At 67.6% G+C, this 53,709-nt stretch carries 66 protein-coding genes (2 of these 66 cut by a window edge); 58 read left to right on the forward strand and 8 right to left on the reverse strand.

The features are described 5' to 3' along the window. The 33 genes from fusA to rplQ form a co-directional block, all read left to right on the forward strand. Window positions 1-1,443: the 3' portion of an elongation factor G gene (gene fusA, locus ACIOTO_RS11635; protein WP_029260918.1), read on the forward strand. Its footprint begins 672 nt before the window's first position; the window shows 1,443 of its 2,115 coding nt (coding positions 673-2,115); its start codon lies off the left edge, out of view; it ends in the stop codon at window positions 1,441-1,443. Between the two features lie 169 nt (window positions 1,444-1,612). Next, complete coding sequence (gene tuf / locus ACIOTO_RS11640) at window positions 1,613-2,803, forward strand: elongation factor Tu (protein WP_028502475.1); 1,191 nt, start codon at window positions 1,613-1,615, stop codon at window positions 2,801-2,803. A gap of 146 nt (window positions 2,804-2,949) precedes the next feature. Next, complete coding sequence (locus ACIOTO_RS11645; RefSeq protein ID WP_029260920.1) at window positions 2,950-3,162, forward strand: hypothetical protein; 213 nt, start codon at window positions 2,950-2,952, stop codon at window positions 3,160-3,162. Window positions 3,163-4,011: 849 nt separating this feature from the next. After that, complete coding sequence (gene rpsJ / locus ACIOTO_RS11650) at window positions 4,012-4,320, forward strand: 30S ribosomal protein S10 (protein WP_017201594.1); 309 nt, start codon at window positions 4,012-4,014, stop codon at window positions 4,318-4,320. Between the two features lie 8 nt (window positions 4,321-4,328). After that, window positions 4,329-4,988, forward strand: a complete 660-nt coding sequence (gene rplC / locus ACIOTO_RS11655; RefSeq protein ID WP_029260921.1) for a 50S ribosomal protein L3 — start codon at window positions 4,329-4,331, stop codon at window positions 4,986-4,988. 2 nt (window positions 4,989-4,990) lie between these two features. Next, the gene (gene rplD, locus ACIOTO_RS11660; protein ID WP_400857930.1) at window positions 4,991-5,653 is read left to right on the forward strand and encodes a 50S ribosomal protein L4; all 663 of its coding nucleotides are present in this window, start codon (window positions 4,991-4,993) and stop codon (window positions 5,651-5,653) included. Continuing rightward, window positions 5,650-5,973, forward strand: a complete 324-nt coding sequence (gene rplW, locus ACIOTO_RS11665; protein ID WP_017829206.1) for a 50S ribosomal protein L23 — start codon at window positions 5,650-5,652, stop codon at window positions 5,971-5,973. Before rplD ends, rplW begins: the two co-directional genes overlap by 4 nt. 20 nt (window positions 5,974-5,993) lie before the next feature. Beyond that, window positions 5,994-6,833 carry a 50S ribosomal protein L2 gene (gene rplB, locus ACIOTO_RS11670; protein ID WP_017201590.1) on the forward strand — a complete coding sequence of 280 codons (840 nt, stop codon included), beginning with the start codon at window positions 5,994-5,996 and terminating at the stop codon, window positions 6,831-6,833. 12 nt (window positions 6,834-6,845) lie between these two features. Beyond that, on the forward strand, window positions 6,846-7,127 hold the full coding sequence (rpsS, locus tag ACIOTO_RS11675; protein ID WP_017829205.1) for a 30S ribosomal protein S19: 282 nt from the start codon (window positions 6,846-6,848) through the stop codon (window positions 7,125-7,127). Further along, window positions 7,127-7,525 carry a 50S ribosomal protein L22 gene (gene rplV, locus ACIOTO_RS11680; RefSeq protein ID WP_017829204.1) on the forward strand — a complete coding sequence of 133 codons (399 nt, stop codon included), beginning with the start codon at window positions 7,127-7,129 and terminating at the stop codon, window positions 7,523-7,525. The genes rpsS and rplV overlap by 1 nt, the downstream gene beginning before the upstream one ends. Further along, window positions 7,525-8,280, forward strand: coding sequence for a 30S ribosomal protein S3 (rpsC, locus tag ACIOTO_RS11685; RefSeq protein WP_017201587.1), 756 nt, complete (start codon window positions 7,525-7,527; stop codon window positions 8,278-8,280). The genes rplV and rpsC overlap by 1 nt, the downstream gene beginning before the upstream one ends. After that, entirely contained in the window at window positions 8,280-8,699 is a 420-nt protein-coding gene (gene rplP / locus ACIOTO_RS11690) for a 50S ribosomal protein L16 (protein ID WP_017829203.1), read from the forward strand. Before rpsC ends, rplP begins: the two co-directional genes overlap by 1 nt. Further along, on the forward strand, window positions 8,699-9,016 hold the full coding sequence (gene rpmC / locus ACIOTO_RS11695) for a 50S ribosomal protein L29 (protein ID WP_017829202.1): 318 nt from the start codon (window positions 8,699-8,701) through the stop codon (window positions 9,014-9,016). Before rplP ends, rpmC begins: the two co-directional genes overlap by 1 nt. Beyond that, the gene (rpsQ, locus tag ACIOTO_RS11700) at window positions 9,016-9,348 is read left to right on the forward strand and encodes a 30S ribosomal protein S17 (RefSeq protein ID WP_021201120.1); all 333 of its coding nucleotides are present in this window, start codon (window positions 9,016-9,018) and stop codon (window positions 9,346-9,348) included. Before rpmC ends, rpsQ begins: the two co-directional genes overlap by 1 nt. Continuing rightward, entirely contained in the window at window positions 9,345-9,713 is a 369-nt protein-coding gene (rplN, locus tag ACIOTO_RS11705; RefSeq protein ID WP_017201583.1) for a 50S ribosomal protein L14, read from the forward strand. The genes rpsQ and rplN overlap by 4 nt, the downstream gene beginning before the upstream one ends. Window positions 9,714-9,715: 2 nt before the next feature. Further along, window positions 9,716-10,075 carry a 50S ribosomal protein L24 gene (gene rplX / locus ACIOTO_RS11710; RefSeq protein WP_029260922.1) on the forward strand — a complete coding sequence of 120 codons (360 nt, stop codon included), beginning with the start codon at window positions 9,716-9,718 and terminating at the stop codon, window positions 10,073-10,075. Then, window positions 10,075-10,665: a 50S ribosomal protein L5 gene (gene rplE, locus ACIOTO_RS11715; RefSeq protein WP_029260923.1), complete on the forward strand. Its 591-nt coding sequence runs from the start codon at window positions 10,075-10,077 to the stop codon at window positions 10,663-10,665. The genes rplX and rplE overlap by 1 nt, the downstream gene beginning before the upstream one ends. Window positions 10,666-10,809: 144 nt before the next feature. Then, on the forward strand, window positions 10,810-11,208 hold the full coding sequence (gene rpsH / locus ACIOTO_RS11720; protein WP_029260924.1) for a 30S ribosomal protein S8: 399 nt from the start codon (window positions 10,810-10,812) through the stop codon (window positions 11,206-11,208). Window positions 11,209-11,214: 6 nt separating this feature from the next. Further along, window positions 11,215-11,751, forward strand: coding sequence for a 50S ribosomal protein L6 (rplF, locus tag ACIOTO_RS11725; protein ID WP_029260925.1), 537 nt, complete (start codon window positions 11,215-11,217; stop codon window positions 11,749-11,751). A 2-nt stretch (window positions 11,752-11,753) separates the two neighbouring features. After that, entirely contained in the window at window positions 11,754-12,113 is a 360-nt protein-coding gene (gene rplR / locus ACIOTO_RS11730; protein WP_029260926.1) for a 50S ribosomal protein L18, read from the forward strand. Next, window positions 12,110-12,811, forward strand: coding sequence for a 30S ribosomal protein S5 (gene rpsE, locus ACIOTO_RS11735; protein WP_029260927.1), 702 nt, complete (start codon window positions 12,110-12,112; stop codon window positions 12,809-12,811). The genes rplR and rpsE overlap by 4 nt, the downstream gene beginning before the upstream one ends. Then, a complete protein-coding gene (rpmD, locus tag ACIOTO_RS11740; protein ID WP_017201575.1) occupies window positions 12,811-12,996 on the forward strand; it encodes a 50S ribosomal protein L30 in 186 nt (61 codons plus the stop codon). Before rpsE ends, rpmD begins: the two co-directional genes overlap by 1 nt. Further along, window positions 12,996-13,631 (forward strand): 50S ribosomal protein L15, encoded by a 636-nt coding sequence (gene rplO / locus ACIOTO_RS11745; RefSeq protein WP_036302867.1) that lies wholly within the window; start codon window positions 12,996-12,998, stop codon window positions 13,629-13,631. The genes rpmD and rplO overlap by 1 nt, the downstream gene beginning before the upstream one ends. 182 nt (window positions 13,632-13,813) lie before the next feature. Beyond that, window positions 13,814-15,136: a preprotein translocase subunit SecY gene (secY, locus tag ACIOTO_RS11750; protein WP_029260928.1), complete on the forward strand. Its 1,323-nt coding sequence runs from the start codon at window positions 13,814-13,816 to the stop codon at window positions 15,134-15,136. Then, a complete protein-coding gene (locus ACIOTO_RS11755; RefSeq protein ID WP_029260929.1) occupies window positions 15,133-15,738 on the forward strand; it encodes an adenylate kinase in 606 nt (201 codons plus the stop codon). The genes secY and ACIOTO_RS11755 overlap by 4 nt, the downstream gene beginning before the upstream one ends. Window position 15,739: 1 nt before the next feature. Beyond that, entirely contained in the window at window positions 15,740-16,591 is an 852-nt protein-coding gene (map, locus tag ACIOTO_RS11760; protein WP_372469107.1) for a type I methionyl aminopeptidase, read from the forward strand. Beyond that, entirely contained in the window at window positions 16,591-17,256 is a 666-nt protein-coding gene (locus tag ACIOTO_RS11765) for a thioredoxin domain-containing protein (RefSeq protein WP_029260931.1), read from the forward strand. Before map ends, ACIOTO_RS11765 begins: the two co-directional genes overlap by 1 nt. A gap of 165 nt (window positions 17,257-17,421) precedes the next feature. Beyond that, on the forward strand, window positions 17,422-17,643 hold the full coding sequence (infA, locus tag ACIOTO_RS11770) for a translation initiation factor IF-1 (protein WP_017201569.1): 222 nt from the start codon (window positions 17,422-17,424) through the stop codon (window positions 17,641-17,643). Window positions 17,644-17,707: 64 nt separating this feature from the next. Beyond that, on the forward strand, window positions 17,708-17,824 hold the full coding sequence (gene rpmJ, locus ACIOTO_RS11775) for a 50S ribosomal protein L36 (protein ID WP_005050492.1): 117 nt from the start codon (window positions 17,708-17,710) through the stop codon (window positions 17,822-17,824). A gap of 178 nt (window positions 17,825-18,002) precedes the next feature. Beyond that, the gene (gene rpsM / locus ACIOTO_RS11780) at window positions 18,003-18,377 is read left to right on the forward strand and encodes a 30S ribosomal protein S13 (protein WP_017829190.1); all 375 of its coding nucleotides are present in this window, start codon (window positions 18,003-18,005) and stop codon (window positions 18,375-18,377) included. A 31-nt stretch (window positions 18,378-18,408) separates the two neighbouring features. After that, window positions 18,409-18,807, forward strand: a complete 399-nt coding sequence (gene rpsK, locus ACIOTO_RS11785; protein WP_017829189.1) for a 30S ribosomal protein S11 — start codon at window positions 18,409-18,411, stop codon at window positions 18,805-18,807. Window positions 18,808-18,941: 134 nt separating this feature from the next. Beyond that, window positions 18,942-19,931 carry a DNA-directed RNA polymerase subunit alpha gene (locus ACIOTO_RS11790; protein ID WP_029260932.1) on the forward strand — a complete coding sequence of 330 codons (990 nt, stop codon included), beginning with the start codon at window positions 18,942-18,944 and terminating at the stop codon, window positions 19,929-19,931. Window positions 19,932-19,964: 33 nt separating this feature from the next. After that, window positions 19,965-20,525, forward strand: a complete 561-nt coding sequence (gene rplQ / locus ACIOTO_RS11795; RefSeq protein WP_105710441.1) for a 50S ribosomal protein L17 — start codon at window positions 19,965-19,967, stop codon at window positions 20,523-20,525. 86 nt (window positions 20,526-20,611) lie between these two features. On the opposite strand, the gene ACIOTO_RS11800 is transcribed toward rplQ, so the two are convergent. Next, window positions 20,612-21,157, reverse strand: a complete 546-nt coding sequence (locus ACIOTO_RS11800) for a helix-turn-helix domain-containing protein (RefSeq protein WP_036302868.1) — start codon at window positions 21,155-21,157, stop codon at window positions 20,612-20,614. Window positions 21,158-21,333: 176 nt separating this feature from the next. Here ACIOTO_RS11800 and ACIOTO_RS11805 point away from each other — a divergent pair, with 176 nt between their 5' ends. The 12 genes from ACIOTO_RS11805 to ACIOTO_RS11860 all read left to right on the forward strand — a co-directional run bounded on the left by ACIOTO_RS11805 (window position 21,334) and on the right by ACIOTO_RS11860 (window position 33,733). Beyond that, complete coding sequence (locus tag ACIOTO_RS11805) at window positions 21,334-22,932, forward strand: ABC transporter substrate-binding protein (protein WP_400857933.1); 1,599 nt, start codon at window positions 21,334-21,336, stop codon at window positions 22,930-22,932. An 80-nt stretch (window positions 22,933-23,012) separates the two neighbouring features. Next, the gene (locus ACIOTO_RS11810) at window positions 23,013-24,035 is read left to right on the forward strand and encodes an ABC transporter permease (protein WP_400857934.1); all 1,023 of its coding nucleotides are present in this window, start codon (window positions 23,013-23,015) and stop codon (window positions 24,033-24,035) included. Then, entirely contained in the window at window positions 24,032-24,937 is a 906-nt protein-coding gene (locus ACIOTO_RS11815) for an ABC transporter permease (RefSeq protein WP_091029577.1), read from the forward strand. Before ACIOTO_RS11810 ends, ACIOTO_RS11815 begins: the two co-directional genes overlap by 4 nt. Then, on the forward strand, window positions 24,934-25,758 hold the full coding sequence (locus tag ACIOTO_RS11820) for an ABC transporter ATP-binding protein (protein WP_400857935.1): 825 nt from the start codon (window positions 24,934-24,936) through the stop codon (window positions 25,756-25,758). The genes ACIOTO_RS11815 and ACIOTO_RS11820 overlap by 4 nt, the downstream gene beginning before the upstream one ends. Then, a complete protein-coding gene (locus tag ACIOTO_RS11825; RefSeq protein ID WP_400857936.1) occupies window positions 25,755-26,591 on the forward strand; it encodes an ABC transporter ATP-binding protein in 837 nt (278 codons plus the stop codon). Before ACIOTO_RS11820 ends, ACIOTO_RS11825 begins: the two co-directional genes overlap by 4 nt. After that, window positions 26,588-27,814, forward strand: coding sequence for an amidohydrolase family protein (locus tag ACIOTO_RS11830; protein ID WP_400857938.1), 1,227 nt, complete (start codon window positions 26,588-26,590; stop codon window positions 27,812-27,814). The genes ACIOTO_RS11825 and ACIOTO_RS11830 overlap by 4 nt, the downstream gene beginning before the upstream one ends. Then, on the forward strand, window positions 27,811-29,505 hold the full coding sequence (locus ACIOTO_RS11835) for a DUF885 domain-containing protein (protein WP_400857939.1): 1,695 nt from the start codon (window positions 27,811-27,813) through the stop codon (window positions 29,503-29,505). Before ACIOTO_RS11830 ends, ACIOTO_RS11835 begins: the two co-directional genes overlap by 4 nt. Continuing rightward, complete coding sequence (locus ACIOTO_RS11840; protein WP_372469116.1) at window positions 29,502-29,891, forward strand: nuclear transport factor 2 family protein; 390 nt, start codon at window positions 29,502-29,504, stop codon at window positions 29,889-29,891. Before ACIOTO_RS11835 ends, ACIOTO_RS11840 begins: the two co-directional genes overlap by 4 nt. Window positions 29,892-29,920: 29 nt before the next feature. Beyond that, window positions 29,921-30,850: a dihydrodipicolinate synthase family protein gene (locus ACIOTO_RS11845; protein ID WP_105710433.1), complete on the forward strand. Its 930-nt coding sequence runs from the start codon at window positions 29,921-29,923 to the stop codon at window positions 30,848-30,850. A gap of 2 nt (window positions 30,851-30,852) precedes the next feature. Continuing rightward, window positions 30,853-32,025: an FAD-binding oxidoreductase gene (locus tag ACIOTO_RS11850; RefSeq protein ID WP_262001574.1), complete on the forward strand. Its 1,173-nt coding sequence runs from the start codon at window positions 30,853-30,855 to the stop codon at window positions 32,023-32,025. Then, the gene (locus ACIOTO_RS11855; protein WP_400857940.1) at window positions 32,022-32,303 is read left to right on the forward strand and encodes a 2Fe-2S iron-sulfur cluster-binding protein; all 282 of its coding nucleotides are present in this window, start codon (window positions 32,022-32,024) and stop codon (window positions 32,301-32,303) included. Before ACIOTO_RS11850 ends, ACIOTO_RS11855 begins: the two co-directional genes overlap by 4 nt. Next, window positions 32,300-33,733 carry an FAD-dependent oxidoreductase gene (locus tag ACIOTO_RS11860; RefSeq protein WP_400857941.1) on the forward strand — a complete coding sequence of 478 codons (1,434 nt, stop codon included), beginning with the start codon at window positions 32,300-32,302 and terminating at the stop codon, window positions 33,731-33,733. Before ACIOTO_RS11855 ends, ACIOTO_RS11860 begins: the two co-directional genes overlap by 4 nt. 35 nt (window positions 33,734-33,768) lie before the next feature. Here ACIOTO_RS11860 and ACIOTO_RS11865 read toward each other — a convergent pair whose 3' ends face one another. Both ACIOTO_RS11865 and ACIOTO_RS11870 read right to left on the reverse strand, forming a co-directional pair. Then, window positions 33,769-35,343 (reverse strand): AMP-binding protein, encoded by a 1,575-nt coding sequence (locus tag ACIOTO_RS11865; protein ID WP_400857942.1) that lies wholly within the window; start codon window positions 35,341-35,343, stop codon window positions 33,769-33,771. A gap of 91 nt (window positions 35,344-35,434) precedes the next feature. Further along, window positions 35,435-36,658 carry a PAS domain-containing protein gene (locus tag ACIOTO_RS11870; RefSeq protein ID WP_400857943.1) on the reverse strand — a complete coding sequence of 408 codons (1,224 nt, stop codon included), beginning with the start codon at window positions 36,656-36,658 and terminating at the stop codon, window positions 35,435-35,437. A gap of 164 nt (window positions 36,659-36,822) precedes the next feature. On the opposite strand from ACIOTO_RS11870, the gene ACIOTO_RS11875 reads away from it, so the two are divergent. The 8 genes from ACIOTO_RS11875 to ACIOTO_RS11910 are packed head-to-tail and all read left to right on the forward strand — an operon-like array spanning window position 36,823 to window position 43,300. Further along, entirely contained in the window at window positions 36,823-37,842 is a 1,020-nt protein-coding gene (locus ACIOTO_RS11875; protein WP_400857944.1) for a Bug family tripartite tricarboxylate transporter substrate binding protein, read from the forward strand. Between the two features lie 40 nt (window positions 37,843-37,882). Continuing rightward, window positions 37,883-38,413: a tripartite tricarboxylate transporter TctB family protein gene (locus tag ACIOTO_RS11880; RefSeq protein WP_400857945.1), complete on the forward strand. Its 531-nt coding sequence runs from the start codon at window positions 37,883-37,885 to the stop codon at window positions 38,411-38,413. After that, window positions 38,413-39,960 (forward strand): tripartite tricarboxylate transporter permease, encoded by a 1,548-nt coding sequence (locus ACIOTO_RS11885; protein ID WP_400857947.1) that lies wholly within the window; start codon window positions 38,413-38,415, stop codon window positions 39,958-39,960. The genes ACIOTO_RS11880 and ACIOTO_RS11885 overlap by 1 nt, the downstream gene beginning before the upstream one ends. A 51-nt stretch (window positions 39,961-40,011) precedes the next feature. After that, complete coding sequence (locus ACIOTO_RS11890) at window positions 40,012-40,809, forward strand: sulfite exporter TauE/SafE family protein (protein WP_029260952.1); 798 nt, start codon at window positions 40,012-40,014, stop codon at window positions 40,807-40,809. A 30-nt stretch (window positions 40,810-40,839) separates the two neighbouring features. After that, window positions 40,840-41,307 (forward strand): MaoC family dehydratase N-terminal domain-containing protein, encoded by a 468-nt coding sequence (locus ACIOTO_RS11895; RefSeq protein WP_400857948.1) that lies wholly within the window; start codon window positions 40,840-40,842, stop codon window positions 41,305-41,307. Continuing rightward, the gene (locus ACIOTO_RS11900) at window positions 41,307-41,705 is read left to right on the forward strand and encodes a MaoC/PaaZ C-terminal domain-containing protein (protein WP_400857949.1); all 399 of its coding nucleotides are present in this window, start codon (window positions 41,307-41,309) and stop codon (window positions 41,703-41,705) included. Before ACIOTO_RS11895 ends, ACIOTO_RS11900 begins: the two co-directional genes overlap by 1 nt. A 13-nt stretch (window positions 41,706-41,718) precedes the next feature. Beyond that, window positions 41,719-42,852, forward strand: coding sequence for a UDP-N-acetylmuramate dehydrogenase (locus ACIOTO_RS11905; protein ID WP_400857950.1), 1,134 nt, complete (start codon window positions 41,719-41,721; stop codon window positions 42,850-42,852). Between the two features lie 46 nt (window positions 42,853-42,898). Then, window positions 42,899-43,300, forward strand: coding sequence for a VOC family protein (locus tag ACIOTO_RS11910; RefSeq protein WP_029260961.1), 402 nt, complete (start codon window positions 42,899-42,901; stop codon window positions 43,298-43,300). A gap of 67 nt (window positions 43,301-43,367) precedes the next feature. On the opposite strand, the gene ACIOTO_RS11915 is transcribed toward ACIOTO_RS11910, so the two are convergent. Both ACIOTO_RS11915 and ald read right to left on the reverse strand, forming a co-directional pair. Then, window positions 43,368-44,567: a pyridoxal phosphate-dependent aminotransferase gene (locus ACIOTO_RS11915; RefSeq protein ID WP_400857951.1), complete on the reverse strand. Its 1,200-nt coding sequence runs from the start codon at window positions 44,565-44,567 to the stop codon at window positions 43,368-43,370. Between the two features lie 81 nt (window positions 44,568-44,648). Continuing rightward, complete coding sequence (ald, locus tag ACIOTO_RS11920) at window positions 44,649-45,740, reverse strand: alanine dehydrogenase (RefSeq protein WP_400857952.1); 1,092 nt, start codon at window positions 45,738-45,740, stop codon at window positions 44,649-44,651. A gap of 101 nt (window positions 45,741-45,841) precedes the next feature. Between ald and ACIOTO_RS11925 the strand changes: the two genes are divergently transcribed. Further along, window positions 45,842-46,360 (forward strand): Lrp/AsnC family transcriptional regulator, encoded by a 519-nt coding sequence (locus ACIOTO_RS11925; RefSeq protein WP_136041027.1) that lies wholly within the window; start codon window positions 45,842-45,844, stop codon window positions 46,358-46,360. A gap of 13 nt (window positions 46,361-46,373) precedes the next feature. Here the strand turns inward: ACIOTO_RS11925 and ACIOTO_RS11930 are convergent, their stop codons facing one another. The 3 genes from ACIOTO_RS11930 to aceA all read right to left on the reverse strand — a co-directional run bounded on the left by ACIOTO_RS11930 (window position 46,374) and on the right by aceA (window position 49,956). Continuing rightward, on the reverse strand, window positions 46,374-46,805 hold the full coding sequence (locus ACIOTO_RS11930; RefSeq protein ID WP_400857953.1) for a hypothetical protein: 432 nt from the start codon (window positions 46,803-46,805) through the stop codon (window positions 46,374-46,376). A gap of 94 nt (window positions 46,806-46,899) precedes the next feature. Continuing rightward, window positions 46,900-48,555: a malate synthase A gene (aceB, locus tag ACIOTO_RS11935; protein WP_400857954.1), complete on the reverse strand. Its 1,656-nt coding sequence runs from the start codon at window positions 48,553-48,555 to the stop codon at window positions 46,900-46,902. Window positions 48,556-48,630: 75 nt separating this feature from the next. Next, a complete protein-coding gene (gene aceA / locus ACIOTO_RS11940) occupies window positions 48,631-49,956 on the reverse strand; it encodes an isocitrate lyase (protein WP_400857955.1) in 1,326 nt (441 codons plus the stop codon). A 133-nt stretch (window positions 49,957-50,089) separates the two neighbouring features. On the opposite strand from aceA, the gene ACIOTO_RS11945 reads away from it, so the two are divergent. The 4 genes from ACIOTO_RS11945 to ACIOTO_RS11960 all read left to right on the forward strand — a co-directional run. Continuing rightward, window positions 50,090-51,541: a helix-turn-helix domain-containing protein gene (locus ACIOTO_RS11945; protein WP_105710413.1), complete on the forward strand. Its 1,452-nt coding sequence runs from the start codon at window positions 50,090-50,092 to the stop codon at window positions 51,539-51,541. Window positions 51,542-51,653: 112 nt separating this feature from the next. Next, window positions 51,654-52,757 (forward strand): ABC transporter substrate-binding protein, encoded by a 1,104-nt coding sequence (locus tag ACIOTO_RS11950; RefSeq protein ID WP_400857956.1) that lies wholly within the window; start codon window positions 51,654-51,656, stop codon window positions 52,755-52,757. Further along, window positions 52,757-53,554, forward strand: coding sequence for an ABC transporter ATP-binding protein (locus ACIOTO_RS11955; protein ID WP_400857957.1), 798 nt, complete (start codon window positions 52,757-52,759; stop codon window positions 53,552-53,554). The genes ACIOTO_RS11950 and ACIOTO_RS11955 overlap by 1 nt, the downstream gene beginning before the upstream one ends. After that, window positions 53,547-53,709 carry the 5' end (the start) of an ABC transporter permease gene (locus tag ACIOTO_RS11960; RefSeq protein WP_400857958.1) on the forward strand. It continues 686 nt past the right edge of the window, so 163 of the gene's 849 nt are visible here — the first part of the coding sequence; it begins with the start codon at window positions 53,547-53,549; its stop codon lies off the right edge, out of view. The genes ACIOTO_RS11955 and ACIOTO_RS11960 overlap by 8 nt, the downstream gene beginning before the upstream one ends.

Consider the following 53,709-nt stretch of genomic DNA (forward strand, 5'->3'; position numbering starts at 1 on the left):
ACCGTCGCCGAGACCGACGACGCGCTGCTCGAGAAGTTCTTCGGTGGCGAGGAGCTCACGGTCGCCGAGATCAAGGGCGCGATCCGCAAGCTGACCGTCGCTTCCGAGATCTACCCGGTGCTCTGCGGCTCCGCGTTCAAGAACCGCGGCGTCCAGCCGATGCTCGACGCGGTCGTCGACTACCTCCCGAACCCGCTCGACGTGGGCTCGATCGAGGCGCACGACCCGAAGGACTACGACACGATCATCGAGCGTCACCCCGACGCCAATGACCCGTTCGCAGCCCTCGCGTTCAAGGTCGCTGTGCACCCGTTCTTCGGTCGCCTCACCTACGTGCGCGTCTACTCGGGTCACCTCGAGTCCGGTTCTGCGGTCATCAACTCGACCAAGAACAAGAAGGAGCGCATCGGGAAGATCTTCCAGATGCACGCCAACAAGGAGATCCCGGTCCCCTCGGTCACCGCGGGTAACATCTACGCGGTCATCGGTCTGAAGGACACCACCACCGGTGACACCCTGACCGACCCGGCAGCTCCGGTCGTCCTCGAGTCGATGACGTTCCCCGAGCCCGTCATCGAGGTCGCGATCGAGCCGAAGACCAAGGCCGACCAGGAGAAGCTGGGTGTCGCCATCCAGAAGCTCGCTGAGGAGGACCCGACCTTCCGCACGGAGCTCAACCCCGAGACCGGTCAGACGACCATCAAGGGCATGGGCGAGCTTCACCTCGACATCCTCGTGGACCGCATGAAGCGCGAGTTCAACGTCGAGGCCAACGTCGGCAAGCCGCAGGTCGCGTACCGCGAGACCCTGAAGAAGGCCGTCGAGAAGCACGACTACACGCACAAGAAGCAGACCGGTGGCTCCGGCCAGTTCGCGAAGATCCAGTTCACCATCGAGCCGATGGACCTGGACTCCGAGAAGACCTACGAGTTCGTGAACGCCGTCACCGGTGGTCGCATCCCTCGTGAGTACATCGGTTCGATCGACGCCGGTTTCCAGGACGCGATGAACGTCGGTGTGCTCGCGGGCTACCCGATGGTCGGCGTCAAGGCGACCATCGTCGATGGTGCGGCGCACGACGTCGACTCTTCGGAGATGGCGTTCAAGATCGCGGGCTCCATGGGCTTCAAGGAGGCCGCTCGCCGTGCCAACCCCGTGCTGCTCGAGCCGCTGATGGCCGTCGAGGTCCGTACTCCTGAGGAGTACATGGGCGACGTCATCGGCGACCTGAACTCGCGTCGTGGCCAGATCCAGTCGATGGAAGACGCCGCAGGCGTCAAGGTCGTCCGCGCTCAGGTCCCGCTGTCCGAGATGTTCGGCTACATCGGCGACCTGCGCTCGAAGACCTCGGGCCGTGCCGTCTACTCGATGGAGTTCCACAGCTACGCTGAGGTTCCCCGCGCAGTGGCCGACGAGATCGTCCAGAAGACCAAGGGCGAGTAATCGCTCTTCTGGGCTCCCCGCGGCGCCGAGCACCGCGAAGCGCCGCGGGGTTCCCAGGTCACCTACAACTTCACATTCCCTCTCTACTAAACTGAGAACCTAACCCGTAGAGAACCGGTCGCAAACCAGTGCCCGGTCACCTTTACAACGACGTCCTGAGGAGGACCCAGTGGCTAAGGCCAAGTTCGAGCGGACCAAGCCGCACGTCAACATCGGAACGATCGGTCACGTCGACCACGGCAAGACCACGCTCTCCGCAGCGATCTCGAAGGTGCTTGCTGACAAGTTCCCGTCCGACACCAACGTGCAGCGTGACTTCGCTTCCATCGACTCGGCGCCGGAAGAGCGCCAGCGTGGAATCACCATCAACATCTCGCACATCGAGTACGAGACCCCCAAGCGCCACTACGCTCACGTCGACGCTCCCGGCCACGCCGACTACGTCAAGAACATGATCACCGGTGCTGCTCAGATGGACGGCGCGATCCTCGTGGTCGCCGCCACCGACGGCCCGATGGCTCAGACGCGTGAGCACGTGCTGCTCGCCAAGCAGGTCGGCGTGCCGTACCTGCTGGTCGCGCTGAACAAGTCGGACATGGTCGACGACGAGGAGATCCTGGAGCTCGTCGAGCTCGAGGTCCGCGAGCTGCTCGCAGCCCAGGGCTTCGACGAGGACGCTCCTGTCGTCCGCGTCTCGGCTCTCAAGGCTCTCGAGGGCGACGAGAAGTGGACCCAGGCGATCCTGGACCTCATGCAGGCTGTCGACGACAGCGTTCCGGACCCGGAGCGTGACCGTGACAAGCCGTTCCTGATGCCCGTCGAGGACGTCTTCACGATCACCGGTCGTGGAACCGTCGTCACGGGTCGCGCCGAGCGTGGCACGCTGGCCATCAACTCCGAGGTCGAGATCGTCGGACTCCGTCCGACCGTCAAGACCACGGTCACGGGTATCGAGATGTTCCACAAGCAGCTCGACGAGGCCTGGGCCGGCGAGAACTGTGGTCTCCTGCTCCGTGGCACGAAGCGTGAGGACGTCGAGCGCGGTCAGGTCATCGTCAAGCCGGGTTCGGTCACGCCGCACACCGACTTCGAGGGCACCGCGTACATCCTGTCCAAGGACGAGGGTGGGCGTCACAACCCCTTCTACACGAACTACCGCCCGCAGTTCTACTTCCGCACCACCGACGTCACCGGCGTCATCTCGCTGCCCGAGGGCACCGAGATGGTCATGCCCGGCGACACCACCGACATGACGGTCGAGCTGATCCAGCCGATCGCCATGGAGGAGGGCCTCGGCTTCGCCATCCGTGAGGGTGGACGCACCGTGGGCGCCGGTACGGTCACGAAGATCGTCAAGTAAGCACCTGCTTCCTCGCAGAGGGGTCGGACCTTCGGGTCCGGCCCCTCTGTGCTTTGTATCGTGTCGGGAGTTTCCTCTCCGCGCCAAGACGTGCACAATGATCTCGTCGGCCTCTCCGTCGACGCACACCTGAGAAGGGGATTCACATGGGTATCGATGACGCGGTGAACAAGGGCAAGGACCTCTACGAGCAGAACAAGGACAAGATCGCCGAGGCCGTCAAGAGCGACCAGGCCGAGGACATCAGTGACAAGGTCCTCGATGGCGTCGCGGACTTCGCGAAGAAGATCGCCCCGGGTGCAGCAGACAAGATCGACGAGATCCGGGACAGCGCGGACAAGGCCGTCGGCAACGAGTAGCAGCCCCGCACTCTTCGAGCGGCGATCCACCACCGGGTGGATCGCCGCTTTCGTATGCAGAGGCACGCCCCCGTTCGATCTAGTGGTCGTCAGATGTGGCGGATTCGCAGATGTATCGAGTAGGATCGTCTCGACCGCCTGGGGATCTTGCGGTCGGGGAAGCCGAAGGGGTTCGGTTTCCGGAAGCACGCGGGCTTTCCGCGTTGAAACTGGGGATAAGCGATCTTGGGGATCATCGTGCGACGCGCGCACTCTGTGCGCCTGAGCGTCACCCTGCCTGCGCGGCGGGTCTTCCGCCGCGCCCTCGAACGAGGAGTTCGGCGTCCCTTCACGCCGGGCTACTCGCGTTCGGTGTGCCCCCTCGCACTGAACGCCCTCCCCAAGCGGGGCGAGGCATGGGGATGCCTCGCCCCGCTATCTCCTTCCTTCTGAGCCGGATTTCGACGTCGGTCACCGCCTCGCTGAGAGGCGCGACACGCCCGGGTTTGCAGAAGTGAAATCAGCCGTGGCAGAATAGACAGGTTCGATATTCCGTCGCCGCTGTGCGTGCGCCGGATCACTGCCAGGGCAGTGCATAGACGGCGGTTCCTCATGGGGGCTGCAGGGTTCTAGGCCGCGGGTAGCAGAACACACACCCCGACACCCTTCTCGCCGAAGGGTTCGCCGTGCGCGGCGGAGGTCGGGCATCCGGTCGCCTCGCGGCGTCCGGCTGACAGAAGAACAGTGGTGCAGCAGATCGACTCGTCAGAGCCGTTCTCGTGCCGAGGCGCGAACAGCGCCGACGTGCGTCCAATGCCCCAGGGCCACCCGGTCCCGGACGGTATGACGCCTAAAGAGAGAGAGCAGACAATGGCGGGACAGAAGATCCGCATTCGCCTGAAGTCGTATGACCACGAGGTCATCGACACGTCCGCACGCAAGATCGTCGACACCGTGACCCGTGCGGGTGCGACCGTCGTCGGACCCGTGCCCCTTCCGACCGAGAAGAACGTCGTGTGCGTCATCCGGTCGCCGCACAAGTACAAGGACAGCCGCGAGCACTTCGAGATGCGCACCCACAAGCGTCTGATCGACATCGTCGACCCGACGCCCAAGGCCGTCGACTCGCTGATGCGTCTCGACCTGCCTGCCGATGTCAACATCGAGATCAAGCTCTGAGGTCGGACATGGTTGACATCAACTCCAAGATTTCCAAGGGCATGCTGGGCACGAAGCTCGGCATGACCCAGGTCTGGAACGAGAGCGGCAAGCTCGTTCCCGTCACCGTCATCGAGCTCGCCTCGAACGTGGTCACGCAGATCCGTACGCCCGAGAAGGACGGCTACAACGCCGTGCAGATCGCGTACGGCCAGATCGACCCGCGCAAGGTGAACAAGCCCCTCACGGCCCACTTCGAGGCAGCCGGCGTCACGCCGCGTCGTCACGTCACCGAGATCCGCACCGCGGACGCCGGCGACTACAGCCTGGGCCAGGAGCTCACGGTCGACGGCACCTTCGAAGCCGGCCAGCTCGTCGACGTCGTCGGCACGAGCAAGGGCAAGGGCTTCGCCGGTGTCATGAAGCGTCACAACTTCAAGGGCGTCTCGGCTTCGCACGGTTCGCACCGCAACCACCGCAAGCCCGGCTCGATCGGCGCATCGTCGACCCCGAGCCGCGTCTTCAAGGGCATGCGCATGGCCGGCCGTATGGGTGGCGAGCGTGTGACCGTCCTCAACCTCACGGTGCACGCCATCGACATCGAGAAGGGTCTGCTGCTCGTCAAGGGCGCTGTCCCCGGTGCTCGTGGCCGCATCGTCTATGTCCGCAACGCAGTGAAGGGTGCCTGAACATGGCTGACTCCACTCTCGCGCTCGACGTCCTCAAGGCAGACGGCAAGAAGGCAGGCTCCATCGAGCTTCCCGCCGCGCTGTTCGACGCCAAGACGAACATCCCGCTCATCCACCAGGTCGTCGTCGCGCAGCTCGCGGCGGCTCGCCAGGGCACGCACTCGACCAAGCGTCGTGGCGAGGTCTCCGGTGCCGGCCGCAAGCCCTTCAAGCAGAAGGGCACGGGTAACGCCCGTCAGGGTTCCATCCGTGCGCCGCACATGACCGGTGGTGGCATCGTCCACGGGCCGAAGCCGCGTGACTACTCGCAGCGCACGCCCAAGAAGATGATCGCGGCCGCCCTGCTGGGCGCGCTCAGCGACCGCTTCCGTGGCGACCGCATCCACGCCATCGAGTCCTTCGGGATCGACGGCACGCCCTCGACGAAGACCGCGGTGAACTTCCTCACCAACGTCGTCTCGTCGAAGAACGTGCTCGTCGTGATCGAGCGCAACGACGACGTGACGCTGAAGAGCATCCGCAACCTGTCGAACCTGCACGTGCTGACGTTCGACCAGCTCAACGCATACGACGTGCTCGTCTCCGACGACATCGTCTTCACCCAGGCCGCGCTCGAGGGCTTCATCGCCTCCAAGCCCGGCGCCAACCAGGAGGTCTCCGCATGAGCGAGCAGGCATCTGTTCTCCAGACGGCCCTGAACAAGGACCCGCGCGACATCATCCTGAAGCCGGTCGTGTCCGAGAAGAGCTACGGGCTCATCGATGAAGGAAAGTACACCTTCCTCGTCGACCCGCGCGCTTCGAAGACCGAGATCAAGCTCGCCATCGAGAAGATCTTCGGCGTCAAGGTCGCAGGGGTCAACACCCTCAACCGCGTCGGCAAGGCTCGTCGCACCCGCTTCGGCACCGGCAAGCGCAAGGACACCAAGCGCGCCATCGTCACCCTGAAGTCGGGCACCATCGACATCTTCACGGCAATCGGCTGACCCGGGGGATAAGGACAATAATGGCTATTCGCAAGTACAAGCCCACGACCCCGGGCCGTCGCGGCTCGTCGGTGGCTGACTTCGCCGAGATCACTCGATCGACGCCGGAGAAGTCGCTGCTGCGCCCGCTCTCGAAGACCGGTGGTCGCAACAACCAGGGCCGCATCACGACCCGTCACATCGGTGGTGGCCACAAGCGCCAGTACCGCGTCATCGACTTCCGTCGTAACGACAAGGACGGCGTCAACGCCAAGGTCGCTCACATCGAGTACGACCCCAACCGCACCGCGCGCATCGCGCTGCTGCACTACTTCGACGGTGAGAAGCGCTACATCCTCGCTCCGGCGAAGCTGAAGCAGGGCGACATCGTCGAGTCGGGTGCCGGGGCTGACATCAAGCCGGGCAACAACCTCCCGCTGAAGAACATCCCCACGGGTACCGTCATCCACGCGATCGAGCTCCGCCCCGGTGGCGGCGCGAAGATGGCACGTTCGGCCGGTGCATCCGTCCGTCTCGTCGCCAAGGACGGCCCCTACGCCCAGCTGCGTCTTCCCTCGGGCGAGATCCGCAACGTCGATGCGCGCTGCCGCGCGACCATCGGCGAGGTCGGCAACGCCGAGCAGTCGAACATCAACTGGGGCAAGGCCGGCCGCATGCGCTGGAAGGGCGTCCGCCCGACCGTGCGTGGTGTCGCGATGAACCCGGTGGACCACCCGCACGGTGGTGGTGAGGGTAAGACCTCTGGTGGTCGTCACCCCGTCTCCCCGTGGGGCCAGGCTGAGGGTCGTACCCGTCACGCCAACAAGGAAAGCGACAAGTACATCGTGCGTCGTCGTAACGCCGGCAAGAAGCGTAAGTAGGAGTAAGAGAAGATGCCTCGCAGTCTTAAGAAGGGCCCCTTCGTCGACGATCACCTGCTTCGCAAGGTGGTCGTGCAGAACGAAGCCGGCACCAAGAACGTCATCAAGACCTGGTCCCGTCGGTCCATGATCATCCCGGCCATGCTGGGTCACACGATCGCGGTCCACGACGGACGCAAGCACATCCCTGTGTTCGTGTCCGAGACCATGGTCGGTCACAAGCTGGGCGAGTTCGCGCCCACCCGCACCTTCCGCGGCCACGAGAAGGACGACAAGAAGGGGCGGCGCCGCTAATGGTCGAATCGATCGCACGCGTGCGACACATCCGCGTGACCCCTCAGAAGGCTCGTCGTGTCGTCGCGCTCATCAAGGGCAAGCAGGCCCAGGAGGCTCTGGCGATCCTGAAGTTCGCACAGCAGAGCGCCAGCGAGCCGATCTACAAGCTTGTCGCGTCGGCCATGGCCAACGCGCAGGTCAAGGCAGATCGCGACGGCGAGTTCCTCGACGAGAAGGACCTGTACGTGGCCAACGCGTACGTCGACGAGGGCACCACGCTCAAGCGTTTCCAGCCCCGTGCACAGGGTCGCGCTTTCCAGATCAAGAAGCGCACGAGCCACATCACGGTCGTGCTCTCGACGCCTGAGGCAGCTCCGGCCGCCGCGGGCGACAGCAACAAGAAGGCGAGCAAGTAATGGGACAGAAGGTAAACCCGTACGGCTTCCGTCTCGGCATCACGACGGACCACGTCTCGCGTTGGTTCTCTGACTCGACGAAGCCGGGTCAGCGTTACGCCGACTACGTCGCCGAGGACATCAAGATCCGCAACCTGCTCAAGACGCAGCTCGACCGCGCCGGTGTCTCGAACATCGAGATCGAGCGCACCCGTGACCGCGTCCGCGTCGACATCCACACCGCCCGTCCGGGCATCGTGATCGGTCGTCGTGGCGCCGAGGCCGAGCGCATCCGTGGCGACCTCGAGAAGCTCTCGGGCAAGCAGATCCAGCTGAACATCCTCGAGGTCAAGAACCCCGAGGCTGACGCTCAGCTCGTCGCACAGGGCATCGCCGAGCAGCTCTCTGCTCGCGTGGCGTTCCGTCGTGCGATGCGTAAGGGTCTGCAGGGCGCTCAGCGCGCCGGCGCCAAGGGCATCCGCATCCAGGTCTCCGGCCGCCTCGGCGGCGCCGAGATGAGCCGCTCGGAGTTCTACCGCGAAGGTCGTGTGCCGCTGCACACGCTGCGCGCGAACATCGACTACGGCTTCTACGAGGCGAAGACCACCTTCGGCCGCATCGGCGTGAAGGTCTGGATCTACAAGGGCGACCTGACCGCCAAGGAGCTCGCTCGCGAGCAGGCCAACGCACCCAAGGCTCGTCGTGACGACCGTGGTGGCGACCGCCGCCGTGCCCCGCGCAACGAGGCACCTGTCGCAGAAGGAGCGTCGGCATAATGCTCATCCCCCGTAAGGTCAAGTTCCGCAAGCAGCACCACCCGGGTCGCTCGGGCCAGGCAACCGGCGGCACGAAGGTCTCCTTCGGCGAGTACGGCATCCAGGCTCTGACCCCCGCTTACGTGACGAACCGTCAGATCGAGTCCGCTCGTATCGCGATGACCCGTCACATCAAGCGTGGTGGAAAGGTGTGGATCAACATCTACCCCGACCGTCCGCTCACGAAGAAGCCTGCCGAGACCCGCATGGGTTCCGGTAAGGGTTCTCCCGAGTGGTGGGTCGCCAACGTCAAGCCGGGCCGTGTCCTCTTCGAGGTCGCGGGTGTCGACGAGGAGCTCGCTCGCGAAGCTCTGACCCGTGCAATTCACAAGCTGCCGCTCAAGGCACGCATCATCAAGCGCGAGGAGGGCGACGCGTAATGGCGATCGGCACCAAGGAGCTCGCCCCGGCAGAGCTCGATACATTCGAAGACCAGCGCCTCGTTGAGGAGCTGCGCAAGGCCAAGGAGGAGCTGTTCAACCTCCGTTTCCAGTCGGCCACCGGCCAGCTGGAGAGCCACGGCCGCATCCGCGCCGTCAAGCGCGACATCGCGCGCCTCTACACCGTGATCCGCGAACGTGAGCTGGGCATCCGTGCGACGCCCGCTCCGGTCGAGGCTCCGGCCAAGAAGGCGACCAAGTCGAAGGCGAAGAAGGCGGACTCCGCCGACGACGCCGTGAAGGAAGAGGCTGAGTGATGGCCACCAAGAAGGAAGCGACTGTGGAGACGCAGGCCGCAGGACACGAGTCGTCCGAGCACGACGTCCGCGACTCCGCTGCCCGCGGTTACCGCAAGGCACGTCGCGGCTACGTCGTCAGCGACAAGATGGACAAGACCATCGTGGTCGAGGTCGAGGACCGCGTGAAGCACCCGCTTTACGGCAAGGTCATCCGCCGCACCTCGAAGGTCAAGGCGCACGATGAGGCGAACTCCGCCGGCATCGGCGACCTGGTCCTGATCAACGAGACCCGCCCGCTGAGCGCCACGAAGCGCTGGCGTCTGGTGGAGATTCTGGAGAAGGCCAAGTGATTCAGCAGGAATCCCGACTCAAGGTCGCCGACAACACCGGCGCCAAGGAGCTCCTCACGATTCGTGTCCTCGGTGGCTCGAAGCGTCGTTACGCCGGTCTCGGCGACACCATCGTCGCGACCGTCAAGGACGCGATCCCCGGTGGCAACGTGAAGAAGGGCGATGTCGTCAAGGCGGTCATCGTCCGCACCAAGAAGGAGGTCCGTCGTCCGGACGGCTCCTACATCAAGTTCGACGAGAACGCCGCAGTGATCCTGAAGAACGACGGGGAGCCCCGCGGCACCCGTATCTTCGGGCCGGTCGGTCGTGAGCTTCGTGACAAGAAGTTCATGAAGATCGTCTCGCTGGCGCCGGAGGTCATCTAATCATGGCGAAGATCAAGAAGGGTGACCTGGTTCAGGTCATCACCGGTGCCACGCAGGAGCGTGGCGGCGACCGTGGCAAGCAGGGCAAGGTCCTCGACGTCCTCGGTGACAAGAACCGCGTGATCGTCGAAGGCGTGAACTACGTCACCAAGCACACCCGCGTCGGACAGACGCAGCGTGGCACCAAGACCGGAGGCATCGAGACCGTCGAAGCCTCCATCCACATCTCGAACGTCGCACTCGTCGACCCTTCGACCAAGAAGCCGACCAAGGTCGGCCACCGGGTCGAGGAGCAGACCAAGGACGGCGTCAAGCGCACCGTCCGCGTGCGGTACGCGAAGAAGAGCGGTAAGGACCTCTGATGAGCACCGACACTGCCGCGCCGGCTGGCAAGATCCAGCCGCGCCTGAAGCAGAAGTACAACAGCGAGATCAAGAAGGCTCTGCAGGACGAGTTCGGTTACGCGAACGTCATGCAGATCCCCGGACTGGTCAAGGTCGTCGTGAACACCGGTGTCGGCGAGGCAGCTCGCGACAGCAAGGTGATCGATGGTGCGGTCGACGACCTCACCAAGATCACCGGCCAGAAGCCGATCGTCACGAAGGCCCGCAAGTCCATCGCGCAGTTCAAGCTGCGTGAGGGCCAGGCCATCGGCGCGCACGTCACCCTCCGCGGTGACCGCGCGTGGGAGTTCGTGGACCGTCTCGTCTCGCTGGCCCTGCCCCGTATCCGCGACTTCCGCGGTCTCTCGGGCAAGCAGTTCGACGGCAACGGCAACTACACCTTCGGTCTCCAGGAGCAGAGCGTGTTCCACGAGATCGATCAGGACAAGATCGACCGGGTTCGCGGTTTCGACATCACCGTCGTCACCACCGCGAAGACGGATGACGAGGGACGAGCACTGCTCCGTCACCTCGGCTTCCCGTTCCGCTCGGAAGACGCACAGGCGTGACCCTTCGACAGGCTCAGGGACCCATGGGTTGCTGAGCCTGTCGAAGTACTCGCCGACATGCACCTACAATTGAAGATTGCGTGTCATCGCAGGCCGTCTGTCGTGTAACGGCAGCCGGAACCTCATGAACAAAGGAAAACAACAATGACAATGACAGACCCGGTCGCAGATCTGCTGACCCGTCTGCGTAACGCGAACTCGGCGCACCACGATTCCGTGACCCTGCCGTCGAGCAAGCTCAAGACGAACATCGCTCAGATCCTCCAGCAGGAGGGCTACATCGCCGGCTGGGAGACCTCTGACGCCCGCGTCGGACAGAACCTCACGCTGACGCTGAAGTACGGCCCCAACCGTGAGCGCTCGATCGCTGGTATCAAGCGCGTCTCGAAGCCCGGCCTCCGCGTCTACGCGAAGTCCACCGAGCTCCCCACGGTCCTCGGCGGCCTCGGCGTGGCCATCCTGTCCACCTCCTCCGGTCTTCTCACCGACCGTCAGGCTGAGCAGAAGGGCGTGGGCGGAGAAGTTCTCGCCTACGTGTGGTAATTCGAAATGTCGCGTATTGGACGACTTCCCATCGACGTTCCCGCGGGCGTGACCGTTTCGGTCGCAGGCCGCGTGGTCTCGGTGAAGGGCCCCAAGGGTGAGCTCACCCTCACGGTGGCCAACCCCATCGAGGTCGCGGTCGAGGAGAACCAGGTTCTGGTCTCCCGTCCCGACGACGAGCGCGAGTCTCGGTCGCTTCACGGCCTGACCCGCACGCTCATCAACAACAACATCATCGGCGTGACCCAGGGCTACACCAAGGGTCTCGAGGTCGTCGGCACCGGTTACCGCGTGCAGCAGAAGGGGAGCTCGGTCGAGTTCGCCCTCGGCTTCTCGCACCCGGTCCTGATCGACCCGCCCGCCGGCATCACGCTCACGGTCGAGGGCACCACCAAGCTCACCGTCAGCGGGATCGACAAGCAGGCTGTCGGCGAGGCAGCTGCCAACATCCGCAAGATCCGCAAGCCCGAGCCGTACAAGGGCAAGGGTGTGCGCTACGCCGGCGAGAACGTGCGTCGCAAGGCCGGAAAGAGTGGTAAGTAACCATGGCTCTCAAGTCAAAGTCTGACGCCCGCGCGCGTCGTCACGCCCGCCTTCGCAAGAAGGTCGTCGGCACCGAGGTGCGTCCGCGCCTCGTCGTCAACCGCTCGGCCCGCCACGTCTTCGTGCAGCTGGTCGACGACAGCAAGGGTCACACCGTCGCGTCGGCTTCGACGCTCGAGACCGACCTGCGTTCGCTCGAGGGTGACAAGACCGCCAAGGCCCGCAAGGTCGGCGAGCTCCTCGCCGAGCGTGCGAAGGCTGCCGGCGTTTCCGAGGCAGTGTTCGACCGTGGCGGCAACCGCTACGCAGGTCGTGTCGCCGCCATCGCCGACGGCGCCCGCGAAGGGGGTCTGGCACTGTGAGTGACAACAAGGAGAACGAAGTGACCGAAGCGGCAGCTGCCACTTCCGAGACGGCTGCGGGCACCACGCAGGCAGAGCCGGCTCGCGATCAGCGTGATGGCCGCCGCGGTGGCCGCGGTGACCGCAACCAGGGTGGCCGCGACCGCAACTCGCGCGACCGTGGTGACAACCAGTTCCTGGAGCGCGTCGTCACGATCAACCGTGTCTCGAAGGTCGTGAAGGGTGGTCGTCGCTTCAGCTTCACCGCCCTCGTGGTCGTCGGTGACGGCAACGGTCTGGTCGGCGTCGGCTACGGCAAGGCCCGAGAGGTCCCCCTGGCGATCTCGAAGGGTGTCGAAGAGGCCAAGCGCAACTTCTTCCGCGTTCCGCGCGTCGGCAGCACCATCCCGCACCCCGTGCAGGGTGAGGCCGCCGCAGGTGTGGTCCTGCTCCGTCCGGCCGCTGCCGGTACCGGTGTCATCGCCGGTGGTCCGGTCCGCGCCGTGCTCGAGTGCGCCGGTATCCACGACGTGCTGTCGAAGTCGCTCGGCTCGTCGAACACGATCAACATCGTGCACGCGACGGTCACGGCCCTGAAGCAGCTCGAGGAGCCTCGTGCGGTCGCCGCGCGTCGTGGCCTCGAGTTCGACCAGGTCGCCCCTGCCCGCCTCGTGCGCGCAGAGGCCGAGGCCATCGCCGCGCAGAAGGTAGGTGCCTGATGGCCGCGCGACTGAAGGTCACGCAGATCAAGTCCAAGGTGAGCGAGAAGCAGAACCAGCGTGACACGCTGCGCAGCCTCGGTCTCAAGCGGATCGGTGACACCACCGTCCGCCCCGACGACGCGCAGACGCGCGGTTACGTCAAGACCGTCGCACACCTCGTCAAGGTTGAGGAGATCGACTAATGGCTGAGAAGAACGAGGCCGTCGAGGCTGAGAAGGCCCCGAAGAAGGCTGCAGCTCCCAAGGCTGCCGCTGAGAAGAAGCCCGCCGCGAAGAAGGCTCCGGCCAAGACCGCTGCGTCCGCCGCCAAGGCTGACGCTCCGGCCAAGAAGCCGGCCGCCAAGAAGGCTGCGCCTGCGAAGGATGCTCCGGCATCCCGCCCCGGCGTCCTGAAGGTGCACCACCTGCGTCCGGTCCCCGGATCCAACACCGCCAAGACTCGCGTCGGCCGTGGTGAGGGCTCCAAGGGTAAGACCGCCGGTCGTGGTACCAAGGGCACCAAGGCGCGCAACACCGTTCGCGTCGGCTTCGAGGGTGGGCAGATGCCGCTGCACATGCGCACCCCGAAGCTGCGCGGGTTCAAGAACCCGTTCCGCGTCGAGTACCAGGTCGTGAACCTGGAGAAGCTCGCGGAGCTGTACCCCAAGGGTGGCGATGTCACCATCGGCGACCTGGTCGCCAAGGGTGCCGTTCGCAAGAACGAGAAGGTCAAGGTTCTCGGAAACGGCGACATCGCCGTGAAGCTCACCGTTTCGGTCGACAAGGTCTCGGGTTCTGCCGAGCAGAAGATCGTCGCGGCGGGCGGATCCGTCAAGTAACCGCAAGATGAGAGGGGCCGGAGATTCTCCGGCCCCTCTCGTCGTTTCACACTCCGAGACCTCGCTCTGGGGCCGCATCCGGCGGGCCTGGTATCGGTGACGAATTCCGGGAACCCCGGATTGCGTTACCCTGGTCTTTCAGCCGTCCTTCGGGAATCGGCAACTTTTCAGGAGGAACGTCCTTGTTTAGCGCCATCGCGCGGATCTTCCGCACCCCGGACCTGCGTCGGAAGATCGGTTTCACCCTCGCCATCATCGCGATCTACCGTCTCGGCTCCAACGTCCCTGCGCCGTTCGTGAACTTCCCGAACGTCGAGGAGTGCCTCGCGGCGAACGCGGGCACCGACGGCCTGCTCGGACTGGTCAACCTCTTCTCCGGCGGCGCGCTGCTGCAGCTGTCGATCTTCGCGCTCGGCGTCATGCCGTACATCACGGCGACGATCATCACCCAGCTCCTTCGCGTGGTGATCCCGCACTTCGAGGCGCTGCACAAGGAAGGACAGGCCGGTCAGGCCCGTCTGACCCAGTACACCCGGTACCTCACCATCGCGCTCGCGCTCCTCCAGTCGACGACGCTCGTGACGGTGGCGCGCAGCGGCCAGCTGTTCGGATCCACCGATCTCGCCGCCTGCCAGCAGTTGCTGACCAATGACGTGTGGTGGGCGCAGCTGCTCATCATCATGACCATGACGGCCGGTACCGGTCTCATCATGTGGTTCGCCGAGCTGGTCACCGAGCGCGGCATCGGCAACGGCATGTCGCTGCTCATCTTCACCTCCATCGCCGCGACGTTCCCCGGTGCCATGGGCCTCATCTGGCAGACCAAGGGCTTCGAGGTCTTCCTCCTCGTGCTGCTGGTGGGAATCATCGTCATGGGGCTCGTCGTCTTCGTCGAGCAATCCCAGCGACGGATCCCCGTGCAGTACGCCAAGCGCATGGTCGGTCGCCGCACGTACGGCGGCACCAATACGTACATCCCGATCAAGGTGAACATGGCGGGTGTGATCCCCGTGATCTTCGCGTCGTCGCTGCTGTACATCCCGGCTCTCATCGCGCAGTTCAACACTCCGCAGGACGGATCCACGCCGCCCGAGTGGGTCAGCTGGATCACCGCGAACTTCACCACCGGCAACAGCCCGGTGTACATGGCCGCCTACTTCCTGCTGATCATCGGCTTCACCTACTTCTACGTGGCGATCACGTTCAACCCGGTCGAGGTCGCGGACAACATGAAGAAGTACGGCGGGTTCATCCCCGGCATCCGTGCGGGTCGCCCGACCGCCGAGTACCTCGACTACGTGCTCACCCGCATCACGCTCCCGGGCTCGCTGTACCTCGGTCTGATCGCGCTCATCCCGCTGATCGCACTGGCCACGGTCGGCGCGAACCAGAACTTCCCGTTCGGCGGCGCCTCGATCCTCATCATCGTGGGTGTGGGTCTCGAGACGGTCAAGCAGATCGACGCTCAGCTGCAGCAGCGACACTATGAAGGGCTCCTCCGATGACAGCATCCGCACGTCTTCTCATCGTCGGCCCGCAGGGCTCCGGCAAGGGCACGCAGGGCGTGCGCATCGCCGAGTCCTACGGCATCCCGGTCGTCTCGACCGGTGACATCTTCCGCGCGAACATCAAGGAGGGGACACCGCTGGGCCAGCAGGTCACGGCGATCCTCGACAAGGGTGACCTCGTTCCGGACGAGCTGACGAGCGAGATCGTGCGCGACCGGCTGTCGCAGGACGACGCAGCCCACGGGTTCCTGCTCGACGGGTACCCGCGAAACACTGCGCAGGTCGCCCACCTGGAGTCGTTCCTCGCGGGGCGGGGGGAGTCGCTCGACGCGGTCATCCTCCTCGACGTGCCACGTGAGGAGAGCCTGGAGCGTCTGACGCTCCGCGCCACCGAGCAGGGCCGTTCGGATGACACCCCGGAGGCCATCGGCCACCGTCTCGACATCTACGAGCGGGAGACCGCTCCGATCATCGAGGTGTACGGTGCCAAGGGCATCGTCGACCGCATCGACGGTACCGGCGCTCTCGACGACGTCACCGAGCGGATCACGGCGGCTCTGGCCGCCCGCGGCCTGCGCCTCGCGGCCTCCGCCTCCTGAGATGTTCCGCCGGTCGATCTACAAGACCCCGGCTCAGCTGCGAGCGATGGTCGAGCCGGGGCTCATCACGGCCGCAGCGCTGGATGCCGTCCGCCCGCTGATCAAGGCCGGCGTGACGACCCTCGAGCTGGACGCGATGGCCAACCGCACGATCCTGGCCCGCGGCGCGGAGTCGAACTTCCAGCTGGTGCGCGGCTACCATCACACGACGTGCATCTCGGTGAACGAGCAGGTCGTGCACGGGATCCCGGGTGAGCGCGTGCTGCAGCCCGGCGACATCGTCTCGGTCGACTGCGGCGCGCAGTTCAAGGGCTGGAACGGCGACAGTGCGATCACGGTCGTGGTTCCCGACCCGGAGCGGCCGGAACTGGTCGCGCAGCGCGAAGAGCTCTCCCGCGTGACCGAGGGATCCATGTGGGCGGGGATCGCCGCGATGGCATCCGTCTCGTCGATCGATGAGATCGGCGCGGCCATCCAGGACTACATCGAGGCTCAGGGCCCATCGGCGGTGTCGGGGGACCCGTACGGCATCCTCCGTGAGTATGTCGGGCACGGCATCGGCCGCAAGATGCACGAAGCCCCCAGTGTCTTCAACTACCGCACGCCCGACCGTGGCGAAGACGTCAAACCCGGTCTCGTGCTCGCGATCGAGCCGATGGTCACCGCGGGTGGGGATTCGACGTTCATCGAGGATGATGACTGGACCGTCACGACGGTCGACGGCACGGACGGCTCCCATTGGGAACATAGCGTCGCCCTGCATGATGGGGGTATCTGGGTGCTGACTGCGCCCGATGGCGGAAGAGCCGGACTCGCTCCATTCGGAGTCGAGCCTCGAGAGATCGGAAAGTAATGGCAGCGGCGAAGAGCAACACCAACTGGTTCGCGATCGGCGTCTCCATCGCCGTGGTCGTGGTGCTGGTGGCGATCGGTGGACTCGTGGTGTTCCTCAACAACCAGGCCACCTCGCCCGGCGCGGCACCGAAGGCCAACGACACGTTCAATTCAGAGACCGGTGCGATCTCGTTCGGTGACGGCGAGGACACTGTCGCGGTCTTCGTCGACTTCCAGTGCCCGATCTGCGCCAGCTTCGAGGAGCAGTACGGCGAGCAGCTGGAAGCCGCTGCCGCCGACGGTCGCATCACCCTCGAGTACCACCCCATCGCGATTCTGGACCGCTACTCGCAGGGCACCGAGTACTCGTCTCGCTCCGCCGGCGCGGCCTTCTGCGTTGCGGAGTCGAACCCGGATCTCTACCTCGACTACTCCAAGACGCTGTTCGACAACCAGCCGGCAGAGAATTCCGCGGGTCTCACAACGGATCAGCTCGCCGACTTCGCATCGCAGGTCGGCGCTGACGATGCGGTCTCGTGCATCACTGACGAGACCTATCGCAAGTTCGGAGCGGCGCAGGCGAAGGCTCATGAAATCGGCGGCACGCCGACCATCGAGGTCAACGGCAAGCGCCTCGACCTGCAGGCCGGCGAGATCACCGAGATGGAGAAGCTGATCGGTTGATCCGACAGCTGTCCGCCACTGGCGGTCAAGTTGCCGGATGACTCCGGAGCGTCTAACATAGATCTTTGGTGCTTTGTGCCTTGATTCGGCGTGTCCGTCGGCGCAGCACCATAAACCCAATCACCCACCGCAGATCGACCGATCTGCAGAAGCGTCAGCGAGGCTATGGCTAAGAAAGACGGTGTCATCGAGATCGAGGGCGTGATCTCCGAGGCTCTGCCCAACGCGATGTTCCGCGTTGAGCTCAGCAACGGACACAAGGTCCTTGCAACGATCTCCGGCAAGATGCGGCAGAACTACATCCGTATCATCCCCGAGGACCGTGTGGTCGTGGAGCTCAGCCCCTACGACCTGACCCGCGGCCGTATCGTCTACCGCTACCGCTGATCGGTCGAGAAGTAACGGCCTGCCCCTGCCTGGGGCGGTACGAAGACAGCGAACAGGAAACATCATGAAGGTCAACCCCAGCGTCAAGCCCATCTGCGATCACTGCAAGGTGATCCGCCGTCACGGCCGCGTCATGGTGATCTGCAAGAGCAACCCGCGTCACAAGCAGCGCCAGGGCTGAGTCCCCGGCGGGCCCGCCGATCCGCTCGACGGGCCCGAGCTGCGCGGCATCGCTCACGCACATCTCATAACTGAAAACACAACGGCAGGATCAGAACCCGCGGAAGCGGGGGACACCTCGGGGCGGAGGCCCGGGCACCGATCCTGTTCCACACCTCCACAACACCCAGGAGAACCGCATGGCACGTCTTGCCGGCGTTGACATCCCGCGCGACAAGCGCGTGGTGATCGCCCTTACCTACATCTACGGCGTCGGCCGTACCCGCTCGGTCGAGATCCTCAAGGCGACGGAGATCGACGAGAGCATCCGCGTGAAGGACCTCAGCGACGACCAGCTGATCGCCCTCCGCGACCACATCGAAGGCAACTACAAGGTGGAGGGTGACCTGCGCCGCGAGGTTGCAGCAGACATCCGCCGCAAGGTCGAGATCGGCTCCTACGAGGGCATCCGCCACCGTCGTGGTCTCCCGGTCCGTGGTCAGCGCACCAAGACCAACGCCCGTACCCGCAAGGGCCCGAAGCGCACCGTCGCAGGCAAGAAGAAGGCCCGCTAAGCGCGGCCCCAGGGACTAGGAGAACACTTTCATGGCTGCACCCAAGGCCGCCGCGCGCAAGCCGCGCCGCAAGGAAAAGAAGAACATCGCGCTGGGCCAGGCCCACATCAAGTCGACGTTCAACAACACGATCGTCTCGATCACCGACCCGTCCGGCGCTGTCATCGCCTGGGCATCGTCGGGTGGCGTGGGCTTCAAGGGCTCCCGCAAGTCGACCCCGTACGCCGCCGGTATGGCTGCCGAGTCCGCAGCCCGCCAGGCCGCGGAGCACGGCGTCAAGAAGGTCGACGTCCTCGTGAAGGGTCCGGGCTCCGGCCGCGAGACCGCGATCCGCTCGCTGCAGGCCGCAGGCCTCGAGGTGGGTTCGATCCAGGACGTCACCCCCCAGGCGCACAACGGCTGCCGTCCGCCGAAGCGTCGCCGCGTCTGATACGCGCCTCGAGCCGCTCGGCCCATTCGTGGTCCGAGCGGCTCGACGCCCGCGTACGGGCATCGACTTCCACAACTCAAAACCTCACCCCACCACATGTCATATAGCGGGCATGTGATCGAAAGGAACACAGAGTGCTTATTGCACAGCGTCCCACACTGACCGAGGAAAAGATCGTCGAGAACCGTAGCCGGTTCATCATCGAGCCTCTGGAGCCCGGCTTCGGTTACACGATCGGCAACGCGCTGCGCCGCAGCCTGCTGTCGTCGATCCCCGGTGCTGCTGTCACCAGCGTTCGCATCGACGGCGTGCTGCACGAGTTCAGCACCATCCCCGGCGTGAAGGAGGATGTCACCGAGATCATCCTCAACATCAAGCAGCTGGTCGTCTCCTCGGAGCGCGACGAGCCCATCACGGCGTACCTGCGCAAGACCGGTTCGGGCGAGGTCACCGCCGCCGACATCTCGGCTCCGGCCGGTGTCGAGGTGCAGAACCCCGAGCTCGTCATCGCGACGCTGAACGAGACCGCGAAGTTCGAGCTCGAGCTCACGATCGAGCGTGGCCGTGGCTACGTCTCGGCGACGCAGAACCGCAACGAGTACGCCGAGGCCGGTCAGATCCCGATCGACTCGATCTACTCGCCGGTCCTCAAGGTGAGCTACCGCGTCGAGGCGACTCGTGCCGGTGAGCGTACCGACTTCGACAAGCTCGTCCTCGACGTCGAGACCAAGTCGGCGATCAGCCCCCGCGACGCCGTCGCGTCGGCTGCGAAGACGCTCACCGAGCTGTTCGGTCTCGCCCGCGAGCTGAACGTCGAGGCCGAGGGCATCGAGATCGGCCCGGCGCCGGTGGAGGCTGTGAACTCCAGCGAGCTGTCGATGCCGATCGAAGATCTCGACCTGTCGGTCCGCTCGTACAACTGCCTGAAGCGTGAGGGCATCAACACTGTTTCGGAGCTCGTCGCCCTGTCGGAGACGCAGCTCATGAACATCCGCAATTTCGGCCAGAAGTCGGTCGACGAGGTGCGCGACAAGCTCATCTCGCTCGGTCTGTCGCTCAAGGATTCGGTGCCCGGTTTCGACGGCGCCCACTTCTACGGCGGCAGCGAAGACGAGTCCTTCTGAAACCCGACCTTTCTGACCAGGAGTTAGACGATTATGCCCAAGCCCACTAAGGGTCCCCGCCTCGGAGGCGGCCCCGCACACGAGCGCCTGATGCTTGCCAACCTCGCGGCGGCGCTCTACACCCACAAGTCGATCAAGACGACCGAGACCAAGGCCAAGCGCCTTCGTCCGCTCGCCGAGCGTCTGATCACCTTCGCCAAGCGTGGCGACCTGCACGCGCGTCGTCGCGTGCTGTCGGTCATCGGTGACAAGGAAGTCGTGCACATCCTGTTCTCCGAGATCGCACCGCTCGTCGCCGAGCGCGAGGGCGGCTACACCCGCATCACGAAGGTCGGCAACCGCAAGGGCGACAACGCTCCGATGGCCGTGATCGAGCTCGTTCTCGAGCCCGTCACCCCGAAGGCGAAGTCGACCAAGAAGGCTGCTGCTGCGCCGAAGGCCGAGAAGGCGGAGAAGCCCGCCGAGGTCGTCGAGGAGACCCCCGCTGAGGAGGCTCCCGCCGAGGACGCAGCCGAGGCCGGCGCCGAGTCGCAGGCCGAAGGCGAAGCAGCCGAGGCTGCCGCTGAGGACGCTGTCGAGAAGAAGTCCGAGTAAGCACTTCGCTCACGAAGAAGCCCGCCGCCCCATTTGGGGTGGCGGGCTTCTTCGTGTGCCGGGCGGTGGGCCGCGGCGGGGTCATATCACGGTGACGGGGGAGTGACCGAGACGACGATCGAGGTCATCGCGTCACTGGCGTTGATGTAGCGATGCGGCTGGCGGGAGTCGAAGGTGATCGACTCGCTGCCCACGATGATGTACGTCTGCCCCGCGATCTCGACGGTGAGTTCCCCGCTGATGACGAAGACGCACTCGGTCGACGGGTGGCCCCAGGGGTGTGCGGAGCTCGCGGCCCCCGGGGGGATGTCGGCGGTGAGGACTTCGAGGTCGCCGCGTCCCGGCGTCAGTCGCTCGTAGACGAAGCCCGCGTCGGATCCGCTGAGTCGATGCCGGGCGCCCGGCCGGCTGACGGACACGTTGGGGGCATCCGGATCGCTGAACAGCGTGGCGATCGAGGCTTCGAACACCTGGGCGAGCTTGCGCAGCGAACCGAGACTCGGGTCGGCCGAGCCGCTCTCGATCTGGCTGAGCATGCTGACCGAGAGGCCGGACAGGTCGGAGAGCTGCCGCAGGGTGAGACCCTTTGCGGCCCTGAGGGATTTGAGGCGTTCGCCGAGCACGTGATTCATCGATCCTTTCGATCGAACGGATGACTGTTGCATGTTCGATTTCAATGTGATTGTATCTTTTAATCGGATTGAAAATCTCGATCAGATTGAAATCCGTTCCCCCGAACGCGCGAGCAACCGGATCAACTTCCCAGAACTCTACTGCGTCCTGCCCCCTGATCACAGGAAGATCGACGATGACTTCATCCTTCGCGAAACCCCTCGCACTGGCCTCATCTCTCGCCGTCGCCGCACTCGTGCTCGCCGGTTGTTCAGCTTCATCGAACAATGCAGCCTCGGGCGGCGGTGGGACCCTCACGGTCGACACCTCGTTCGTGCTGAAGACCCTCGACCCGGGACTCGTCTACGAGCAGACCGGCAACATCATCGTGCACGCGCTGTACGACACGCTCGTGACGTACGAGGGCTCCGACGTCACCACTGTCGTGCCGGAACTCGCCAGCGAGTGGGTGCAGTCCGACGACGGCACGACCTGGACCTTCACGTTGAACCCGGACGCCACGTTCGCCGACGGCTCCGCGGTGACCGCGGAGGACGTCGTGTTCAGCCTCACGCGCCTGCAGAACCTCAAGGGGTCCTCCTCCCAGACCGTCGAGGGGCTGACCTTCGCCGCGGACGGTGACGACACCGTCGTCGTGACCAGCCCGACCCCGAACCCGAACGTCCCGGTCGTCCTCGCGATGCCCGCGGCGAGCATCCTGAACGCCGAGGAGGCGGAGAAGCTCGGCGCGACCGACGCGGCCGATGCAGCCTCCGCGGACACGATCGGCACGCAGCTCGACGAGGTCAGCCTCGGTTCCGGTCCGTACAAGATCAAGAGCTACGACTCGAGCTCGAAGGTCGTGCTCGAGGTGAACGAGGACTACTGGGGCGACGCCCCGGCCTACTCGCGCGTGGTCGTGCAGAACGTCGACGTCCAGAACCAGAAGCTCACGATCTCGCGCGCAAAGGCAGACGAGATCGCCCTGGATCTCTCCGGTCCACAGGCGGCCGAGCTCTCTGACGACCTCCAGGTCTCCGGGGTCGCCGACACCTCCTACTTCCTCAGCGTGAACCAGGACCCCGCCGTCTCGGAGATCACCTCCAACCCGGCGTTCCTCGCGGCGCTGCGTGCCAGCGTCGACGGTGCGGGGATCGCCGAGATCTTCGGCGAGGGCGCGACGGCCGCGGCCGGGCTCGTTCCGCCCGCATTCGGCGGCGCGCTCGACGAGTCCGAGGTGCAGCCGCAGGACATCGAGAAGGCGAAGTCGCTGCTCGAGGAGGCGGGCATCCCCGCACCGAAGGTGAACCTGGTGTACCCGGCGATCACCTATCGTGGCGTCGACCTCGGCACCATCGTCACGAAGGTGCAGCAGGACGCGAAGAAGGCCGGAATCGAGATCGAACTCCAGCCCGAGCCGATCAACGTCTTCCTGCAGTCGCAGTCCGAGGGCAAAAACGAGATCAACTTCTCGCCGAACAGCCTGAACTACCCGGCCGCGGACTCGCTCGTGAACAACATGGCACCCGGCGCCTCGACCTCGACCCGTGCGGGATGGACCGTGGAGCGCGCAGATCCGCGCGCGGTCGAGGCCAGCGACGCCGTGAACGCCGAGGTGACGCCGGAAGGCCGTGCCGAGGCGATGATCGCCTGGCAGAAGATCATGAACGAGACTTCGCCCTTCGTGGTCCTCGCGAACAACGCCGGCATCGTCGTCGCCACCTCGAACCTGGTCGGTGCGTCGTACACGCCGGCAGGCTGGACGGTCGACCTCGCGGCCATCTCCGCGAAGTAGTCCGCCGCGGTCGGCCGCCTGTCCCTCCTGTCGGGCGGCCGACCTCCGGTTCTCACCACCTCACCGAAGGCGAACGAGCAATGCCAGCCCTCCTGCAGATGATCGGCCGCCGGCTGATCAGCGCGATCATCCTCCTCTGGGGGGTCACCGTCGTGACCTTCGCGCTCATGACCATCGTCCCCGGGGACCCGGCCGCCGCGAACCTGTCGCAGCAGGCCTACGACGACCCCGAGCTGCGTGCCGCGTTCGAGCAGAAATGGGGGCTGGACCAGCCCATCTGGGTGCAGTACGGCCGCTACATCGCGAACCTCTTCCAGGGTGATCTCGGTATCTCGCAGCAGACCCACCGCCCGATCACCCAGGACCTCGCGCAGTACATCCCCGCGACGCTCGAGGTGGCGCTGCCCGCCATGATCCTCGCGATCGTCATCGCCGTCGCGCTGGGCATGATCGCCGCCACCCGCAAGGGTTCGGCCATCGACGGCGGCATCCGCGGCGTGTCCCTCATCGGGCTCTCCACCCCGCCGTTCTGGCTCGCGCTCGTCGCGCTGTACGTCTTCTTCTACGCGCTCGGACTCGTCCCCAACGGCGGGCGCCTCAGCAACGAATACGACCCGCCGCCCACCGTCACCGGCATGTACACGCTGGACGCCGTGTTCGCCGGGCAGTGGGACGTGTTCGCCGACGCCGTCTGGCACCTCATCCTCCCCGTCGGCATCCTCACCGCGCTCACCGTCTCGGGCCTGCTGCGCTTCGTGCGCTCCGCCATGATCGAGGTGCTGGACGCCGAGTACATCCGCGCCGCCACCGCGAAGGGCCTCCCGGCGCGGACGATCACCTGGCGCCACGTCTTCAAAGCGGGACTGCTTCCGGTGCTCACGGTGACCGGGCTGATGTTCGCCTCGCTGCTCGGTGGCGCCGTGCTCGTCGAGCAGGTGCTCTCGTGGCCGGGGCTCGGTCAGTACGCCTACAAGAGCGCCCTCTCTCTCGATCTGCAGGCGATCCTCGGCGTGACGCTGTTCATCGCCGTCGTCTACACCCTGATCAACCTCCTCGTCGACGTGCTCTACACGATCGTGGACCCCCGGATCGGAGCGAAATGACCATCCTGTCCTCCGACCGGCTCGCCGTCGCGAAGGAGCCGCGGCGTCGCGGATTCCGTCGCAGCCGCCGGTTCACACCGCGCACCTCGTTCTGGACGCCGGTGACGGTGATCTCCTTCGGCGTGATCGCCGCGTGGATCCTCGCGGCGCTCCTCGCCCCGGTCATCGCGCCGTACGACCCGCTCGAGACGAGCGGGCCATTCCTGGACGCACCGTCGGCCGCGCACTGGATGGGGACGGACGACCTCGGTCGCGACGTTCTGAGCCGAGTGATCTACGGTGCCCAGCTCTCGCTGCCCCTCGCCCTCGCGATCGTCGTGTTCTCGCTGCTCGTCGGCGGAACCGTCGGCCTCGCGGCCGGGTACTTCGGCAAGGCGGCGGACAACGTGCTGATGCGCGTGGCCGACCTCGTGCTCGCGTTCCCGCAGATCATCCTCGCCATGGCGGTCGCCGCGGCCTTCGGGCCGAGCGTCGGAAACGCCGTGCTCGCCCTCGTGATCGTCTCCTGGCCGCTGTACGCGCGGATCATCCGCAGCTCGGTGCTCAGCGTGCGCGAGCAGGAATACGTCTTCTCCGGACGCCTGCTCGGGTCGACGACCCTGAAGTCCATCGTCAAGGACGTCATCCCCAACAGTGCCGGCCCCGCGCTCGTGATGGCGACGATCGAGCTCGGCAATGCCATCCTCATGCTCGCCGCGCTCTCTTTCCTCGGCCTCGGCCCCCGGCCCCCGGCTGCGGAATGGGGCGCGATGATCGCCCTCGGCTCGCAGAACCTCGGGAACTGGTGGATCAGCCTGTTCCCCGGTCTCGCGATCCTCACGATCGTGATGGCCTTCAACCTGCTGGGAGACGCCGTCCAGGACTACCTGGATCCCCGCTCACGGAATGCGAGGAAGCGATGAGCGACGCGACGCTGCTCTCGATCGAGGACCTCTCCGTCGTCATGCCGACGCCGGACGGCGAGATCGAGCTCGTGCACGACACGAGCATCCGGATCGGCCAGGGTGAGGTCGTCGGCCTCGCCGGCGAGAGCGGCTCGGGAAAGAGCATGACGGCCTCGGCGGTCATGGGCATCCTCCCCGAGGGCGCGACCGCCTCCGGCCGGGTCCTGTTCGAAGGGAGGGACCTGCTGACCCTCAGCACCCGGGAGCTCAACGAGGTGCGCGGCAACCGCATCTCGATCGTGTTCCAGGACCCGACCGCCGCACTGCACCCGCTGCTGCGGATCGGCACGCAGATCACCGAGCACCTCATCCACCACACCGGCGTGAGCCAGAAGCAGGCACAGGCGCGGGCGATCGAGCTGCTCGATCTCGTGCGCATCCGCGACCCGCACCAGGCGATCACGGCGTACCCGCACCAGTTCTCCGGAGGCATGCGCCAGCGCGCGGCCATCGCGATCGCGCTCGCGTGCGAGCCCCGCCTGCTGATCGCCGACGAACCCACCACCGCGCTCGACGTCACCGTGCAGGCCGGCATCCTCCGTCTGTTCGACCGCCTGGCGCGCGAGACGGGAGTGTCGATGCTGTTCATCACGCACGACCTCGGGGTGATGAGCGCGATCGCCGACCGCACCTACATCTTCAAGGACGGCACCGTCGTCGAGCACGGTCCGACGAACGAGATCCTCAACACGCCGTCGCACGAGTACACCCGCGCGCTGATCGCATCCAGGGCGCAGTCGCTGGCCGCGCAGCGCACCCACCGAGGAGGCGCACGATGAGCGCGTTGGAGATCGACGACGTCGTCGTCACGCACCGCCGGCGCGGCGCCCCGCCCGTACACGCGGTGAAGGGCGTCTCGCTGACCGTCGAACGCGGCCAGATCGTCGGGCTCGTGGGGGAGTCGGGATGCGGAAAGTCGTCGCTCGCCCGGGTCGCCGTGGGGATCGACCGTCCGACTTCCGGCACGGTGCGCTTCGACGGAGAGCCGCTGCATCCGCTCACGATGCGCCGCCGCCCGAGCCGCGACCGCGGGTTGCAGATGGTGTTCCAGAACCCGTACGCCTCGCTGAGTCCACGTCGCTCGATCGGAGCGCAGCTGCTGGATGGTGCTCCCGATGCGCTGGAGCGATCCGCCCGTGCTGCCGAGGTATCGCGACTGCTGCGACTGGTCGGACTCGACGAGTCGGCCGCCTCTCGCTACCCGACCCAGTTCTCGGGTGGTCAACGGCAACGGCTCGCGATCGCCCGTGCGCTCGCCGCCCAGCCCAGCGTGATCGTCGCCGATGAGCCGGTCACGGCCCTCGATGCCTTCTCGTCGGCGCAGATCGTCGAGCTGCTGCAGGGCCTCGTCCGCGAACTCGGCATGGCGATGCTGTTCATCTCGCACGACCTGTCGTTGGTGCGGGCCATCGCCGACGAGACGGCCGTGATGTACGCGGGTGAGATCATCGAGCGCGGGCCCAGCGAACAGCTGTGGCAGCACGCAGAGCACCCGTACACGCAGCGCCTCATCGATGCCATCCCGGAGATCGGCCCGACGAAGCGGCTGCCGGGCAGAGAAGAAGACCTCGCGGAGGCCGTCGCGGCCCCCGCCACGGGAGGAGAAGCATGATCACCATCGCCGAGGACCGCCGTGTCCTCCTCACCGGAGCCCGCATCTTCGACGGGCGCTCCGAGCACCTGCGGGACGGGCTCGACGTCCTCGTCGACGCCGACGGAGTGATCGCGGGGCTCGGCGCCACCGGCACCCTCGACGCCGGCGACGCACGGGTCATCGACCTGGCCGGCCGGATCCTCAGCCCGGGGCTGATCAACATGCACGTGCACCTGGGGCTCGCGTTGCCCGGGACCGCCGGGGCGGAGATCGCCTCCAAGGGCGACCCCGACCTGCTGCTGGTGATGGCCGACAGCGCCCGACGCACCCTGCATGCCGGCGTCACCACCGCGCGGCTGGTCGGCGAGAGCCGCTACCTCGACTTCGCCCTGCGCCGCGGCATCGACGCCGGGATCATCGCGGGCCCACGGCTGTACACCGCCGGACACGCACTGTGCTGCACCGGTGGGCACGGGTGGGAGTCCGACGCACTGGAGGGCGACGGCGCCGACGACCTGCGTCGGCTGACGCGCCTGCAGATCCGTCACGGCGCCGACCTGATCAAGGTCTGCATCTCGGGCGGGATCGCGGGGGAGCACGAGCAGATCGACACCCCGCAGCTGACCGACGACGAGATGGCCGCCGTCATCCAGACCGCGCATGACTGGGGCCGCAAGGTCACCGCGCACGTCGGGCCGTCCGAGACGTTGCGGCGCGCCATCGAACTCGGCCTTGACTGCGTCGAGCACGGCTACGAGCTCACCCGCGAGGTCACCGATCTGATGAGCGAGCGCGGCGTCTGGTACGTGCCTACCATCACGGTCAGCCGGTGCCAGGAGTTCTTCGATGCGCAGGGTGTGCCCTCCTGGATGAAGGAGCGCGCGCTCGGTGCGGGCCCGCGTCACTGGGAGAGCCTCGAGAACGCGATCGCGAGCGGGGTGCGCATCGCGATGGGCACCGACATGCCTCCCGCCGCGGACTTCGACGGCACGACCGCGACGGTGCGCGAGATGGAGTTCATGGTCGACGCGGGCATGACCTCGCTGGACGTCATGCGCTCGGCCACCTCGTACGCGGCGGAGCTGCTCGGAGCTGACGACCTCGGCGTCGTCGAGGTCGGTGCGCGAGCGGACTTCATCGCCACGGACGCGGATCCGACAGCGGATGTGGCTGCGCTGCGCGGAATCGACTGGGTCATGCAGGGCGGCGCCGTGCTGCGGGACGACCGGGCCGGACGGTGAACACCCCGACCTCGGGCACCTCGACCGTGCGCATCGCCGACGAGTACGTCGCGACACTCGCCGACCACGAGCCGGCCGCTGCGCAGGCGCTCGGCGTCACCGCGCTGGATCGACTGCCCGATCTCAGCGCCGAGTGGGCGGTCGAACGCCGCGCGCTCGCCGTGCGCACGCGCGACGCCCTGGCGACCGTCGAACCGACGACCGCGGATGCCGCGCTGCACGCCGCTCTTCGGGAACGCATGGACAGCGACATCGCCCTGTTCGACACCGGTTTCACCGCACGGCTGCTCGCACCGCTGGCGACCCCGGTGCATCTGGTGCGCGAGGCGTTCGACGACGTCACCGTCACGGATGACGCCGCCGGCGACGAGATCATCACCCGCCTGTCGGGGGTGCCCCGGGCGCTGACCGAGCTCGACGACCGCCTGAAGTGGGCGCGTGCGGCGGGGGAGCGGGGCGAGTTCATCGGCACCGGCATCGCCGCGGAACGGCAGGTGCGCGAGGTCGCGGATCAGATCGCGAGCTGGATCGATCCGGATGGGGTCGACTACTTCCGCTCCCTCCGCGCGACAGACCTGTCCACCTCCCGCCGCAGCGCTCTGGATCGTGCGGCACTCGCGGCGACCGACGCGATGGCGGGGTTCGAGCGGATGCTGCGCGACGAACTGCTGCCCCATGCGCCACGGCAGGATGCCGTCGGTGAGAGCGTCTATCGCGCGACCGCGCAGAGCTTCCTCGGCACCGAGCTCGACCTCGACGAGGTGTACGACTACGGCTGGCACGAACTCGATCGGCTGTGGCGGCAGGCGCGCGGCGTCGCGGGGGAGATCCTCGGCACCGGCGCGCGGGCAGACGTCTCCGTCGCCGCTCGCGCGCTCGCGCAGGACCCCGGGCACCGCGTCGATGCGGACGCTGTCATCGGCTGGTTGCGTGATCGCCTGGACTGGACCCTGGATCGGGTCGACGGCACGGCCTTCACGCTGCCCGCGGACGTGCGCGATGTCGACCTCGTCGTTCCGCGGGCCGCGAAGGGCGTCGTCTACTACACGCCCGGTGCGCCCGACGGCTCGGTGCGCAGCAAGATCGTCTGGACGATCCCCGCCGGAGCGACGTCGGTGCCGACCTGGCAGGAGCTCACGAGTCTCCACCATGAGGGCGTCCCCGGCCACCACCTCGAGCATGCGCTGAACCGGGCCAATGCGTCCCTGCACCCCTGGCAGCGCTACCTCTGCGAGATCCACGGGTATGCCGAGGGCTGGGCGCACTACTCGGAGGCGCTGTCGGACGAGCTGGGCCTGCTGCGAGATGCCCCGGAACGGCTGGGGATGCTGCTCGGACAGCTGTGGCGCACGGTGCGCATCGTCGCCGACATCGGGCTGCACACCGGCCGGCCGCTGCGACGCAACGAAGTCACCGACCAGACGGAGTGGACGCCGGCGATCGCCCGCGACTTCCTGGTGCACTACGGCCTCGTCGACCCCGTGACCGCGAGGTTCGAGGTGGACCGCTACCTCGGCTGGCCGGGCCAAGCCCTGGCGTTCAAGGTCGGCGCGAAGCTCTGGGCCGAGGCACGCACGGCGAGCACCGCATCCACTCTCGACTTCCACACCCGGGCCCTCGCGCTCGGACCGATGGGGCTCGCGCCGCTGCGCGAGCGTCTGCTGCAGGATCTGACGAAGGAACACGCATGACCACCACCGCCGAACTCGAGCACTTCATCGTCGACCTGTACCAGGACCTCGCCGACCGTGCCGCGTTCGATGCGCGCCTCGCCGACGACGTGACGGTGTGGGAGACGCCCTGGCCGACGCTCATGCACGGCATCACCGAACTCGACGAGCTGCGGGGGCCCGCCGCCGACCCCGAAGAGCGCCGGCGGACCCTGCCGAGCGTCGTGCCGACCGGCATCGTCACGAGCGACTTCGGTGACACCGGGGTGATCCGGTACGTGCTCGAGGTGCGCCCTGCGGCGGGCGAGCCGCTGGTCGAGGTCGTGCGCGTCACGGATGTGGTGCGTCGTGACGCCGACGGATGGCGGATCGTGCACCACCACGCCCAGGACATGCCGGTCGAGTGAGTCGCACGAGTCGGAGCAAGGAGAGACAGATGGACCGCAACACCGTCGACTGGCACGGGTACATCCCGGCGATCACCACCCCGTTCACGCGCGAGGGGGAGCTGGACCCCGTCGCGTTCGAAGGGCAGATGCAGTGGCTGGCCGCGCAGGGGATGCACGGCGTCATCCTCGCCGGCACCTCCGGCGAGTGGTTCAGCATGACCGAGGCCGAACGGGCAGAGCTGTTCGCACTCGGCGGCCGGTTCCGCGCGGACATGCGCGTGATCGGCGGCTGCAACGCGTTCACGGCGGCCGAGGCGATCCGGCACGCGCACGCGGCGGAGGAGGCCGGGCTCGACGGCATCCTCGTGACGCCGCCGCCCTACATGGTGCCCACCCGCGAGGAGATCGTGGCCTTCTACCAGGAGGTCTCCGACGGCACATCGCTCCCCGTCACCGTGTACAACTGGCCGCGCGGCTGCATCGTCGACCTGAGCCCGGACCTCCTGAGCGAACTGGCCGACATCGAGAACGTCGTGGCGATCAAGAACTCCACCGGCGACTTCCGGGCTTTCCTCGACGCCATGTATCTCGTGGAGGATCGCGTGCGCTACTTCGGCGTCCCGACGAACGCGCTCGGAGCCGACCTCGCGACGCTCGGTCACGGAGACGGTCTCATGGGCTCCGGAGCCCCGCTCGGCAACGACCACCCCGGCTTCTGGGATGCGCTCGCCGCGGGGGATCGGGCGCGGGCGATCGAACTCGGCGCTCGTGATCGCGTGGTCATGACCAGCTGGTTCGGGCCGGACTACGGCGCGCAGTTCGGAAACCAGCAGGCGATCATGAAGACCGCCCTTCGGTTGCAGGGCGTTCCGGCCGGTTTCGTCCGCCGCCCCCTGCTCGAACTCTCGACCGAGCAGGTGGACCGTGTCCGCACCACGCTGGAGGGGCTCGGCATCGCGACCGTGCCGTTGTCGTGAGCATGCGGTACGACGCGGTCGTCATCGGCGGTGGCCTGCTCGGCGGGGCACTGACCTGGATGCTGGCACGCGAGGGCGCCTCCGTACTGCTGCTGGAGAAAGACCAGTTGAACCAGCACGCCTCCGGCCAGAACGCCGGCAGCCTGCACTTCCAGCTCGAGTATCGGATGGTCGAGAACGGGTGGGAGTCGGCGCGCACCGCCGCCGCAGCCATGCCCCTGCATCTGGACGCCGCCGAGGCCTGGACGCGGCTGGGAGATGAGCTGGGCGAATCGGTCGGTGTCGTGCAGCGCGGCGGCTTCATGCTCGCCGAGACGGCGGAGCAGGTCGCGGTGCTCGAACGCAAGGTCGGTCTCGAGCAGGAGTGGGGGCTGGATGTCACCCTCCTCGACGGTGATGAGGCGCGGCGCATCGCGCCCTACCTGTCGGAGTCGGTGCTCGCGGCCGCCTTCTGTCCGATCGAGGGCAAGGCCGAGACGCGCACCGCGGGACCCGCTCTGGTGCGGGGTGCCGTGAAGCTCGGCGCAGAAGTCCGCACGCACACCCGTGTGACCGGGCTCGAGCGCGACGCGCGCGGCTGGAAGGTGACCGCCGCCGGTCCGGATTCGACGTTGAGCATCCACGCCGACACGGTGATGATCGCCGCGGGGGTGTGGACCACGGACGTGGGTGCCCTCGCCGGGGCGGACCTGCCGACCATCCCGCTGGCTCTCATGATGAGCGTGAGCGCGCCGGTCGAGCCCTTCATCGGACACCTGATCCAGCACGCCGGCGCCAAGCTCTCGCTCAAGCAGACGAAGGACGGCACGGTGCTGATCGGCGGGGGGTGGCCGGCAGCACTCAGCCGCCGCGCGGGCTCCCCGGACCTGGAGACGCGTCCTCGCCTTCTCCCGGAGTCCATCGTGGGCAACGCCCGCGCGGCGATCGGCGTGGTGCCGGGCACAGCCCGACTGCCCATCGTGCGGTCCTGGGCGGGGACCACGACGGTCACGCCGGATCAGCTGCCACTCGTGGGAGAGGTGCCCGGATGCCCGGGGATGTTCGTGGCCACCGGCGGATCGGCCTTCACGCTCGGGCCGAGCTTCGCCCGTTCCCTCTGCGACCTGGCCGCCGGTCGCACACCCCACATCGACCTGCGGCCCTACGCCCCGGACAGATTCGGAGTCATGGCATGAACGACCAGCCCCTCGCCTATCGCGCGGTGCCGCGGCGACTGGATGTGTCCTTCGTCGTGGACGGTCGGTCCGTGCGCGCTGCGGCGGGGGAGACCGTGGCGGCGGCGATGCTGGCCGAGGGCGAGCGGTGCTTCGCTCGGCGGGGCGGCGAGCAGCGCGCGCCGCTGTGCAACATGGGCACCTGCTTCGAGTGCGCGATCACGGTCGACGGCGTGCCGATGACGCGGACCTGTCTGACCACCGTCCGCGATGGCATGAACGTGCGGACCGACGCATGAGCGCCGACCTCTACGACCTCGCGATCGTCGGGGCAGGACCGGCCGGTCTGGCCGCGGCGCTGCAGGCGCATGCGCAGGGTCTCCGGACGCTCGTGATCGACGAGCAGCGCGCCGCCGGGGGACAGATCTTCCGTCAGCCGCCCACCGAGTTCGACGAGCCGGTGCGGTCTCCGGTCGGGTATCCCTGGGCGGCGGATCTGCTCGCGGATGCCGCCGCGGCGACCGGCATCGACTGGTGGTTCGAGTCGACCGTGTTCGGCGTGCTCGATGCGCGCTCGACCGGGCGCGACGACTTCGAGGTGCTGGTCACGGGCCCTCAGGGTTCGCGGCGCGCGCACGCGCGGAGGCTGCTCGTCGCCACCGGCGCCTACGACATGCCGGTGGCGATCCCCGGATGGACGATGCCTGGCGTGCTGATGGCCGGCGCGGCACAGGGACTCCTGAAGGCACAGCACGTGCGCGCAGCGGGTCCGGTCGTGCTGGCGGGTTCGCATCCGCTGATGCTGATCGTGGCCGCCCAGCTGGTCCGTTCGGGGGCTGAGGTGACGGAGGTGGTCTTCGCCCGCGGACTGCCCTCCGTGCGCGAGCTGTTCCTCGCCGCTCCGGCCGTGCCCGGGCATGTGCGCCTGCTGGCCGAGCTGGCAGGCTGCGTGCTGACCCTCGTGCGGCACGGAGTGCGCATCACGACGTCGACGGTCCCCACGGCGATCGTCGGCGACGGTGGTGTGAGTGGCATCCGACTGGCGAAGGCCGACCGGGCGTGGCGCGTGCGCGGACCCGAGCGCGAGGTCCCGGCGCGGACCGTCGTCCTCGGGTACGGTTTTCAGGCCTCCACCGAGCTCGCGCGTCAGCTCGGATGCCCGGTGCGATGGGACTCCGCTGCCGGCGGATGGCTGGTGGACGTCGACGGGAACTTCGAGACGGGCCTGCCCGGAGTCTTCGTCGCGGGCGAGCCTACCGGTGTCTCCGGGGCCGAGCAGTCACGGGCGGAGGGGGCCGCGGCTGCGGCGGCGATCGCCGCCGGTCTCGGCAGGCCCGTCGACGCCATCCGTGCTCGCGCGATCGAACGGGACCTGCGCCGCTCCCGACGGTTCGCCGCGGTCGTGCAGCGGATGTTCGCGCCCGAGCGACCCGGCCTCACAGCGCTCGCCTCCCCGGCGACGACGGTCTGTCGGTGCGAAGGGATCCCGCGATCGGACATCGACGGATTCCTGCAGGCGAACCGGCATGCCGACACCGTGGATGCGGTCAAACTGAGCTGTCGGACGGGTATGGGCCCCTGCCAGGGTCGCTACTGCGAGACGACCGTGGCCGGTGCGGTCGCCGCGGCGCGCGGGGGGACGGTCGCCGACGCCGGTCGCTTCGCCGCTCAGCTGCCCGTCAAGCCGGTGTCCCTGCAGACGTACGCCGATCTCCTCGACGCGGACTGATCGCGGTCGGCGCCCGGTGGGCGCCGACCACGGCGTCAGCGGACCCGCAGATCCTTGCGGAGGATCTTCCCGGAGCTCGACTTCGGGATCACCTCGATGAACTCGACCTGTCGCACCTTCTCGTGCGGGGCCACATGGGCCGCGACGTGCACCATGACCGCATCCGCGCCGAGGTCGGCATCCGGCTGCCGCACGACGAAAGCCTTCGGCACCTCCTGGCCGTCTTCGTCGAGGGCGCCGATCACGGCGGCGTCGGCGATGGCAGGGTGTTCGAGCAGCACCGCCTCCAATACGGCGGGGGCGACCTGGTACCCCTTGTACTTGATGAGCTCCTTGAGCCGGTCGACGATGCGATAGATGCCGTCGGGGGTGACGGTCGCGACATCGCCCGTGTGCAGCCAGCCGTCGGCGTCGAGCATCTCGGCGGTGGCATCGGGGCGATTGAGGTATCCGACCATGACCTGCGGCCCGCGCACCCACAGCTCGCCCGGTTCGCTGGCGCCCTCGGCGGGCACCGGCACGTCCTCGCCCGATTCCGGATCGACCAGTCGTGCCTCGGTGTTGGGCACGAGTGGGCCGATGGCGGAGCGGTCGATGTCGTCGCGGGTCTCGGAGGTGAGGTTCACGGCCGGGCTGGTCTCGGTCATGCCGTACCCCTGGGTGACGATGCAGTCGAGCCGGCTCGCCACCGCAGACGCCAGCGCGCCGTCGAGGGGAGCGGCGCCGGAGAAGACCACCTTCACCGGCGAGAGATCGTACTGGTCGACGATCGGATGCTTGGCCAGTGCGACGGCGATCGGGGGCGCGACGAACACCCAGGTCGTGCGGTGCTCCGCGATGATGCGGAGGAACTCGGGCAGATCGAACTTCGGCATCGTGACGAGTCCGGCGCGCTGGCGGAGCGCGAAGTTCAGCAGCACGGTCATCCCGTAGATGTGGAAGAAGGGGAGCACGGCGAGGAGCCGATCGCTCGCCGTGACACCGAGAACGGGCCGGCACTGCGACACGTTGGCCACGAGGTTCCGATGCGTGAGCATCACGCCCTTGGGTCGCCCGGTCGTGCCGGAGGAGTAGGGCAGGACGGCGAGGTGCGTCGCCGGATCGAACGACACCTCGGGTGCGTGATGCCCTTCGCCCAGCAGGGCCGGCAGCGAGGGATGGCCCTCCACTCCGTCGAGGACGATCACGTGATCGGCCGAGAGGCCGAGCTTCTCCGCGGCCGCCAGAGCCCCGGGGAGCAGTGGTGAGACGGTCACGAGCCACGTCGCCCCCGCATCGGCGAGCTGATTCGCGATCTCCTCCGCCGTGTAGAGGGAGTTGATGGTCGTCGCCGTCGCCCCCGCGCGGAGGATGCCGTGGAACACCGTCGCGAACGCGGGGATGTTCGGGCACAGCACCCCGACCGTGGTCCCCACACCCACCCCGCGGGCGGCGAGGGCTCCCGCGAAGAGGTCGATCTGTCCGACGAGCTGCCGGTAGCTGGTCGTCGCCCCGCTCGCTCCGTCGATGAGCGCGATCGAGTCGAGCTCGGTCTCGTCGAGCCCGCCGAAGAGGAACTCGTGGATGGAGACCTCGGGGATCTCCACATCGGGGTAGGCGCTGCGAACCATGAGATCTCCTTCGATCCGGGATGCCGACGTCGTCGTCGAATGCGATCCAGTGTCGCATACAACGGCACCGAGTCCCAGGGCTCGGAAGAGGTCAGACCGCGCCGTGCAGCCGGTACCGCGTGCTCGGCCGACCCTTCGTCGAATAGTCGAGCGTGCGGATCGCTCGACCGGCGCTCGCGAGGTGCTCGAGGTAGCGTCGCGCGCTGACCCGGGAGATGGCGAGGTCATCCCCGATCTCGGTCGCCGAGGCATCGGGGCGGGCCGCGAGTGCCGCGACCACGCGATCGAGCGTCTCGGCGCTGAGCCCCTTGGGAACGCCGAAGCGCTGACGGAACGCGATGATCGCGTCCGCGGCCTCGACGCGGCGGACGACGTCGTGGAGCTCCGTGTGATCCCGGAGCAGCAGAGTCGCTCCGATCTCGCCGCCGTCCGCGTCGCTGCCGGTGCTCCGGGCGACTAGCACGTGCGAGCCGACGATCACGGGCCGCCCGGCCGCCTCGCCCTCGCGGAGCACGGTCGTCAATTCGTCGCCCAGCACCTCCGCGGCCGAGGCACCGTCGAGGTCGGCGGCATCCCGGCCGAGGAAGCGCGCGGCCGCGTCGTTGACCAGGGTGATCCGTCCCGCTCCGTCCACCGAGATCACGCCTTCGCTGAGCCCGTGCAGTGTGGTCTCCTGGTTCTTCACGAGCGCGGCGATCTGATGGGGCTCGAGCCCGTAGATCCGACGACGGATGATCGACGTCACCCATGCCGAACCGAACACCCCGAACACCGCGGCCGCGAGCATCGCCGAGATCAGCCAGACCAGATTCGCGGTGAACTCCTCGTTGAGCTCCGATTCGAGGATCCCGACCGACGCGGTGCCGATGACGGTGCCGTCGTCGTCGCGGATCGGGACCTTGACCCGCCAGGACGTGCCGAGTGTTCCGGTCTGCGTGCCCACGTAGACCTCGCCGGAGAGGGGGATCGAGGGGTCGGTGGACACCTTCTCCCCGATGCGCTCCGGATTCGGGTGCGAGTAGCGGATGCCGTCCTCGTCGGCCACGACGACGTACGCGAGGTCGGATGCCTCGCGGATGACCTCGGCGATCGGCTGGATGGTGGTCGAGGGCTCCGCATCGTCGAAGGCGTCGAGGACGGTCGGCAGTGCGGCCACCGACTGGGCCACGGCCTGCATCCGGTCCTTGTAGGCCTCGCGGAGAGCCTGCTCCTGGAACGCACCGGCCACGATGCCGGTCGCCAGGGTCACCAGGAACACGATCAGCGCCTGCAGCACGAGGAGCTGCACGCGGAGCGTCATCTTCGAGGCCACCACCTCCCCATTCTCACGCGTCGTCCCCGGCCTCGCGAGCGGGGGGACGACACCGTCTCCGACCAATAGTTCCGAAACTCCGACCAATGGTTTCCGAAGCTTGAGCGCGGCCATCCGTCCTCACAGGGTGGACGGACAGCAGCACGAACGCTCAAGGAGGAGCGCACATGAACAACGCACGCATCGCCACCCTGACCGCACTCGCGGCAGTGGCCGCATTCACCCTCACCTCGTGCGCCGGAGGCAGCGCGGCGAGCGACGGCGGCGGCGGTGAGACCGAGGTCGCCGCCGTCACCGACGTCTCGATCGTCGTCCCCGCCGACCCCGGCGGAGGGTGGGACCAGACCGGCCGTGCCCTGTCGCAGGTACTCACCGAGGAGGACATCGTCGGCTCGGCGCCCGTGACCAACGTCGGCGGCGCCGGCGGAACCGTCGGCCTGGCGCAGCTCGCGAACGAGAAGGACCCGAACACCCTCATGGTCATGGGGCTCGTGATGGTCGGAGCCGTCGAGACGAACGCCTCGGCGGTGCGGATCGAGGACACGACGCCGATCGCCCGCCTCACGGATGAGCCGCTCGTCGTGGTCGTCCCGGCCGATTCGAAGTACGACACCCTCGAGGATCTGGTGGAGGACATCGCCGACAACGGGCAGTCGGTCACGATCACGGGCGGCTCGGCGGGAGGGGCCGATCACATCCTCGCCGGGCTGATGCTCGAGGATGCGGGCCTCGACGGTGCGGAGATCGCGGAGAAGCTGAACTACACCCCGAATTCCGGCGGTGGAGAGGCGGTTCCGCTGCTCATCGGCGGCAAGGTCGCTGCGGGCATCTCCGGCGTCGGCGAGTTCGCCCAGCACGTCGAGAGCGGCGACCTTCGTGCGCTGGCGGTCTCGAGCGAGGAGCCGGTCCCCCAGCTTCCGGACGTGCCGACCATCACCGAGGAGGGCTACGACGTGGTGCTCACCAACTGGCGCGGCGTGATCGCGCCCGGGGGCATCTCGGACGGGGAGAAGGACGAGCTGGTGCGTGTGATCACCGAGTTGCACGAGTCCGAAGCCTGGACCGATCAGTTGGAGACCAAGGGCTGGGCCGATGCGTTCCTGGTCGGCGCGGAGTTCGACGACTTCCTCACCGGGGACATCGAAGAGGTCACCGCGACGCTGAAGAACATCGGGCTGGTGCAGTGACATGACGGTCCCCGCATCGTCGGGGACCGAGGAGCGGGGCGTGCGAGACGGCCATGACGGCCGGCTCGCACGCCGTGCTCCCTCCGTCCCCATCGGCGAGCTCGTGTTCGCCGGCATCATGGTCGCCCTCGGCGTCTTCGCCGTGGTCGGCATCTTCCTGATCCACGTCCCCGTCGGCATGAAGGCAGGTCCCACGGTCTTCCCGATCTTCGTCTCGGTCATCCTGCTCGCCTCCGCGGTCGCCGTCCTCATCGGTGTGCTGCGCGGGGAGCGCGGCGGGGCCGAGGAGGCGGAGGACGTCGATCAGAGCCTCCCGACCGACTGGGTCACCCTCGCCAAGCTCGCGGGACTCGTCGTCGCGCACCTCCTCCTGATCGAGCCGCTGGGATGGGCCCCCGCAGCCGCGCTGCTGTTCGGCGGGGTCGCGTGGTCGCTCGCCGCCAAGCGGTGGTGGATGGCGTTCCTCATCGGCATCGCCGTGGCTCTCGTGATCCAGATCGTCTTCGGCGGTCTGCTCGGTCTGTCGCTGCCGTGGGGTCCTGCTCTCGGCTGGCTCGGAAGGATGTTCTGATGGACAGTTGGACCCTGCTCCTGGAGGGCTTCGCGACGGCGCTGCAGCCGCAGTACCTCGCGTTCGCCTTCCTCGGCGTCTTCGTCGGCACCGCGGTCGGCGTGCTGCCGGGCATCGGCCCCGCGATGACGGTGGCGCTGCTGCTGCCCCTCACCTACACGCTCGATCCCGCCGCGGCGCTCATCACCTTCGCCGGCATCTACTACGGCGGCATGTACGGCGGCTCGACGACGAGCATCCTCCTCAACACTCCAGGCGAGTCGGCGTCGATCGTCACGGCGATCGAGGGCAACAAGATGGCCAGGATGGGGCGCGGCGCAGCGGCGCTCGCCACCGCGGCCATCGGATCCTTCATCGCGGGAACACTGGCGACGCTCGGGCTGACGCTGCTGGCGCCGCTGCTCGCGCGGTTCGCGGTGAACCTCGGTCCCGCGGACTACGTGGCCCTCATCGTGATCGCGTTCATCACGGTCGGCGCACTGATCGGCAGCTCGATCTCGCGCGGCATGCTCTCGCTCGGGGTCGGCTTGTTCCTCGGGCTCGTGGGCACCGACTGGCTCTCGGGGCAGCAGCGCTACACGCTCGGGCTCCCGGCGCTGTCCGACGGCGTGGACATCGTCCTGGTCGCCGTCGGTCTGTTCGCGGTCGGGGAGACGTTCTACATCGCCGCGCGGCTGCGACACGGCGGCGTCGATGTGATCCCCGTGACCCGCGGATGGCGCTCCTGGATGACCAAGGCCGACTGGCGCCGTTCTTGGAAACCCTGGTTGCGAGGAACCGCGATCGGCTTCCCGATCGGCACCATCCCGGCGGGCGGCGCGGATGTCGCCACGTTCCTGTCGTACGCGACCGAGCGCAAGCTGTCGAAGCACCGCGAGGAGTTCGGACGCGGTGCGATCGAGGGCGTCGCGGGCCCCGAGTCGGCGAACAACGCGGCCGCCGCGGGTGTGCTGGTGCCGCTGCTCACGCTCGGCCTTCCGACGACGGCCACCGCGGCGATCATCCTCACGGCGTTCCAGTCGTACGGCATCCAGCCGGGTCCGCTGCTGTTCGAGAGCCAGTCGAACCTGGTGTGGGCGCTCATCGCGAGCCTGTACATCGGCAACGTCATCCTGATCGTGCTCAACCTGCCGCTCGTGGGCATGTGGGTGAAGCTGCTGCAGATCCCGCGGCCGTACCTGTACGCGGGCATCCTGCTGTTCGCGGTCTTCGGGGCGTACGCGCTGCACAGCTCGCCGACCGACATCGTGATCCTGCTGGTCGTCGGCATCCTCGGCTACTTCATGCGGCGGTACGGCTACCCCGTGGCGCCGCTGGTGGTCGGGATGATCCTGGGGCCGATGGCCGAGGAGCAGCTGCGCAAGGCGCTGCAGCTGAGCCAGGGGGATCTGAGCACGCTGGTCCTGCAGCCGTTCGCGGCGGCCGCCTACGCCGTGCTCGCGCTGCTGATCGTCGGCGGGCTGTGGCTGCGGCGTCGGCAGCGCCGGTACGAGCAGGCGCTGACCGAGTCGATCGCGGTGCCGATCAAGGCCGACTCGGAGGTCTGAGTCCGAGGCGGTGGGTTCGAGAGGGGAGGAGGCCGCGAGTAGGCTGATCCGGTGAGTGACGTACAGGCCCCCGCGCGAGGGCCTCGCGCCTACGCAGCATTCATCGGGATCGGCCTTCTCGCCGGTCTCCTCTCCGGACTCTTCGGCGTCGGCGGCGGCACGGTCATCGTCCCGCTGCTGGTACTCCTGCTGCACTTCGACCAGCGGCTCGCGGCGGGCACCTCGCTCGCGGCGATCGTGCCGACGGCCGGCGTCGGCGTCATCTCCTACGCCACGACCGGGTCGGTGGCCTGGATCCCCGCCATCATCCTGGCGGCGGGTGCCGTGGTGGGTGCGCAGATCGGCACCCGCCTGCTGCCGCGCATCTCGCAGACGGCGCTGCGGTGGGGCTTCGTCGGGTTCCTCGTCGTGGTGATCGTCAGCCTGTTCCTGGTGATCCCCTCGCGTGATGCGGCCTTCGAACTCTCCTGGCTGACGGGCATCGCGCTCGTCGGGGTGGGCGTCGGCACGGGCATCCTCGCCGGGCTGATCGGTGTCGGCGGGGGCGTGATCGTGGTCCCGGTGCTGATGCTGGCCTTCGGCACGAGCGACCTGGTCGCCAAGGGCACCTCGCTGCTGATGATGATCCCGACGGCGATCTCCGGCACGGTCGGCAACCTCCGCAACCGCAACGTCGACCTGCTCGCGGCGGCCCTCATCGGCGTCTCCGCCTGTACGACGACCGCGCTCGGAGCGTGGCTGGCGACCATCGTCGACCCGACGCTGGGCAACATGCTGTTCGCGGCATACCTCGTCGTGATCGCGGTGCAGATGGCGATCAAGGCCGTCCGCGGGCGCAAGCGCGGCTGAACGTCGGCCGGGCCTCGGTAGGATCGAGGGGTGGCAGTGAACCAAGAACTGGTCGGCCGGGAGTTCCCGCCGACGGCCCCGTACCTCGTCGGCCGCGAGAAGGTGCGCGAGTTCGCGCGCGCCGTCTTCGCCGATGCTCCGCAGCACACCGACGTCGAAGTGGCCCGCGCGGCCGGCTTCTCCGACGTCGTGGCGCCGCCGACCTTCGCGATGGTCATCCAGGACCTCACGCTCCAACAGCTGCTGGCGCAGGAGGACTCCGGCATCGTGCTCGCCCGCACGATCCACGCCGAGCAGCGCTTCACCTACACGCGACCGATCGTGGCGGGCGATGAGCTCACCGCGCAGCTGCGCGTCACCGGCATCCGGATGATGGGCGGCAACGCCATGATCACCAGCGAGGCCGCGATCACCGACGCCGCGGGCGACCATGTCGTCACGGCGACGAGTGTGCTGCTGGTGGGCGCCGAGAGCACGGACGAAGGGAAGGCCGCCTGATGGGCTACACCGTCGGAGACGTGGTCGCCGAGCGCACCGTGCATCTCACCCGCGAGTCGCTCGTGCGCTACGCGGGAGCGTCCGGAGACTTCAACCCCATCCACTACCGTGACGATGTCGCCGAATCCGTCGGGCTTCCCGGCGTGCTCGCGCACGGCATGCTGACGATGGGCATCGCCTCGTCGGTGGTCGTCGCAGCCCTCGACCCGGCGACGAAGATCCTCGACTACGGGGTGCGCTTCACCAAGCCGGTCGTCGTCGACGCGGTCGATGGTGCCGACATCACCGTCGTCGCCACGGTCGGCGCGGTCGATGAAGAGGTCGCGCGCATCGACCTCAAGGTCACGTTCGGCGAGACTACGGTGCTCGTCAAGGCGCAGCTGCGCGTCGCCGTCTGATGAGGACGCTCTGATGCGGGAGATCGAGCCGGTCCGCCTGGCCGAGCTGACCACGCTGCGCACGGGCGCCGCGCCCGAGCGGATGCAGGAGGCGACGACGACCGCCGGTCTGATCGAGGCGCTGCGCGACACCTGGGCGCGCGGCGACGAGTGGTTCGTCCTCGGGGGCGGCTCCAACCTCTTCGTCGGCGATGAGCCCTTCGAGGGCACCGTCATCCGGGTGCGCACCGAGGGGATCGAAGAGATTCCGTCGCCGCACCCGGGTCGCATCCGTCTGCGCGCGGAGGCCGGGCACTCCTGGGACGACCTGGTCGCCTATGCGGTCGCGCACGGCTACGCCGGCCTCGAGGCCATGAGTGGGATCCCCGGCACGGTCGGCGCGTCCCCCGTGCAGAACATCGGCGCATACGGACAGGAGATCCAGGAGACGCTGGTCGAGGTCGAGTTGATCGACGAGTCGACCGGCGTGGTCTCGACCGTTCCCGCGTCCGAGCTCGGATTGGGTTTCCGCACCTCCGTCCTCAAGCACCACCACGGCAGCGTGCCGCTGCGACGTGCCGTGATCCTCTCCGTCACCGTCGACCTGGCGATCGCCGGTGAGCGCGTGGTGCGCGGCGAGCAGCTGCGTCGGGCGCTCGGGCTGACCGATGAGACACCGGTTCCGCTGAGCTGGGTGCGCGAGCGCATCCTCTCGACCCGCGCGTCGAAGGGCATGCTGCTCGACGACGCCGACCCCGACACCCACGGCGTCGGCTCGTTCTTCCAGAACGCGATCGTGACGGCCGCGGTGGCAGGCGCACTGCCGCCGGAGTGCCCGCGCTGGCCGGTGGCGCCCGATCTGGATGCCGTGACCGTGATCCCGCTCGCTTCCTACGACGGGCAGGTGCCGCTGTCGAAGCCGACGACCGTCTCCGACGTGAAGGTCAGCGCAGCCTGGCTGATCGAGCAGGCGGGCATCCGCAAGGGGTTCAAGCTTCCGCGCTCGCGCGCTTCGGTCTCGACCAAGCATGCGCTGGCGCTCACGAACCGCGGCGGCGCGACCGCGGGCGAGGTCGCCGAGCTCGCGCGGTTCATCCAGAGCCGGGTCCACGCCGAGTTCGGTCTCGTGCTGCAGCCGGAGCCGGTGCTGGTCGGCGTCGACCTGTAGGGCGATCGTCCTGTGGGGCGTCGTCGGTCGCGGCTACACTCGCGGCATGAGCGGACTGATCCCGTACCTGCTGTTTCCCGGCAACGCCGCAGAGGCGCTGCGTCACTACCGCTCGGTGTTCGGCGGTGAACTGCAGCTGCTCGACTATGCCACGGCGGGCCGGCGTGACGGACCCGGCGATGCCGTCGCGCACGGCCAGCTGAGCGGGCCGGTCGAGCTCGCCGGCGCCGATGCCGGAGCCGACGACGACGCCGTGCAGATGAGCGGCATGTTCCTCTCACTCCTCGGCACGGCGGATGCGCTGACCCTCACCGGCTGGTACGACAAGCTCGCGGCCGACGGCCGAGTGATCGACGCCCTGCAGAAGCGCCCGTGGGGAGACTTCGACGGCACGCTCGTCGACCGCTACGGCATCCGCTGGCTGATCGGCTTCCAGCCCGAGGACTGATCACGCCGCGAAAGCCGAAGGCCCCCTCCCGTCTGTCGACAGGAGGGGGCCTTCGGTTCGAGCGGGGTCAGGCGAACAGTCGCTGGAGGCGCTGCACGCCCTCGAGCAGCTGGTCGTCGCCGAGGGCGTACGACATGCGGATGTATCCCGAGGGGCCGAAGGCCTCGCCGGGGACGACCGCGACCTCGGCCTGGTCGAGGATGAGGTCGGCGAGCTCGAGTGAGGTGGTCGGCGTCACGCCGCCCCAGGTGCGACCGAGCAGACCCTGTACGTCGGGGTACACGTAGAACGCGCCGAGCGGGTTCGGAACCACGAGGCCGTCGATCTTCGACAGCTCCGACACGATGAGCTGGCGACGACGGTCGAATGCCTGGCGGAACTGTTCGGCCTCGTCCTGCGGGCCGTTGAGGGCGGCGATGGCAGCCTTCTGGGCGACGTTGTTCACGTTGCTGGTGAGGTGCGACTGCAGGTTGCCGGCGACCTTGATGGCGTCGGCCGGGCCCACCATCCAGCCCACGCGCCAGCCGGTCATGGCGTAGGTCTTCGCGACGCCGTTGACGAGGATCGTCTGACCGGCGACCTCGGGCACGGCCTCGACGATCGAGGTGGCCTTGACGCCCTCGTAGGTGAGGTTCTGGTAGATCTCGTCGCTGATGATCCAGATGCCGTGCTCGAGTGCCCACTCGCCGATGGCCTTGGTCTCCTCGGCCGTGTAGACCGAGCCGGTCGGGTTCGAGGGCGACACGAACACGAGCGCGGTGGTGCGGGCGGTACGAGCGGCCTCGAGCTGCGCGACCGTGACCTTGTACTCCTGGTCGGCGCCGGCGAACACCTCGACGGGAGTGCCGTCGGCGAGGCGGATGGCCTCGGGGTACGTGGTCCAGTACGGCGCGGGCAGCAGCACCTCGTCACCCGGGTTCACCACGGCCTGGAAGGCCTGGTAGACGGACTGCTTGCCGCCGTTGGTGACGATGACCTGGCTGGGGGAGACCTCGAGACCGGAGTCGCGCAGCGTCTTCGCGGCGATCGCCTCGCGCAGCGCCGGAAGACCCGGAGCGGGCGTGTACCGGTAGCTCGCCGGGTCGGCCAGCGCCTCGGCTGCGGCATCCACGATGAACTGCGGCGTCGCGAAGTCGGGCTCGCCGGCGGCGTACGAGATGACGTCCTTGCCTTCGGCCTTGAGGGCCTTGGCCTTGGCGTCGACCTTGAGGGTCGCGGACTCGGCGATGGCGGACAGCTTGCGGGAGAGAGGAGCGCGTTCGGTCACGACTACGAGCGTACTCGGCTCGATGCGGTGGGAGCGGTGTGGGATATCGCCAAGATCCGAGGTTCTTTCGGGTTCGGAAGGTCAGCCGACGAGCCCGTGCGCCTGGGCGACGGCCGGGAGCGTGATGCGTCCGCCCTGCACGTTCAGACCCGCGGCCAGCGCCGCGTCTTCGGAGGCCGCGCGCTCCCAGCCCTTGCCGGCGATCGCCGAGACGTAGGGGAGGGTCGCGTTCGTCAGTGCGCGGGTCGCGGTCTCGGGAACCGCACCAGGCATGTTCGCGACGCAGTAATAGATCGAGTCGTGGACGGCGAACGTGGGGTCGTCGTGCGTGGTCGGACGCGAGCCCTCGAAGCATCCGCCCTGGTCGATCGCGATGTCGACGAGCACGGAGCCGGGCTTCATCGCGGCGACCATGTCGTCGGTCACCAGCTTGGGGGCCGCGGCACCCGGGATCAGCACGGAGCCGATCACGAGATCGGCCGTCGTGAGCTCTTCGGCGATGTCGTACCGACTCGAGGCGCGGGTCTCCAGCGCTCCGCCGTAGCGGTGCTCGAGTTCGCGCAGACGCGGCAGCGAGACGTCGACCACGGTCACCTTCGATCCGAGACCGAGCGCGTTCGCGGCGGCGTGCTCTCCGGCGACGCCGCCTCCGATCACGACGGTCTTGGCGCGCGGAGTGCCGGCGATACCGCCCAGCAGCATCCCGCGTCCTCCTTGCGAGCGCAGCAGCGAGTGCGAGCCCATCACGACCGAGAGCCGCCCGGCGATCTCGCTCATCGGCACGAGCAGCGGCAGGCTGCGGTCGGGCAGCTGCACGGTCTCGTAGGCCACGGCGGTGGTCCCGGCCGCCACGAGCGCCGTGGTCAGGGCGCGGTCAGCGGCGAGGTGCAGGTAGGTGAAGAGGGTGAGGTCCTCGCGCAGGAACCCGTACTCCTGAGCGATCGGCTCCTTGACCTTGATGACGAGGTCGGCGTCGCCCCAGGCCTCGGCGGCGGTCGCCACGATCTCGGCGCCGGCGGCGCGGTAGTCGTCGTCCGTGATGCGCGAGCCGAGGCCTGCGCCGGACTGTACGAGCACGCGATGGCCCTCGTGCACCAGGCGATCTGTGCCGGCGGGGGTGAGGGAGACGCGGTTCTCGTTGTTCTTGACCTCGGTGGGGACGCCGATCTTCATTGATCCTCCTGGGTTGATGGGTGCGGCACCAGGATCGCAGAAACATCGACGGAACAACAGAATCGGTGAAGATGATTCGACATGACGCAATATCCTGAATAATGCTTCGTATGGAGACGACTTCAGGAGCCTCAGAGCCGAACACCGTTCGGGCGCCCGCCCTCGACGCGATCGACGCGCGGATCGTGCAGCTGATGACGGCCGACGGGCGCATGACCAACGCCGAGCTCGCCGGCCGCCTCGGTGTCGCGCCCTCGACCGCCCACACCCGGCTGCGGGCGCTCGTCGACCGCGGCGTGATCACGGGGTTCCATGCGAGTGTGGACGAGCGGATGCTGGGTGCCGGACTCCAAGCCGTCATCGGCGTCACGCTGCGCCCGAGCGGACGGCGCGAGAGCATCGTCGAGTTCGCGGACCGCGTGCGCGTGCTGCCGCAGGTGATCCAGGTCTTCTTCCTCGGAGGTGACGACGACTTCCTGCTGCACATCGCGGTCGCCGACTCGTCCGAGATGCGCGAGTTCGTGCTCGAGCATCTCTCGGCGCAGAGCAGCGTCGCCTCGACCCGCACGAGCATCGTGTTCGACTATCACCGCAACTCGGTGGCGGCGTCGTTCCGCTGAGTCCGCTCGGGCTTCAGGCTCCGTACGAGGCGGGGAGCGAGCAGTAGTCGGCGAACCGTCGCACCGGATGCTCGGGGTCGCTCACGTCGACGATGGACCCGGCGACCGTGTGCGGCGGCTCGTCGCCGGCCAGTTGCCACACCGCGTAGTTCCACATGCCCCTCGTGCGCTCGCCGAGCAGACCGGCCGGCCCCGAGACGAGCAGGACGTCATCGCTCTTCGGACCCTCGCGGAATGGATTGACGGTCGCGCGCAGGTCCGCTTCGGTGCCCTCGGGTGAGTGCTCGCGGAGGACCCGCTGCCCCACCTTGGTCAGCGCAGCCGCGAGGTCGTCGGCCGCCCGTCGCGAGCGCTCGGCATCCGCCCCGGCGACCGCGAGCAGCCGGCGGCCGCGAGGGTAGAAGTGCAGGAACTCGGTGGCGATGTCCGCCCAGACGTCGGTCATGTCTCCAGGCTACGCCTCGCCCGTTGCGCCGGCCCCGGAAACAGAAGAGCCCCCGGGCCGCGGTATCAGCCGCAGCCCGGGCTCTTCCACGCGTTCAGTCCTCGTCGATCAGGAACCGACTGTAGGCGCCGAGGGTGAGGAAGGTCGGGAACTCCTCCTGCAGGGCGACCTCGCGGAAGATCTCCGCCGCGTCGTCGTAGCGGTCGCCGTGGCTGCGGGTCGCCTGTGCGAGCACCTGGGTGATCAGACCCTCGATGTACTCCGCGGTGATCGGGGTGCCGTCCTGCGTGGTGCGGTCCTGGTGGATCCACTGCCATACCTGCGAGCGGCTGATCTCGGCCGTCGCGGCATCCTCCATCAGGTTGTCGATCGCCACGGCGCCGAGTCCGCGCAGCCAGGCCTCGAGGTACCGGATGGCGACGGACACGTTGTCGCGAACGCCCTGCGCCGTGATCGGCCGACCGATGTGCAGGTCGAGCAGGTCGCGGGCCTCGACCTGCACGTCGTCGCGCTGGCGGTCGACCTGGTTGGGGCGGTCGCCCAGCACGGCGTCGAACTCCGCCTGCGCAGTGGGGATCAGGTCGGGATGGGCGACCCAGGTGCCATCGAAGCCGTCGCCGGCCTCGCGCTTCTTGTCGGCGGTGACCTTCTCGATCGCCCGTGCCGTCACCTCGGGGTCGCGGCGGTTCGGGATGAACGCGCTCATGCCGCCGATCGCGAAGGCTCCCCGTTTGTGGCAGGTCTGCACGAGCAGGTCGGTGTACGCCCGCATGAACGGCACGGTCATCGTGACCTCGCTGCGGTCGGGGAGCACGAAGCGTGCACCGCGGCCGCGGTAGTTCTTGATGATCGAGAAGATGTAGTCCCACCGCCCGGCGTTCAGTCCGGCGCAGTGGTCGCGCAGCTCGTAGAGGATCTCGTCCATCTCGAACGCGGCCGGGAGGGTCTCGATCAGCACCGTCGCGCGGATCGTGCCGTGCGGGATGCCGATGTACTCCTCGCTGAACGAGAACACGTCATCCCAGAGCTTCGCCTCCTCGCTCGACTCGATCTTGGCGATGTAGAAGTACGGTCCGCGACCGCCGTCGATCAGCGCCTGTGTGTTGTGCAGGAAGTAGAGGCCGAAGTCGACGAGGGAGCCGGATGCCGACGTGCGACGACCGGCGCGATCGATGAACGCGATGTGCTTCTCCGGCAGGTGCCACCCGCGCGGACGCATCACGATCGTGGGCGTGCGCTCCGCCGTGACGCGGTACTCCTTGCCTTCCGACGAGGTGAACGACAGCTCGCCGCGGATCGCGTCACGGAGCGACAGCTGCCCCTCGATCACGTTCTTCCAGGTGGGGCTCGTGGCATCCTCCTGGTCGGCGAGCCAGACTCGCGCGCCGGAGTTCAGAGCGTTGATCGTCATCTTCGGGTCGGTCGGGCCGGTGATCTCGACGCGACGGTCCTCGAGCCCGGGGCCGGCACCGGCGACCCGCCAGTCGCGGTCCTCACGGATGTGCGCGGTGTCGTCACGGAAGCGGGGGTCGTGCCCGTTGCCGATCTCGAAGCGGCGGCGCATCCGGTCGGCGAGCCGGTCGTGGCGGCGGGAGGCGAACCGGTGGTGCAGCTCGGTGAGGAAGGCGATGGCCTCGGGGGTGAGGATCTCCTCGTAGCGGTCGCGCATGGGTCCGGTGACCTCGATCGCCGGACCCTGCTGGGTCGTCTGGATCGGAGCCGTGATCGGGGGAGCGGTGGGAGTGGTCATGATCGTGAGTCCTTTGAGTCGTGTCGAGTACTGCGGCGAACGCGTCGAGCACGGCGACGAAGAGGGGTGTGGGGATCAGTGGAACTGCGCGGCTTCGGTGGAGCCGGCGAGGGCGAGGGTCGCGCTGTCGGGGTTGAGCGCGGTGGAGATGACGTCGAAGTATCCGGTGCCCGCCTCGCGCTGGTGCTTGGTGGCGGTGTAGCCGTGGGTCTCGGCGGCGAACTCGGCTTCCTGCAGCTCGACGTAGGCGCTCATGGCGCGATCGGCGTAGCCGCGGGCGAGATCGAACATCGAGTGGTTCAGAGCATGGAAGCCGGCCAGGGTGATGAACTGGAACTTGTAGCCCAGGTCTGCCAGCTCCTGCTGGAACGTCGCGATCTCGGCGTCCGACAGGTGCTTCTTCCAGTTGAAGCTCGGTGAGCAGTTGTAGGCCAGGAGCTTGCCGGGGAACTCCGCGTGGATGGCGGCGGCGAACTCGCGTGCCAGCGTGATGTCGGGCTCTCCCGTCTCGACCCACAACAGGTCGGCGTAAGGGGCGAAGGCGAGGCCGCGGCTGATGACCGATTCCAGACCCGGGCGGATCCGGTAGAACCCCTCCGTGGTGCGCTCGCCGGTGATGAACTGCTGGTCGCGTTCGTCGACGTCGCTGGTGAGCAGGTCGGCGGCGAGAGCATCCGTGCGGGCGATGATGACGGTCGGCACCCCGGCGACGTCGGCGGCCAGGCGGGCGGCGTTCAGGGTGCGGATGTGCTGCTGGGTGGGCACGAGCACCTTGCCGCCGAGGTGGCCGCACTTCTTCTCGCTGGCGAGCTGGTCTTCCCAGTGGATGCCGGCTGCACCCGACTGGATGAGCGACTGCGCGAGCTCGTAGGCGTTGAGCGGTCCGCCGAAGCCGGCCTCGGCGTCGGCGACGATCGGGGCGAGCCAGTCCTGTGTGGTCTCGCCTTCCGCGTGCTCCAGCTGGTCCTGGCGGATGAGCGCGTTGTTGATACGGCGCACGACCGCCGGCACCGAGTTCGCGGGGTACAGCGACTGGTCGGGGTAGGTCTGACCTGCGAGGTTGCCGTCGGCGGCGACCTGCCATCCGGAGAGGTAGATCGCCTTGAGCCCCGCCCGCACCTGCTGCACGGCCTGGCCTCCGGTGTAGGCGCCGAGCGCACGGACGTAGTCCTCGGTGTGCAGGAGGTTCCAGAGGTTCTCTGCACCGCGGTGCGCGAGCGTGGAGTCCTCTCGGACCGAGCCGCGGATGCGGATGACATCTTCGGCGGAGTAGGTGCGCTCGACCCCGTCCCAGCGGGGATCGGTGTCCCAGATCTCCTGGAGCTCGGCGGCCGTCTGAACCTGGTCGCCGGCTCGCAGACCGGCGGGGCGGGGCGTCGGGGTGTGGGCGGTGTTCGTCATGGTGTCTCCTCGGTGGATCCGGCTGCGGTGCCGGTGTGGCGTGGTTCCACTGTGCGTGAAGTTCGGGACGTCGAACGACCGATACCGGAGAGAAGATCGCTCGAAATTCTGTTTCTGTGACAGAATCTGCCGCATGAGCATCGACGAAGCTGCAGAAGAGACCGACGCCCTCACGATCGGTCGTCGAATCCGCCGGCTCCGCACGGCGAAGGGCATGACCCTCGACGACCTGGCCTCCGCCGTCGATCGGGCGCCGAGCCAGATGTCGATGATCGAGACCGGCAAGCGCGAACCCAAGCTCACGCAGCTGCAGGCGATCGCCCGCGCGCTCGGTGTGACGCTCGACGCGCTGCTCGAAGGGGAGCCGCTCGACGAACGCAGCGCGATCGAGATCGCCCTGGAGCGCGCGATGAAGGGGCAGACGTTCCAGGCCCTGGGCATCGAGCCGTTCCGTATCGCGAAGAGTCTGCCGACGGATGCGCTGAAGGCCCTGCTCGCGCTGCACGGGGAGATCGATCGGCTCAAGGACGAGCGGGCCGCGACGCCCGAGGAGGCCAGGCGGGCGAACGTCGAGCTGCGGCACCTGATGCGCAGGCAGGACAACCACTTCGCCGACCTCGAGGCCAAGGCCGCCGAGATCCTCGCCGCGGTCGGCCACCCCGGCGGCCCTCTGACGCAGCGCACCGCATCCGAGATCGCGGCCTACCTCGGCTTCACCCTGCATTACGCGCCAGACCTGCCGCAGACCACCCGCAGCGTCGCCGACCTCGCGAACGGTCGGCTGTACCTGTCGAGCAGCGTGCCCGCGAAGGGTGATGCCCGCACCGCGGTGCTGCAGGCGCTGTCGAGCCGCATCCTCGGGCACTCCGAGCCGCGCAGCTATGCCGAGTTCCTGCGGCAGCGCGTCGAGACCAACTACCTCACGGGCGCCCTCCTCATCCCGGAGGCGCATGTCGTGCCCGCGTTGAGGGATGCCAAGCAGCGGCGGGCGATCTCGATCGAAGACCTCCGCGATGCGTATTCGGTGTCGTACGAGACGGCCGCGCACCGCTTCACGAACCTCGCGACACGTCACCTCGACATCCCGGTGCACTTCCTCAAGGTGCATGAGTCGGGCACGATCACCAAGGCGTACGAGAACGACGACGTGAACTTCCCGACCGACCGCCTCGGGGCCATCGAGGGACAGATGTGCTGCCGCCGGTGGACCTCGCGCGTGGTGTTCGACGAGGACGACCGCTTCAACCCGTACTACCAGTACACCGACACCGGCAACGGCACGTACTGGTGCACGGCGCGGGTCGAGTCCTCGAGCGAGGGGCTGCACTCGGTGAGCGTTGGCGTGCGCTTCGACGACACCAAGTGGTTCGTGGGGAGGGACACCCCGCACCGCGGCGTCTCGAAGCACTCGGTCGAGGTGTGCTGTCGCCGGGCTCCCGCCGAGTTGGAAGACCGCTGGCGGGAGAACTCCTGGCCGAACGTGAAGACGCCGCGCACGCTGCTCGCGACGCTGCCGACCGGCGCGTTCCCCGGGGTCGACACGACTGATGTGTACGAGTTCCTGGAGGCGCACGCGCCGCAGTGAGTTCAGAGAGTCCCTGCTGTTTCGTCAAAAGTTAGTTTTATCTTGCTTAGTCAATCTTGACTATGTTACTTTCGACGAGCCATCAATGACGAACGGCCGAGAAGGGACCCTCATGGCTACTTCCTCTGCGGAAACCCGATTCCGCATCACTGCCACCCTGACGTGCGTTCTCGCCGCCACGCTGACGCTCGGAGCATGCTCCGCGCAGACGCCAGGCGGCGATACCGCCCCCACGAGTGCGAGTGACACCGACGCCTGCAAGCGGAATCAGGATGCCGGCACCATCACCTACATCTCCGGCTACGGCTACTCCGCCAGCGCCGGACAGCTCGACGTGTTCCTCGCCGAGGAGCTGGGCTATTTCGACGACCTCTGCCTCGATGTCGAGATCAACGCCTCCGGTGCGAACGGGCAGCAGCTCGTGGCATCCGGTCAGGCGCAGTTCACGGCGCTCGGCTCCGCATCCGACGTGATGCTGGCCGCGGCGAACAGCAAGAACCTCACGGCCGTCGCCACCTACGGCACCACTCCGCCGTTCTCCATCTTCGGTAACGAGAAGCTCGAGAGCCTCAAGGACCTCGAGGGGGGATCGCTCGGGTACTTCATCAACCTGACCCCGATCGCCTCGGCCATGCTCGACGAGGCCGGCGTCGATGTCTCGAAGGTCGAGATGGTCAAGATGACCAACTACGACCCGACGGTCGTGGTGCGCGAGCAGGTCGATGCGATCGTCGGCTACGCCTCGAACCAGCCGCAGTCGCTCAAGGCGCAGGACCTGCCGTTCAGCGAGTTCCTCCCCTCCGACCTCGGCGTCGAGGGCACGTACAACGTGATGGAGGTCAACTCCCGCTTCCTCGACGAGCACCGCGAGGTCGCCGCCGACTTCATGCGGGCGAGCCTCAAGGCGCTGCAGTACTGCCTCGACGAGTCGGATGCCTGCATCGACAAGCTCGCGAAGCTGGCCGAGGACAACAACCAGGGCGCCGCGTTCCCGCGCGACCAGCTGGCCCGCACCTGGGAGGTGGAGTCCGCCTGGGTCCGCGAGAGCGCCGGTGGCAACCCCGGTGTGCAGAACGAGTCGATGTGGGAGCCGGAGTACGCGCTCGTCGAGAAGTACGGCGACGTCAAGGACCTGCCCGCGATCGCCGACATGATGGACGCCGATCTCGTCGCCGACCTCTACGACGGCGACACCCTGATCTGGCAGGCGAAGTGATGTCGGTCGCACAGGGAGCAGGCGTCGAAGTCAGGAACGTCTCGAAGTCCTTCGGCGTCGACGGCGCGAAGGTCACCGTGCTCGACGACGTGAGTCTCACGATCGGCATGGGCGAGTTCGTGTCAGTGATCGGTCCGAGCGGCTGCGGCAAGTCCACGCTGCTCAAGGTGGTCGCCGGTCTCCTCGAGGCCGACTCGGGCACCGTCACGATCGACGGCGAGAGCGTCACGGCAGCGTCCCGAGACAAGAAGATCGGCCTCGTGCCGCAGTCCCCCGCACTGCTGCCGTGGAAGACCGTGCGCGAGAACGTCGAACTGCCGGTGCGCATCAACGCCAAGGCGAACTCCGGGCGAGCGCTGCGCGACCCCGCGGAGCTGCTGGCGACGTTCGGCCTCGGTCAGGCGATGACGAAGTACCCAGGGCAGCTGTCCGGCGGCATGCAGCAGCGTGCCGCGATCGCCAGGGCGTTCGTGTTCGACCCGGCCATCATGCTGATGGACGAGCCGTTCTCGGCGCTCGACGAGATGAACCGTGACCTGCAGCGCATCGCCCTGCTGGAGTTCTGGCAGTCCAACCGCAAGGCCGTCATGTTCGTCACGCACTCGGTGCCGGAGGCGATCATGCTCTCCGACCGCATCGTGGTGATGGCTGCACACCCGGGGCGCATCGCCCAGGTGATCGACGTGAACCTGCCGCGGCCGCGCGACGAGCAGTCGTATGCCACGGAGGAGTTCCGCGAGATGGAAGCAGTCGTGCGCGATGCGCTGCGCGCGCAGACGGAGAAGGCCCATGTCTGAGCTGACGATGAGAGACACGACCGCGACCCTCGCGACCGCCCGCTTGAAGGCCCAGCCGCATCGGGGCATCCCCGCCTGGCTGCGCTGGGGATCGTGGGGACCCACCCTGATCACCTTCGTGATCGCGGCGCTGCTGTGGCAGATCGTGGCCTGGA

Source organism: Microbacterium sp. NPDC087592 (assembly GCF_044743585.1).
Classification (GTDB): domain Bacteria; phylum Actinomycetota; class Actinomycetes; order Actinomycetales; family Microbacteriaceae; genus Microbacterium.

Coding starts and splice junctions, on each gene's coding strand:
- ACIOTO_RS11875 (WP_400857944.1), top strand. CDS start 36,823: ATGAACAACGCACGCATCGCCACCCTGACCGCACTCGCGGCAGTGGCC.
- ACIOTO_RS11755 (WP_029260929.1), top strand. CDS start 15,133: ATGACAGCATCCGCACGTCTTCTCATCGTCGGCCCGCAGGGCTCCGGC.
- infA (WP_017201569.1), top strand. CDS start 17,422: ATGGCTAAGAAAGACGGTGTCATCGAGATCGAGGGCGTGATCTCCGAG.
- rpmJ (WP_005050492.1), top strand. CDS start 17,708: ATGAAGGTCAACCCCAGCGTCAAGCCCATCTGCGATCACTGCAAGGTG.
- ACIOTO_RS11900 (WP_400857949.1), top strand. CDS start 41,307: ATGGGCTACACCGTCGGAGACGTGGTCGCCGAGCGCACCGTGCATCTC.
- rpsK (WP_017829189.1), top strand. CDS start 18,409: ATGGCTGCACCCAAGGCCGCCGCGCGCAAGCCGCGCCGCAAGGAAAAG.
- ACIOTO_RS11950 (WP_400857956.1), top strand. CDS start 51,654: ATGGCTACTTCCTCTGCGGAAACCCGATTCCGCATCACTGCCACCCTG.
- ACIOTO_RS11855 (WP_400857940.1), top strand. CDS start 32,022: ATGAACGACCAGCCCCTCGCCTATCGCGCGGTGCCGCGGCGACTGGAT.
- ACIOTO_RS11800 (WP_036302868.1), bottom strand. CDS start 21,157: ATGAATCACGTGCTCGGCGAACGCCTCAAATCCCTCAGGGCCGCAAAG.
- ACIOTO_RS11955 (WP_400857957.1), top strand. CDS start 52,757: ATGTCGGTCGCACAGGGAGCAGGCGTCGAAGTCAGGAACGTCTCGAAG.
- ACIOTO_RS11905 (WP_400857950.1), top strand. CDS start 41,719: ATGCGGGAGATCGAGCCGGTCCGCCTGGCCGAGCTGACCACGCTGCGC.
- rplD (WP_400857930.1), top strand. CDS start 4,991: ATGGCTGACTCCACTCTCGCGCTCGACGTCCTCAAGGCAGACGGCAAG.
- rplP (WP_017829203.1), top strand. CDS start 8,280: ATGCTCATCCCCCGTAAGGTCAAGTTCCGCAAGCAGCACCACCCGGGT.
- ald (WP_400857952.1), bottom strand. CDS start 45,740: ATGAAGATCGGCGTCCCCACCGAGGTCAAGAACAACGAGAACCGCGTC.
- ACIOTO_RS11825 (WP_400857936.1), top strand. CDS start 25,755: ATGAGCGCGTTGGAGATCGACGACGTCGTCGTCACGCACCGCCGGCGC.
- map (WP_372469107.1), top strand. CDS start 15,740: ATGTTCCGCCGGTCGATCTACAAGACCCCGGCTCAGCTGCGAGCGATG.
- ACIOTO_RS11820 (WP_400857935.1), top strand. CDS start 24,934: ATGAGCGACGCGACGCTGCTCTCGATCGAGGACCTCTCCGTCGTCATG.
- ACIOTO_RS11925 (WP_136041027.1), top strand. CDS start 45,842: ATGCTTCGTATGGAGACGACTTCAGGAGCCTCAGAGCCGAACACCGTT.
- ACIOTO_RS11860 (WP_400857941.1), top strand. CDS start 32,300: ATGAGCGCCGACCTCTACGACCTCGCGATCGTCGGGGCAGGACCGGCC.
- rpsS (WP_017829205.1), top strand. CDS start 6,846: ATGCCTCGCAGTCTTAAGAAGGGCCCCTTCGTCGACGATCACCTGCTT.
- aceA (WP_400857955.1), bottom strand. CDS start 49,956: ATGACGAACACCGCCCACACCCCGACGCCCCGCCCCGCCGGTCTGCGA.
- ACIOTO_RS11850 (WP_262001574.1), top strand. CDS start 30,853: ATGCGGTACGACGCGGTCGTCATCGGCGGTGGCCTGCTCGGCGGGGCA.
- rpsH (WP_029260924.1), top strand. CDS start 10,810: ATGACAATGACAGACCCGGTCGCAGATCTGCTGACCCGTCTGCGTAAC.
- ACIOTO_RS11815 (WP_091029577.1), top strand. CDS start 24,032: ATGACCATCCTGTCCTCCGACCGGCTCGCCGTCGCGAAGGAGCCGCGG.
- ACIOTO_RS11810 (WP_400857934.1), top strand. CDS start 23,013: ATGCCAGCCCTCCTGCAGATGATCGGCCGCCGGCTGATCAGCGCGATC.
- rplX (WP_029260922.1), top strand. CDS start 9,716: ATGGCGAAGATCAAGAAGGGTGACCTGGTTCAGGTCATCACCGGTGCC.
- ACIOTO_RS11765 (WP_029260931.1), top strand. CDS start 16,591: ATGGCAGCGGCGAAGAGCAACACCAACTGGTTCGCGATCGGCGTCTCC.
- rplE (WP_029260923.1), top strand. CDS start 10,075: ATGAGCACCGACACTGCCGCGCCGGCTGGCAAGATCCAGCCGCGCCTG.
- ACIOTO_RS11805 (WP_400857933.1), top strand. CDS start 21,334: ATGACTTCATCCTTCGCGAAACCCCTCGCACTGGCCTCATCTCTCGCC.
- rpsC (WP_017201587.1), top strand. CDS start 7,525: ATGGGACAGAAGGTAAACCCGTACGGCTTCCGTCTCGGCATCACGACG.
- rpsQ (WP_021201120.1), top strand. CDS start 9,016: ATGGCCACCAAGAAGGAAGCGACTGTGGAGACGCAGGCCGCAGGACAC.
- ACIOTO_RS11840 (WP_372469116.1), top strand. CDS start 29,502: ATGACCACCACCGCCGAACTCGAGCACTTCATCGTCGACCTGTACCAG.
- rplQ (WP_105710441.1), top strand. CDS start 19,965: ATGCCCAAGCCCACTAAGGGTCCCCGCCTCGGAGGCGGCCCCGCACAC.
- ACIOTO_RS11885 (WP_400857947.1), top strand. CDS start 38,413: ATGGACAGTTGGACCCTGCTCCTGGAGGGCTTCGCGACGGCGCTGCAG.
- rplC (WP_029260921.1), top strand. CDS start 4,329: ATGGTTGACATCAACTCCAAGATTTCCAAGGGCATGCTGGGCACGAAG.
- ACIOTO_RS11945 (WP_105710413.1), top strand. CDS start 50,090: ATGAGCATCGACGAAGCTGCAGAAGAGACCGACGCCCTCACGATCGGT.
- rpmC (WP_017829202.1), top strand. CDS start 8,699: ATGGCGATCGGCACCAAGGAGCTCGCCCCGGCAGAGCTCGATACATTC.
- rplV (WP_017829204.1), top strand. CDS start 7,127: ATGGTCGAATCGATCGCACGCGTGCGACACATCCGCGTGACCCCTCAG.
- rpmD (WP_017201575.1), top strand. CDS start 12,811: ATGGCCGCGCGACTGAAGGTCACGCAGATCAAGTCCAAGGTGAGCGAG.
- ACIOTO_RS11865 (WP_400857942.1), bottom strand. CDS start 35,343: ATGGTTCGCAGCGCCTACCCCGATGTGGAGATCCCCGAGGTCTCCATC.
- ACIOTO_RS11845 (WP_105710433.1), top strand. CDS start 29,921: ATGGACCGCAACACCGTCGACTGGCACGGGTACATCCCGGCGATCACC.
- rplR (WP_029260926.1), top strand. CDS start 11,754: ATGGCTCTCAAGTCAAAGTCTGACGCCCGCGCGCGTCGTCACGCCCGC.
- rpsJ (WP_017201594.1), top strand. CDS start 4,012: ATGGCGGGACAGAAGATCCGCATTCGCCTGAAGTCGTATGACCACGAG.
- ACIOTO_RS11930 (WP_400857953.1), bottom strand. CDS start 46,805: ATGACCGACGTCTGGGCGGACATCGCCACCGAGTTCCTGCACTTCTAC.
- rplO (WP_036302867.1), top strand. CDS start 12,996: ATGGCTGAGAAGAACGAGGCCGTCGAGGCTGAGAAGGCCCCGAAGAAG.
- rplW (WP_017829206.1), top strand. CDS start 5,650: ATGAGCGAGCAGGCATCTGTTCTCCAGACGGCCCTGAACAAGGACCCG.
- aceB (WP_400857954.1), bottom strand. CDS start 48,555: ATGACCACTCCCACCGCTCCCCCGATCACGGCTCCGATCCAGACGACC.
- ACIOTO_RS11645 (WP_029260920.1), top strand. CDS start 2,950: ATGGGTATCGATGACGCGGTGAACAAGGGCAAGGACCTCTACGAGCAG.
- ACIOTO_RS11910 (WP_029260961.1), top strand. CDS start 42,899: ATGAGCGGACTGATCCCGTACCTGCTGTTTCCCGGCAACGCCGCAGAG.
- ACIOTO_RS11830 (WP_400857938.1), top strand. CDS start 26,588: ATGATCACCATCGCCGAGGACCGCCGTGTCCTCCTCACCGGAGCCCGC.
- rplB (WP_017201590.1), top strand. CDS start 5,994: ATGGCTATTCGCAAGTACAAGCCCACGACCCCGGGCCGTCGCGGCTCG.
- rplF (WP_029260925.1), top strand. CDS start 11,215: ATGTCGCGTATTGGACGACTTCCCATCGACGTTCCCGCGGGCGTGACC.
- rpsM (WP_017829190.1), top strand. CDS start 18,003: ATGGCACGTCTTGCCGGCGTTGACATCCCGCGCGACAAGCGCGTGGTG.